A 57671-nucleotide genomic window follows, 5' to 3' on the forward strand; every position below is an offset into this window, starting at 1 on the left:
TGCAGTAGAACTTAAAGAGAAGTGCGCATCAACGCAACTTCTGTTCCTGCATACCCCGACTGTGTCATCAACAACTGTCAGCCCTAATTCCATCGTTTCATCCGACATCTTAATAGTTGAAATCCTGCGAATGGTTGAGCATTCGTGGGAGAAACCCTTAAATACGAGGGACGGTTGTTAGAGGGCTTATAGGGGCATGTTTCAGTCGGATATGTTTCTGCGGGCTCCAATAACACCTATAGCCACCGTTAGCGTTTAAATTAAACGGATTTTGCAGCAATAGCCGCTGTGGCAACCGATACAATACGCCCCCGTCTCGAGAAGTTAGGATTCAGTGATGTGGATCGCTTCTGCATCACTGTTTTTATTCGTTATAGACAGTTATAGACAGTTGATGTTACTTGTCTGCTTATGCGACAGTTACGCAATTAGCAGATGAACAAAAAAAAGCTGGCAGCCTTGTTCTTACTAGGCTAACCAGCTTCTTTTCGTATTAAGGCAGTACAATCGTAATAAGTTCCTCTAAATCGTCAATGACCGCATTGGCATGCTCAACTGATTCATACGGAGCGGACCTTTTCCAAACGGCTCTCATGCCAACCTCGCGGCTTGCACGAATGTCGTTGTCGGGATGATCCCCTACGAATAATGCATCCTCAGCAGTGACGCCAAGCTTCGTTAATGCTCGATGGAAAATTGCAGGGTCGGGCTTGCGCAGTCCCTCCCACTCGGATATCAACACTTCATCAAACAAATGCTCGATGTTAAGCGCCTTGAAATTATCGTATTGAAACTGCCCAAAGCCGTTAGATATAAGCGCTATCTTGATGTCATGCTCCTTCAGCTTCGCGAGCATGCTCTGCAGATTCGCAAAGCCGATGCAATGCTGTTGGAAGCTGCTCACATAATCGTGCAAGCAGTCTGCCCAATCGACATCTGCAATCTCAAACTCCTCAATCAGCTGCTGATACACTTTGTCCTTCCACACATAACCGTGATTATCCAGCTCGATAAACCGCTGTACGAACTGTTCTTTCTCCACCGCTTGAAAAGCAGGCATTCGATCGTATTGATCGTTCACGAATGCAAGCAGCGAAGAGTCCCGATCAAGCAATGTACCGTCTAGATCAAAGAGGACCGCTTTGATAGTCAATTGGAATCATCCCTTTTCTACTAGACTAGAAGGTATGCAAGTATGTCTCGTTGGTCAAAGGTGTAGCAATGCATTCCTACTATTCCTCATTCTCCGGCACTCCGGCTTCCGCATCCCCCTCCGAGCTCTCTTCCTCTCTAAGCGCCTGCAAGATCTGTGTCGCAAGCTTCTCGCCAATGGAGAGAGGCTTGAAGTCCTCGATGGACGCCTCACGGATTTTCTTGAGCGAGCCAAAATGCTTGAGCAGCGCTTTACGGCGCTTCTCTCCGATACCTGGGATGGAGTCGAGACGCGAGGCGACCATCGACTTGCCGCGCTGTTCGCGGTGGAACGTAATGGCGAAGCGGTGCACCTCATCCTGGATGCGTTGCAGCAGGTAAAACTCTTGGCTGTCGCGCGGCAGTGGTACGATCTCAGGCGGGTCGCCGGTCATGAGCTGGGCGGTCCGGTGCTTCGCATCTTTAACGAGGCCGCACACTGGAATGGACAATCCAAGCTCGTTCTCCAATACGTCGAGCGCTACGGCGATTTGGCCTCTGCCGCCATCGACAACGATTAGATCAGGACGTTGAAGATCTTCCTTAAGCACCCGCTCGTAACGACGGCGGATTACTTCGCGCATCGTCTCGTAGTCGTCCGCGCCGACGACGGTACGCACTTTATATTTGCGGTACTCTTTCCGATCCGGCTTGCCGTCCGTGAAGACGACCATAGCCGATACCGGGTTCGTACCTTGAATGTTCGAGTTATCGAACGCCTCAATGCGGTGTACCGATTCGAGTCCGAGCCAGCCGGCAAGCGATTCGGTCGCCTTCACGCTGCGCTCCTCATCCCGTTCGATCAGCTTGAACTTCTCGTCCAGCGACACCTTCGCATTGTTGCAGGCCATTCGTACGACATCCCGCTTCTTCCCGCGCTGCGGCACGAATACCTTCACGTTCAGCCACTTCTGCAGCGACTCACGGATATCGTTCGCTCGTGAGCCAGCAGGCGCTTGGTCCTCGCCTTCTTCTGCGTCAACAACAGCATCAGAAGTTTCCACGACCTCTGCTTGTGCAGCTGTTTCTTCACTAACAACCTGTGTCACTTCTGATTCAGAAGCATCCGAAGTTTCCTTCGATGCTTCTTCCCCCTGCTCCTCTGGCGGGGACGGCAGCAGAATCTCACGCGGCAGCGCCGGATTCTCGCTATAATATTGCGCCACGAACGTGACGAAGTCGTCATACGCTTCACCGTAATACGGGAATGACGAGGAGCGGCGCTCCACCATTTTACCCGAACGCATGTACAGAATTTGCACACTCATCCAGCCCTTATCAACGGCGTAGCCGAATACGTCGCGGTCAACCGCATCCGCAAGCGTAATCTTCTGTTTCTCGACGATCGCGTCGATAGCCATAATCTGATCGCGATATTCCTTGGCACGTTCGAATTCGAGCGTCTCTGCGGCTGCTTCCATTTTGCGCTGAAGCTCCGCCTTCACTTCGTCCTGACCGCCATTAAGAAACTTCGTGATCGCCTGAATCATCCGATCGTACTCGCTTGTCTCCACCGGATATTCGCATGGCGCGATACATTGGCCAATGTGGTAATACAGACACACCTTGTCCGGCAACGTATTGCATTTGCGAAGCGGATAGAGGCGATCGAGCAGCTTCTTGGTCTGTTGAGCCGCAAAAGCGTTCGGATACGGGCCAAAATATTTGGCCTTGTCCTTCAGCACCCGACGCGTAACCTCCAGCTTCGGATGGCGCTCATTCGTTATTTTGATATAAGGAAATGTCTTGTCGTCCTTCAGTAATACGTTGTAACGCGGGTGATACTGCTTGATCAGATTGCACTCGAGAATGAGTGACTCCATGTTGCTGCCAACTACAATATATTCAAAATCGCGGATTTCGGAGACGAGTCGCTGCGTCTTGCCGTTATGCGAGCCGTTGAAATAGGAGCGAACCCGGTTCTTCAGCACCTTCGCCTTGCCGACGTAGATGATCGTCCCTTCGCCGTTCTTCATTAAATAACAGCCCGGCGCATCCGGCAGCAGCGCCAGCTTGCTCCGGATCAACTCCGCAGATGCGTCTCTGTCTCCTGTGTTTCCTCGCCGATCCATCGGTCTCCCTCCGAACGTAAGAACATGCATGAATTCAAGCGCAATGCGCCATCCTGTCTATTGTAGCATACGTTAGCCTACAGGTTTGTCTGGTTTTTGCTGTACGATCGTGTTCAAAAAGGATCAAAAGGGGAGTTTTTGGACGACCTCTTTACAATTGTTTACGTAGTTGGTTATACTACAACTATATATTTATGGTAACGTCGAGGGGGATTTGAAAGCGATGAACAACACGCAATATGCAGTGGAAGATCCACGCGCACACGTGAACCAAGAGCCGCGCGATGACCTGAAAGACGTCGTATTTGGCTTCGGCGGTATGCTTGCATTCATGACCATCGTCTTCTTCGGAATGGTCATTATCAAGTTCGTTCAATCCTAATGACTCATGCGAAGGCTCCGATCGGCTAATGCCGGTACGGAGCCTTTTTCATTTCTTTATCGCATATACGCCAATTGCCTCATACGAGGGCTTCGCCCGCGTATTACTCTTATATAGCGTAATTGCACCTGCTTCCCAGTTCCACTCGGCGCTGGACACGTTTTCTCCCACCCGCAGTGCCGCCTGTTCAAAAGGCAATGCCCCAGCATAGTTGCGCGCGAGCGTCAGATGCGGCTTATAAGGCCGCTGCTCCGGCTCAAAACCTAGAGGTTTCATCGCTTCCACCACTTTACGCTGCAAACGTTCGAGCTGCCTCATATCCGTCTCAATGCCCGCCCACAGCACTGACGGACGTTCCCGTCGTCCGAATACACCTAAGCCGCTGATACCGACCTTAAGCTCTGACGACCAACCGCTAGGCGTCGAGAAGTCCTGCAGCGCAGCATCGATGCCCGCTATCCGATCCTTCGGCACATCGCCGAGAAACTGCAGCGTCACATGCAAATCCATCGGATGCACCCACCGTTTGAACGGCAGCGCATCACGAATCAGATTCATCTGTACACTGAAAGCCTGCTTTAACGACTCCGGCAGCGCCAGTGCGATAAACAATCGCTCCTGCTGCACGTCTTCGCTAACCGAATCCTTTTCCATCGATTCTCCACCTCCGAACTTGTACCTTCCCCCTTATTGTACCCGATTCGAAAGCGAAGCTGACAAATAAGGCCACCCCTCCCATCAGCATAAGCTGGATGGGAGGAATGACCCTTACAGGAAGCCTATTAGCTACCGAATAATTGACTCGAACCTTAACCGTTCGCAACCTTGCTGCTGCGCGAAGCCGATTTGAGCGATTGAGCAGTCTTTTTCTCCTGCGCGGAATCCGAGTTCACTGCTGCAGGCGCCACACCTGCGGAAGGGTCGAACCGTTTGCGTTCCGTCCGATCGATCTGAACGATACGCCCATCATGAACCGTAATGAGTACGGAACCGTATTCCATTCCTTTTAATTGATCCGAGATGCGCTCCTGCCACCAATCATTCAGTTCGACTTGCTTTGCCATTTCGATCCCCTCCACTCAATTAATTTCTTAGCTACCAATGTGATAAGCGCCAGCATCACAAGCAAGGATGCGACAGCAAACGAAGCAGAAAACTGATATTCGTTATATAGGATTTCAATGTGCAGCGGCAGCGTGTTCGTCTCGCCGCGAATGTGGCCGGAGATGACCGACACCGCACCGAACTCCCCCATCGCCCTCGCGTTGCACAAAATAATACCGTACAGCAATCCCCACTTGATGTTCGGCAGCGTCACATGCCAGAACAGCTTGAAGCCCTTAGCACCCAGGCTGACAGCTGCTTCTTCCTCTTGAACCCCTTGGGCGTCCATTAGCGGAATGAGCTCGCGTGCCACGAATGGGAAGGTGACGAACACCGTTGCCAGAATGATGCCTGGCAGTGCGAATACAATTTGAATGCCATGATCATCGAGCCAGGGACCAAGAAACCCTTGCGCCCCGAATAAGAGTACATAGATAAGTCCCGAAATAACCGGCGATACGGCAAAAGGCAAATCAATCAGCGTGATCAGGAAGTTACGACCACGGAACTTAAACTTCGTAATGAGCCAGGCGGCCATAATGCCGAATACCGTATTCAGCGGAATCGCGATTAGCGATACGATGAGCGTCAGCTTGAGTGCCGACTTCGCATCCGAATCGGTCAGCGCTGCGACATAAACATCCCACCCTTTCTTCAGCCCCTCATAGAACACGGTGACGAGCGGCAATACGACCATCAGTGTGAGAAATAAGAGCGCAACGCCAATCAACACGAACCGAACAAAACCAGATTCATTAATATGCTTCGGTCTAACCGATGCTTCTTCCGATAAATGTGCCGTAACCGCTCCAGCCATCTACAATTCCTCCCCTTCGTTATGAATTATGCTGATGTCGTCCGCTTACTTATTCTGGACTGCAGGACGTTAATGATCAGCAGCGCAATGAAGGAGAAGACGAGCATGACGAGGGCAATCGCTGTCGCACCTGCGTAATCGAACTGCTCCAGCTTCGTCATAATGAGCAATGGCGTTATCTCGGTCCGTAATGGCATATTGCCGGAGATGAACACAACCGAGCCATACTCACCGATACCACGCGCAAATGCGAGTGCAAAGCCCGTCAACAGAGCTGGCGTAATCTCAGGTAAAATAATTCGGCTGAATGTCCGCCACCGATGGGCACCTAACATAACGGCCGCTTCCTCCGTGTCCTTCTCAAGATCCTGCAAGATCGGCTGTACGGTCCTTACGACGAATGGAAGACCGATGAAGACGAGTGCGATCGTAATCCCGAGCGGTGTGAACGCCACCTTAATGCCTAGCGGCTCCAGCTTCGAGCCAATGAGGCCATTCTGAGCATAAATCGTCGTCAGTGCGATACCCGCAACCGCTGTTGGCAGTGCAAAAGGCAGATCAACGAGGCTGTCGACGATGGATTTGCCTGGAAACTTATAACGTACGAGCACCCAAGCGATCAGCAATCCGAACACGGCGTTAATGCCAGCTGCAGACAGCGCGGTAAGAAAGCTGATCTTATAAGCAGCAATTACACGCGTATTCCAAATCGTATGCCAGAAGTCCGACCATCCCATCCCGGCGGTCTTGATGAACACGCCGGAGAGTGGGATGAGAACGATGACGCTCAAGTAGAAGATCGTATAGCCGAGCGAGAGATTGAATCCTGGAAGAACCCGGCGGATAGCGGAACCTTTCATGTGAAGTCAGCTCCTTGCGAAATCTGTAAGATCAATATCATTGCTTATTTGCCTGGAACGTAGATTTTATCGAAAATACCGCCGTCAGCGAAATGCTTCTTCTGAGCTTCTTGCCAACCGCCGAAATCATTGTCGATCGTCAGCAGTTCAAGCGATTTGAATTGATCCTTGAACTCATCCGCTACCGATTGCAGACGTGGACGGTAGTAGTTCTGAGCTGCGATGCGTTGGCCTTCTTCCGAATACAAGTATTTCAGATAAGCTTCGGATACTTCACGTGTACCGCGATCGTCAGCCACTTTATCTACAACTGCAACTGGCGGTTCAGCCAGGATGCTGAGCGATGGGTAGACGATTTCGAATTTGTCTGGTCCGAGCTCATTGATGGACAGGAATGCTTCGTTCTCCCAAGCAAGCAGCACGTCGCCAATTCCGCGCTCTACGAACGTCGTCGTGGAGCCGCGTGCGCCGGAGTCGAGTACCGGTACATTTTTGTACAGCTTCTGTACGAACTCTTGCGCCTTCGTCTCGTCGTTGTTGTTATGTTTCAGCGCATACCCCCAAGCTGCGAGATAGTTCCAACGTGCACCGCCGGATGTCTTCGGATTCGGTGTAATGACTTCGATGTCGTCCTTCACCAGATCGTCCCAGTCTTTGATGCCCTTCGGGTTGCCCTTACGAACGAGGAAGACGATCGTCGACGTGTACGGCGAGCTGTTGCTTTCGAACTTGCTCTGCCAGCCTTGGTTGATCAGGCCCTTCTCTTGAATTGCGTCGATATCATAGCCAAGTGCAAGTGTTACAACGTCCGCTTTCAAACCGTCGATTACTGCCAAGCTTTGTTTGCCGGAGCCGCCATGCGACTGTTTGATCGTTACCTCTTGACCTGTTTCTTCCTTCCAGTGAGCAGCGAAAGCTTTGTTATATGCTTCATACAATTCGCGGGTTGGATCATAAGATACGTTCAGAAGCTCAACCGGCTTAAGCGGCTCTTTCTTCTCCGTATCGGTTGTCGTTTGCTCCGTTGTCGTTCCTGTTCCTGTGGATGCTGCTTTATCGCCGCTTGCTTTGTCCTCTTTATCTTTCGAACCGCAAGCTGTCAGCACCAGAGATACTGCGAGAATAATCGAGAACCATTTCAAAGTAGACCGTTTTGCCATAGACCATACACCCCTTAAGATAATATCAATTAATCCCTACCTGTTTAGTTGGTTATGTTTGATGTACTGATTCTATCAGGCAACCGTTGCCAGTGTCAACGACTAATTTCAATAAATCTGATAAGGATTATAAGATTTGATTATTGGGGCTTATTTTGGGTATGCAAAAAGCAGATCTCCGTTGGCCTCTTTCAGCCATGGAAACCTGCTTTTTCCGTAATCTTATAGAATGAGATGGGCAGCTTTAGCGCGCTCCCATCGGCTTGGCCGCCTTCGGCGACACGACGCTGACGTAATCAATCGCGGCATTCGTTTGCCCCCGCGCAGGCTTTGGCGTCGTATAAGCGAACTTCAACTGATACGATCCCTTTTTGTACACGAGAATCGTCTTCTTGCCAGACTTACGCATCGAGAAGGGCTTGCCGAGCGTTGATCGAACCTCTGTTGATGTGATTTTGACGCCATCCTTGATCGGATCCAATGCTGTCTCCGAAATCCGAATTTCCTTTAGCACATCCCCGCGGCCAACAGCGAATGCAATCGTCCCTTTCATCATACCCGGCATGTACTCCTGAAAGCCGTTTACCTTACGGTTAGGCTCGCCCCATGCCTTATGCACTTCGGTAATAAGGGTTTTGCCTACGACAAAATTGTCCGCATTCACCATCTGCCCATTGTTGGCCAGCTCATTAATTCGTTCGATGAACTGATGATGAATTTGTTTATCTGTTGGTTCACTCGTCTGGTAGCTGCGGCTTCGGCTAACCGTGTTCGTCGGTGGCGTCGAGGAATACGAATGCAATCTGATCTTATGCACGGTATTGTCTTTCGCATGTACCGTAATTGGATTGGGCCCTTTGATTGCTTGTGATTTCGAGTGATTCTGTGGTTCGTTCGGCTGTACATTGCTTCCGCATGCGGATAACATGATGACGACTGACGCAGCTGCGACAGCCTTCACTAAGGTATGCTTGCCTGGCCGTTGTGCCTGCACTAGATTAGCCCCTTCCGAATCATATAGGTAACCAAGCTTAGTATGAGCATAAATACGGGTTCCTCCTCGTATAGACGAATGCCGTTTGCTGCCAGCCTGCAGGCACACAAAAAACCGGATGAGTAATCCTCATCCGGCTGTATTTGACTTCTATTAGCGCTTCCGCTTGTTCGTTCCCGTCACTCGAATAACATCCACATAGGAGCGTATCCGCTCCATAAGCCGCTCGCCCTTATGACGATCATCGCCTTCCTTGCTCGTAAAGCTGAAGTGCTGCTCAAGCGCTTCGATATCAAGGTTCGACGTGTAGAACGTAGGCTTCCGCTGCATCCGATAGTTCAGAATGCCGCCCATCACATGGTCACGCACCCAAGGACTTAAGTTCTCCGCCCCTATATCGTCAAAAATAAGCAGGTCGGTCTCCTTCATCATATCGACCGTTTCCTTCAGCTTACCAGGCTCGTGCATCATCGCCTTCAGGTCTTCCACGAAATCCGGCATGTAGACAATCACGCCGGAATAGCCCGCCTTCGCAAGCTCATGCAGCATGTAGCACATGAGGAACGTCTTGCCCGTGCCGAAATGGCCTTCCAAATACAAACCAGACGGCTGCAAGCCTTGCTCCTTCGTCCGATCGATATATTCGAGCAGTTGTCCAACGGCTTCCATGCGGCCTAGATCGTTCGTAATAATTTCTTCCGCTGAATAGCCGTTGCGAAGTGCCGTCTCATCGATGTAGAAGCTGCGGACCCGGCTCCGAATTTGTTCCTCATTCTGACGGGCAATGAACTTTTTACAGGATACCTTGCGATCGTACAGACGCACTTCTCCGTTCACATTCTCACAGGACAGCATCGTATAATGGCCCTCGAAATCGTTCGGGCATAGATCAAGACCTGGACACCGCTCGCAATTGCGGTATTCCTTCACATACTGATAGAACCGATTCAAATTGAGACGGATTGTATTGTTATCCAGCTCTGGGTACTTCGCGCGAAACCGCTCTACGAGCGGGTCCGCAAGCAGCCCGTCCATCAATTCAGCGGAACGCCTAAGAGCTTCGCTGCCCATTGGCGTCCGTTTCAGCAATTCGCCAAGCGATTCCATGCTGGTTCATCCTTTCCGTCCTCGTCCATGTTCTTATTTCTTACCATCCAGCTTACGCGCTAACCGCCGCAGCTCTTCCAGCTTCTCAGCCGACGGTGCAGCGTTCTGCTCTTGAGCCTGTACAATCGGTATCGCCGGCTTCCGTGCCGCGCCAGCCCCGGCTCGGCCTCTTCCGCGTCCTTGAGCTCCTCCTGAGCGCGAAGGCGCTGCAGCGCCAGCCTGCTGCTGGCGTGCCCGATCCGTTTCCATCTGCTGCTGTTCACGCACATAACCGACTGCCTTCTCGAACGTATCGATTCCCTTCAGCAGCATGTTAGAGGCAACTGCTTCAATAAACGTCTTCGTTACGCGCTGCGAATCGTTTGCGCCAATAACATAATGAATGAGTACGTTAATGACAGATGGAGGAAGCTTGTAATTCAAGTCGATCCGCTCGAAGGTCCGGTCGATCCATTCCGGCACAGCACCTGGGAAATATCGCTGAAGGAACCGTGTATGCGGCTCATTGCGCATGAGCATGTTGTACTGCGCAACGTCACAGCGGCCTTCCAACTGCTTCGGAACCGGCATAAACAGCTCCTCCGGTACGCCATATTCATCTTCCTCATCCTGCTCGTCGTTATCCTCCGCAGCAGCCATCATGTTCGTTCTAGCCGTTATGCGCTGGCGGTCTGCTTCGCGCTTCTTATCCTGACGATACATTTGGTTCGCACGAAGCTGAAGCTCGTCCACCAGCAGATCGCCTTGCGGCGTGAATACGCCGTCTTCATCAAGCAATCGGCAAATGTCGGCCGCGCCGATATTGTACTTGTATGCGACGTAATTAAGCTGCGCCATGGCATCGTCGTCACCGCGCAGACGCTCGACATACTTGCGGTTGACCGCTCCGCGCGGGAAACGCATGAGCAGCTCCCCAACGGTAAGGCCTGCCGTCTCTGACGGCGGCGGCTTCGGTACCGAAGGCTGCCGGGACGGCGCCACTTCACTAAGCGCCTGCTCCAGCTCGTCATCGACCTTCGACGTATTCAGACGAAACAGCTCGTAGAATGGCACCGAAATATTTTCTTTATTCCAACGCGCTTCTGCCAGCTCGTCCGGCTCCTTCGAATTGAATGATTCACGCAGCGCGATAACCGCATACTTCCCGATCTGATCCCGCAGCAGCAGCGACAGATGCTGATTGCGGAAAAACTCTTCCGGTGACAGCGGCGCTGTAAGCTCATATTCGTATACATAATCATCATTGTCCGGCACTGCAAGCCGTGACGTTTGCAGAAGACCTACCGCTTCAAGCCGAGACGTATCGTTTAGCAGCCTTTTCCGTCCGTTCTCATTCATCTGCAGCCCAAGCGCCAGAAACAGCATCCGATGCGGCTCAACCGTGGAATAGCCTGTCCGTCCTTCCATGACGCTGTGGTACAGCAGCTGGTACAGTCCGATCGCTGAAGCGCCTATCATCGGCTGATAAATAAGAGAAAGCATCCGCGTGTCCAGCGGGCTTAGCGAAAAACCTCGAAACGTGTAGTATCGGTGGTGTTCCGTAAACTGCATCAAATGACCGATGCGCATTGTATCCACCCCATCCGTTCTATGTTTCCTCTCATTCTATCACAAATGATGTGCCGCTTGGCATACGTCGAATAATGAAAAAACCTCCATCGAGGTCTGTCGAAGATGCGCGACCTGCTATGAAAGAAAATTCCCCCGATGCACACATCAGGGGAATCGATAAACTTTTTCGCACACTAGAACATTTTGTAACCGCCGCGGCGGAGCGCTTGAATCGTCCAGCCACTGACGTAAGCACCAACAAGTGCCGTAATAGCCGGCAGCACATCTACGAATGTGAAGGATGTAAAGTTTTCGCTAAACGAAATGCTCTTATCCCATGTTCCCCAGATCATAAGCGGCAGCAGCACAATAATGAACAAATAAATAGGGAACCAGGTCGTCTTCATAAGCATATTCAGAATGAACCCGATGCCGAACATCATAATAAAGAACAGCACCATTGCCACGATCAATTGAACCATATGCCGTTAACCCCTTTACTCTACGTGAACGGACGTACGCATCCGTATTCTAGTATATGTATATCGATTTTATTCTAATGAAAGCGTGTGCTGAAGTCAATTTGCTATGATCAAATGTCACAAGTCCGCCATTTGCCGTATGGATGCCCATTACGCTACAATGAAAACAATTGAAAAAAATAGGCAGCCACGGAGGTATTGAAAATGAGTGAAGCAGCACAAACGTTAGAGGGCTGGTACGCCCTGCATGATTTCCGTTCGATCGACTGGCAGGCTTGGAAGGCAGCAAGCGCAGCTGAGCGCGCAGCTGCATCGGACGAGCTCCAATCGTTCCTCTCCGCATGGGAGCAAACAGGCGAGCAGAAGCAAGGCAGCACAGCGGTATACACGATCGTCGGCCAGAAGGCTGATTTCGTTATTTTCCACCTGCGCGAGACGCTCGAAGAGCTCAATGAACTCGAAACAGCGTTCAACAAATCGGCCTTTGCCGCTTTCACGAAACCAACGTACTCCTACGTCAGCATCGTTGAACTCAGTAACTACATGGGTCAACCCGGCGTAGATCCACTGCAAATCCCAGAGGTCGTTGCTCGCTTGAAGCCGGCACTTCCAAAGGCGAAGCATATTTGCTTCTACCCCATGAACAAACGTCGCGAAGGCGGCGACAACTGGTACATGCTGAGCATGGATGACCGCAAAACAATGATGCGCAGCCACGGCATGATCGGCCGTCAGTACGCTGGCAAAGTAAAGCAGATCATTACCGGCTCCGTCGGCTTCGACAACTGGGAATGGGGCGTTACGCTGTTCGCGGACGATGCGCTGCAATTCAAAAAGCTCGTATACGAAATGCGTTTCGATGAAGTAAGCGCACGATTTGGCGAGTTCGGCGACTTCTATGTCGGCAACCTGATGGATGCGGAGACGCTGACTAAGCTGCTGGCTATCTAAAATAGTAAAGAGGACGAGGGCATAGCGCCTACGTCCTCTTCTTTTGTTATGGCCGCACCCCTACGCTGCTATGCTTTGAACTTCGCTATCATATCGGTCATTTGGTTCGCCATGCCGGAGAGGGACTCCGATGAGGCGAAGATTTGACGCATCGATGCGGACTGTTCCTCGGCCGAAGCCGTAACGCGTGCGAACTGCTGCGATGCCAATTGAATACTGCTCGCCAGCTCCGTGCTGGCAGCATTGGCCTCCTTCGAGCCCTCAGCCATACGTGCAGCCACATCCGACAGCTCGTCCATCTGCGCCGACACTTTGCCAATGTCTTCTGTAATGGAGGCGAAAGCGAGCTCTGCGCGTCGTGCGATAATAAGTCCCTGCTCCGCTTCTTGGTTGCCACTCGTTACGGATTGAACAATTCGCTCAATCCGGCTAAGCATGTCCGTGATCAGTTCTGCAACGACGCGGGCAGATTCCTCCGACTGCGCAGCAAGCTTCCTCACCTGCTCGGCAACAACTGCGAAGCCGCGACCTTCCTCGCCTGCTCTAGCCGCTTCAATTGCGGCATTGAGCGACAGCAGGTTCGTCTGGGAAGCAATCGCGCCAATCATCTCCATAACGGATCGAATTTGGTCCGAATGCTCCGATAAATTCTCAACATCCTCTTTCATCTGCGCCGTATTCCGGTGGATCGATTCCATCTGAGCTAATGCCTGTTGAACCGATTGCCCGCCCGCAGCCGCCTCTGCCGCTGTATCATGAGAAGCTGCCGCAACAACATTCGCAGCACTCGCAATACGCTGCACGGAATAATCGGTCTCGATAATGGCGGACATGACGTCCTCGGAGCGGTTGGTCTGTTTAACGCTCTCTACCTCGGTCACACGAATCAAGTCCGCGATCTGATCGGCATTATATTGCGTATGCTCGGCGCTTGCCGTCAATTCTTGTGATGCGGAGTGCAGTTGAACCGCATTATCATTCAAGCGGCTTATCATGACCCGCAGATCATCGACCATCGATTGGAATGCACCTGCCAGCCTACCTGTCTCATCCTTGCCTCGTGCCGTTACACGTACAGTCAGATCCCCCTGTTGGACACGCGCCATCTCCTGTGTCAGACGCTTCAATGGACTGACAAGTCGCTTAGCGAATAACAGCGTAATAACAAGCGAAATAACTAGAACGGCCAGCCCTATGATTAACGCCGTTGTACGGTTCCGCTGCATGAGTGCGTACACATCCGTCGCGTCGAAATCTGCTCCGACTACGCCAATCATTGCGCCTGCTCCGTTGAGAATTGGAATGTAGGCGGTGACGGTTGCTCCGTATTCTTCATCATTCGTCAGCTCGCCAACCATCGGCTTCTTCTCATCAAATGTTCGAACAAGACCAGGGAACTGCTCCTCTTCCACCTCGCCAAGCGCAGATACATCCTCTGTCTGTTCAAGCGGAGCGCCATCTACCATGTAATAGTATTCGGCCTGTCCATTCTGTACGGTTCTGCCCATCGTATAGAGATACTTCAACCCATACGCCTGTTTCATCTCATCGAGTTTCACGCGAAGCTCTGCATAATAACCATCGGTGCTGCTCTCGGGCGTCAACGCTCCATACTGCTCCGTATCAATGATGGAGGCTGCATGCTCGGCAATGGTCTGCGCCTGCGTTCCAAGCGAATGCACGACAAGCCGCTGCGCGTCATTCACGATGGTGAAGCCGAGCACGGCGGCGGAAATCGTAATAATGATGGAAAATACAAGCACGATGCGAGTCTGTAAGCTGTTCATCCATGAAACCCCTTCCAAGATGCGCACAAAAAAAGCGCTCGCCTACAACATAACAAAGTCATGCTGTAAGCGAGCGCTCTTGATGTATCGTCACTAGTTGTGATTGATTAGTCGTCGTCTTCGTTATCGAGTTCCGCTAGTTCCGCTGCCAGCTGTTGGCGACGTTTCTCTTCCAAGTACTCTGCCGTAGCCCGATCACGCTCACGGCCTTTATCCTTCAACCGTTCGATGGCAGGCATAATGAGCAGGTCGACTTCTTTCTGGACATGGTAGGCCAGATCGTAGCGATCTTGGGATTCAAGAAAGGAACCAACTTCCATAAGCGAATTATATCGATCAAGCTCGTCTCTTGTCAACAAACCACGAACTTGCACGCTGCAATGGCGCATTATAGGAATTTTCCTTTGCGGAACACAAGTGGCAGACCACCGATAATGAATAGGTAGCGGATGTCGATCAGCTTTTTCAGCCAAGCAGCGACACGGCCTTTATACTTCTTGCCGAATGCGATGCCGACAGCCTCCCCCTTGCCGAGCGACGCAACCGTGCCTTTGTTGCTGAATACGAAATTTTTCAGCGGCTGGTTACGGATCGATGCGACCAGGTTGTGCGCACATACAACGCCCTGCTGCATAGCGATCTGTGCCGTTGGCGGATATGGACGCCCTTCCGGATTAAACATAAGCGAGTTGTCGCCCACGACGTATACATGGTCGCTGCCCGGAACGCGTAGTTGGTCATCCACCTTCACGCGGCCGCGCATCGTCTCGAAGCCTGCTTCCTCGATCAAGCGGTTACCGCGAACACCGCCGGACCAGATAACGGTCTGCGAACGGATCTCTTCCTGCGGATCTTCGCCCTTCTGTACAACGACGCCGTCTTGGGAGCACGATTTGATCGCCGTGCCGATTTTGAACGTAACACCTTTCTTCGTCAGCACGTTCATCGCATACTCAACAAGCTCGGGATCAAAGCCAGGAAGCGCGGATGGGCCGGCTTCAACGTTATAAATCTTCACCAGATTCGGATCTACGTCGAACTCCTTGCACAGTTCTGGGATACGGTCTGCGAGTTCTCCGACAAACTCGATGCCCGTGAAGCCTGCGCCGCCGATAACGAACGTCAGGTAGTCCGTGCGATGCGGTTCACGCTTGAAGCGCGCGAATTGATATTCAATATGCTCGCGGATAAGGCGAACCGAGTTAATGCTGCGAATGTTCATGGCATGCTCAAGCAGACCTGGAATGCCGAACGTTTCCGGCTCGCCGCCAAGGCCAATAACAAGATAGTCATACGACAGCGTACCGTCTTCGAGGATGACTTTCTTATCCTGTGGACGAATTTGAACAACCGTCGATTTGACGAAATCAATTTTAAACTCATCGATCAGCTTCGAAATGCTGACGCGGGCATTCTCGGGATTGTCCGTGCCTGCAGCTGGCATATGAAGATGAGTCGTTATATAGTGATAATCGTGTTTATTCACGAGCGTAACGTCTGCTTCATTATAATTAAGCTGCTTTTGCAGACGAAGTGCCGTCAGTACGCCACCATAGCCGGCGCCTAAAATGACGATTTTCGGAATATTGCTCATGATTTGAATCCCATCCTATCCGTTGTTTATATGTGTATCTATATAGGTGATCGATAACATTATTCTATGTGAAAAATTACACAAGGCTAAAATTAAAATAATAAGTATGTCTCTTCTTTTCTAAAAAAGTTGTCCGTTGCAGTGTCGACAGAGCATGTCGAACGTAATATCCATGAAAAATGATACATAGTTTTCATGAAAAGTTCAATGGTTAAATATACGAAAATGTTCGTCAGAAGTTCCAATCGGTTGCTTCCTGACACTGCTTTGAAGAGCTATAATGAAAGCATACGTCCGGTCAGAAAGAGACCTTCTATTTTCCTTGACAGGACTGCTGACTGCCCTTACTTAAGCGTATGCTTAAGTAGCGTCTTTTGCCTATGCTGATCTGAATGAATCTGTTTGCTTTGCAATGCGCATTCACAATTCAGGAGGTGCAACATGTCCAATATACCCCAGCAACCACTCGATGAATCCGTTACCGATATTATCGTGATCGGAGGAGGCCCTACAGGGATGTTTGCCGCATTCTACTGCGGGATGCGTCAAGCCTCTGTCAAGATTATTGAAAGTATGCCCCAACTTGGCGGCCAGCTCGCAGCCCTTTATCCGGAGAAATACATTTATGATGTAGCTGGATTTCCGAAGGTCACTGCCGGGGAGCTTGTCCATCAGCTGCAAGAGCAGATGAAGCTGTTCGACTCCGAGGTATGTCTGGAGGAGAAAGTAACGCAGGTCATCAAACGCGATGAGCGGTTATTCGAGGTTCAGACCGATAAGTCCGTCTACTTCGCTAAATCTGTCATCATTACCGCTGGTGTTGGTGCATTCGAGCCAAGAAGACTTGAGCTGCCGGAAGCTGCACGATACGAGAAAAGGAACTTGCACTACTTTGTAAGTGATCTGCAGAAGTTCGCGGGGCAAAACGTCGTCATTAGCGGCGGAGGAGATTCCGCTGTTGACTGGGCACTTATGCTGGAGCCGATTGCTGCAAGCGTTACGCTTGTCCATCGGCGCGATAAATTCCGGGCGCATGAGCATAGTGTAGACAATTTATATAAATCAAGTGTCCGGCTGGCCACCTCTAATGAAATCGTTGAGCTGCACGGCGCTGACGCTATCGAGCAGGTGACGCTGGAGCATGTGAAAACGAAGGAGCGGCAGGAGCTAAGCGTAGACGCTGTTATCGTTAATTTCGGCTTTATCTCTTCTCTTGGTCCAATTGCCGAATGGGGAATCCATATCGACGGCGGTTCAATCGTCGTCGACTCCAGAATGGAAACGAGCATACCGGGTATATTCGCAGCTGGCGACATTGCAACTTACCCTGGCAAACTAAAGCTGATTGCCGTCGGGTTCGGCGAGGCTCCAACTGCGGTGAACAACGCCAAAGTTTATATTGATCCGAACGCGAAGCTGTCGCCCGGCCATAGCAGCAATATGAAGCTATAAGCACTCCTTTATCGATGCTAAAGCCATAATGGAAATCTAATCATCCGAAAGAAAATAGGGTATCCTACCTTGGAAATGATTCATCGACACCGAGGAGGGATACCCATATGTTATTGTGCGCGGTTTGCAATGGCATCCGAATGCTTGATCTCGTCTGCCCCGCGTGCTCTTATGCTGCAGAAGACTACGGCAGGGCTAGTGACTGGAACGGACCATACGCGCCTTATGAACCCATTGAATTCGAGGATATGTTCGCAGCTACTCAACTAGAGGACGTACCTGTATGCCGTCATTCAGCTTATTGCTCGCATTGCTCCCACACGTTCGTTGTTGAGGTCGTGATGGAGTGAGCCCATTTCGCGATGAAGCTTTCGTTCTGGCCGCTCTACGCTCCTAAACGGTAGCTGTCTGGGTTGATCCCTCTGCGTTGTATCTCACTTAGGAGCAATCGAATAAATTCCGTTTCGAGATGTAATTGTACCGCCATATAATAAGAGTCAACCAGCAGGTCATCAGACAGCAGCTCCATGTCCCACACTCCTTTCCACTTGTTTCCGTTTTTCCTAACTCATCTTAGCATGGGCCTAAAAACGGAACAAGCGTTCCGAATATCCACAATATCGTGTGGACAGCGTGTGTACAAGATGTGGGAAAACAGCAAATTACAAGCAGGAGCTAAGGCTAATATGTGGATACTCTTATTCACAGCCTTGGGATAGCGATTTCGCATAAAAAACTTTAATCAGCACTAAGTGGAATAATTAACATTTTGTATCATATACTATGTGGTTATGCTCCACGATGAAGAAGGAATTCCCCGAAACCCTCCTTCTTTTATTGCGGTCTCGTGTTCACTTCGAAGATCCAGATCTTACCGTTCTTATCGATGCCGTAGTCGAAGCCAAGCTGGCCGATGCCTGGGAACTTCGTTTCAAGCACTCGTGTTGCCGTAACCGTAAGCGTGCGCATTTCTTGCTTCTTACTGGCGACCATGCCTGACGACAACGAACGGCTAATTCCCTGCGCTGCTGTCATCATCGTGCCGCCCCGGCACAAATTCGTGACGAACAGCCCTGGCTTCGCAAGACGTCCAACCATGGAACGATATACCCATCCCGTTTCCGTCTTAACATATTTGACCCGGTAGTCGATTGGACGCCCTCCGATTGTCGCAAGGCGAATGCCTTTCTGGATCAAATAAGAACGTTTCTTCTTTACTCTATTCAGTGCAGCATACAGCCCATCGAACGAGGAAGCATAGCCTTTCTTTGAATAGTACGTATATGCGTAACCGTTTCCTTCCTTCTGCACCTTGATGACACCGTGGCCACCCGCTCCGCAAACCGGTTTGATAACGACCATTTCATGCTCGCTAAGCATCGATTTCAAATGATTAGCTGAATAAATCCGTGTTGGCGGAACATGCGCTGCCAGAAGGGTGTTGCTGAGAAGTGCAGCTGTTTTGACCCATTTGCTAGCCAGCTGTCTGCTATGCGACTCTACCATGGCAATCTTCTCCCTCTCCCAATCGTTATACACTAGCATATGCCTCGGAGATAGAAGTCTCTTGGATGAATGACGCTTGAGAAGAGCCTGTTTTACTAGTTGATAGAGCAGGACACTAGAAGGGCATCATTTGTATGGGGTACAAAATAAAACGGCAAGCCCTAAGGCTTGCCGGTTCTATCATTTGGGTTCTATTATAGGCCGAATTGCCCAGAGAACGTCCGCTCCATCTCCAACTGCTTATCCTGAAGCGCTTCGGTCGGCTGCCGATTCGTACGTTCGAACTCCGCGAGCCTCGCTGCGCTCGTATTCCCTTCGGCCAGCGCTTCGCGTAATACGTTCGCAAGCGTATCGGCATCGTTCAGCGCGCAGTTGAGTCCGAACGCTCCCGTTGGGCTCATCGTATGTGCTGCATCGCCCATGATGACGAATCCATCCCGAACCCAACTGTCTGCTCGGCTGCTGTGCACCTTGAGCAGAACAAAGTCGCTCCATGATTGCAGATTTGCCCGCGCAGTCTTCTCTAAGTCTGGGTAAGCCTCCGCTAACTTGTCGACTAGATCATCGATTGGCTTTTTCTTCAGCTCGGCATACAAGCCTTCCGGTATGCTCCAGCCGATCTGAATATAGCCGCCTTGCTGTGTGAATAAAGCTAGCTGCGCATCGTGTGCCAGCGTCATTCGAATGATTGGCTCCCAGCCTTCCGGCGAAGGAATGCGTGCCCACAGCAGGTCATACCCATGACTAAGCACATCGGTCGGGATACCGGCAAGCTTACGAACGGTTGAATACCGTCCGTCTGCACCTACTGTGACACGGCTGCGAACGGCAATCGTCTCACTGCCATGTCGTCCGCTGACGCCTACGACTTTGCCTTCCTCGTCCTTCAGCAGCTGCGTGACCGTTACGCCTGTGAGCAGCTTCGCGTTCGGATTCGCTTCCAGCCGATCGAACAGCACCTGGAGCAAATGCTTCTGCGGCGTATGAATGCCGACATGGACATGGCCTTCACCGGGCTGTACCGTGCGAATTAACTCGCCATTCTCCATATACTCAATGCGCTGTAGAAGCAGCATGCCTAGACGCCTCACTTCATCAAGCACATGATGCTTATTCAGTATCCGCTCGCCATCTTCATTCACAAGCTCGCCCCGAAACTCTTTGAACACGCTGGCATGCCGCTCGAGTACGACGACCGATAGGCCTGCCTCCGCCAATAGAACGGCAAGCAATGCGCCGCCAGGCCCTGCACCAACGATACATACATCTGACTGTAGATCCATGATTCATCGCCACCTGTTTCTCATCATGTCCATCGTCCGTCACTACCATGCGGCAGGTCGATGCGCCACTTTACCTAACCCTTAACTACACCAGCGCGACTTCTGGCACCTTCACGGCAGGGGAATCCACTGCACGATTATCGAAGAAAGCTGCAAGCTCGCGATATCGCTTCGACAGCGTCGTTGGCGAAACACCGTATTTGGTTGCAAGCCCCTTCTGTGTATTCGACAATCCATGAGCTTCGCTCATCAAATATTCGATCGCTGCGCAATAAACCTCTGGCTTCGCATAAGCAGGTGCCGTCTCATCAGCGTAGCAGTGCCATACCCAGATCGCACGGATGATAATCGACGGCTCTGTGCCGTGCATCCGCTCTACAAGCATTTCTGCAAGCTGCTGATCTTCCGTACGCTTCCATGAAAGCTCATGGATCCACTTAAGCATGCCTTCTGCTGTAACAGGTGCATTCTGGCTTGCTGCATCTGCGGATGCCGCTGTCCCTTCCACCGTCTGCCGTCCTTGTTGTTGAACCTTCTCTAAACAGCAGCGCTTATACTTAAGTCCACTGCCACATGGACAACTTTCATTGCGTCCAATCTTGTTATTACCTTGTTTCAATTCCAATCAACTCCTAGCTTCTTTCCTTACAAACGTCTATTATAACGCAAAACGGGCTAGGATGCTCCCTTCAATTCGCCAAACTCCCTCAGATTGCTATTTCATGGCAATAATCGGATCAAATGAAGGTGGTGATTGGAGGCTATCGTGCTTCATGGTTTTATTGATTTGACCATGTATAAATAACGTCTCCACCGTCCATAATACTTAATGACGGTGCGAATGAGAGGTGTGGCTCCATTGGACCCGATAATGGTACAAGGACTGCAGGAGACATTTAGTTGATCACGAAGCCTAGGAAGCGAGGGGTTGTGTCGCAGAGTATCTCTGATTCACGCACGCTTTCACAAGCGTTACCCGAGTAACAACGCGAAGTGTTGATGAGAATGAACTCAATTTCTAACCACCGTCAGAGAGGCCCGCGAGGGCCTCTTTTTTCATCCGGTATGATACTAATTTACGAAGTCACAACAATATATTAGCGATTAGCACAATTTTGTTCCGCAATGTTAAGAAATGATGAATAGATCAACCGCCAGCTGACCATAATACTAAACGACGGTGCGAATGAGAGGTGTGGCTCCATTGGACCCAATAATGGTACAAGGACTGCAGGAGGAAATTCGATAACCACGAAGCTAAGGAAGCGAGGGGTTGTGCTGCAGAGTATTCTCTGAATCACACACGCTAATAGCGTTACCCGAGTAACAACGCGAAGTGTTAAAAGGAATGACTCAATTCAAACCACCGTCAGAAGGAAGCCTGTAACAGGGCTTCCTTTTAACGTTGTCGGCAAACAAAAAGCCGCAGTAGCGCGACCCTTTGTCATGGCTATTGTATGAAAATGAAAATTCAGCTCGTACCGGCCGATGCAGAGCCATTAAATACGGCAGGTCCATTCAATGTGACTCCCGTATCTGTATCCGAACTAATAAACAGGCTGTAACGGATTTGTCCCACTTCTACGACATTTGCTGGCGGGAAATCTCCTGCCACAACGCTAATTGGCGGAGTGTCAAACGAGCCCCCTCCAAGAAAGAGCGTATCCGTATAAATAACCGTCCCCGTACCTGCTGTGCCCGTTCCATTACGTTCGATTGTCAGTGTAATGTTGGCCGTCTGTTCAACCCCTAATGCAACGCCAGCTATTCCTGTTAACGCAACACGCACAAGATCAGCATTGCCCGCAGGAGCCGCCGCCAACGTCTGCAGCCCAATGTCTCCAATGAATAGCGGTGTCGTCGTAATCGGCTCTGCCCCAGCGCTGTTATTGCGATGCACGGACAGACGCTCGTCCAGAAACTGTATAGCCATGCTTACCCCTCCCTTGCTCCTAAACTAATCTATTATATGTAGCGACTAATAGAGTTGAACTGGGCAAAGGTATACGATAATAGACTTGCAGCGTTACTTTGTGCTGTCCGATGCCTGAGATGGCTTCTGACCTGGCGGTTGTCCGCCTCCAAAACCTCCACTACTCAGCTCGATACTGCTCGCCTGCTGTGTGCCGTCTGTTAATTGAATTCTTAGTATGTCTCCTTCTTTCAAATCGGTTAGCTTAATGGTTTGTTCTGTGCGCTCATTATTATCGAAGCTTATCTCGATCAGCTTCGTTGAACTTGTCACTTCAATAACCATCGTCTCCTCCGTAAACATGTCGGAAGGTTGTGATGCATCGCCTGACTCTCCTTCACTTGGAGCTTGTCCGCTTGGCTTGCCTTGCGACATTGATGATTTATAAATCGTTATTTTGCTGCCGCTGATGCTCTTGATCTTGCCCATTGTCGATGTATGATTCGAACTATCGGCTGGTGCAGCTGATTTCGCAGCTGTTGAACTGGATGTCGCCTTCGTACTTGTTCCTGCTGCGCTTTGCGCTGCTGTTGTGCTCTTAGTGCTTCCAGAAGTGTCTGAGCTGCTTGATCCTTTCGTCTTACTGGTGCTGCCGCTGGTAGTCGATCCAGATGCAGATTGGGTTGATGCGGCAGTCTTCTTCTCTTCTTTCGCTGCCGTTGTCGACGAGCTTGAAGCGGCTGGCTTCTGTTCAGTTGATGGCGTCTGTTCATTAGCGTTGGAAGCATTGTCCGACTGATCGGACGATGCTGCTTCTTCCTCGCCAGCTGCTGTTACTTGATCTGCATTATCTTCTATGTATGCTGAACCTTCTAGCGTATTGGACTCGGTATCAAGCTCCGTTTCTGTTGCAGTACTAGCAGCAATCGGATCTGTCAAATCACTCGCCGAGCCTGACAAAGCTTTCGATTCCGACTGGCAGCCTACCAGCAGTGACATCATAACAACTGCACTCAGCAGCGTTACGCTCATTTTGTTCCTCATGACTTCCCTCCCAATATTTTCTTCCGAAGGAAATGTATCATGGGACCATGAATTGGAATTGAAAAGAAGCTGAATGTTGTCTGAAATATGGAAAGACAAAAAAACTCCTGCGCATCGTGTACGAATACGTACTCGAATGCACAGAAGTTTTGATTAACTTACGCTTGGAATTCGTGTTTACAAAATCTTAGCAAGGATCCGCCGCAGGGTTGCCTGCTTCCTTCGCCGTACGGAAGCTCGAACCGCATCCGCATGTTGCCGATGCATTCGGATTGAAGATGGTGAAGCCGCCGCTCATGCCTTCTTCCTTCCAGTCGATCTCCAAGCCGTTCAAATATTTGATGCTGTTATTGTCCACGACAACTTTCAAACCTTTTGCGTCCAGCTCTTGGTCGTCTTCGTGGCGCTCATCGTCAAAGCCCATGCCGTAGGAGAAGCCGCTGCAGCCGCCTTCCTTCACGCCAACGCGCAGGAAGAGATTTGGCGTTTCCTCCGCTTCGAGCATTTCTTTTATTTTATCGATAGCCGCATCGGATACATTAATCACGGCAATCCCTCCTCGAGATTAGAATCATTATTACGGTTTTGCCTTTAGTATACTCCGTTTGCCCCATGTGCTCAAGGGGACGATTATCCCGCTTCGGACACGCTATTGCACCACATTGCTCTTCTCTTTCGAACTACTAATCCAACATTTCCTCATGACACATTCATGTCACCTTGCTGACTTTTCTTGTTGCCGCTCTTCTTCTTGAGGTTTATAATGAGTACAGTTATTTTCAAGGGAATAGCAAGTTCCTTTTTTCACAAACTTAACCACTTAGCCGTCGCTGACCAAGTCAGGGACTACAAAATTACAGCAATGAAAGCGAGGGAAAACGTATGAACGTCATTTTACCGACTGACCAATCACGCATGCAAGAAATTGCGGACAAAGTACGTAATGGTGAACGTCTTTCGCTTGAGGACGGCGTCTTTTTGTACCAATCGGACGACCTGCTGACCATCGGCCAGCTTGCGAATGAAGTGAATTTGCGCAAGAACGGCCGCAAGGTTTATTTTATCGAAAATCTAAGTCTCTACTTCACGAACGTCTGCGAAGCGCACTGCGCATTCTGCAACTTCCGTAAGGATGAAGGCCAAGAGGGCGCTTATACGCTGTCCGGCGAGCAAATGATCGAGTACGTCGACCAGCACTACCATCCAGGCGTGCGCGAGTTCCATATTGTAGGCGGACATAATCCACATGTTCCGTTCCAATATTATGTAGATTCGCTCAAGGCGCTGAAAGATCGTTATCCAGACGTTACGTTGAAAGCATACACGGCTGCAGAAATCGACTTCTTCTCCCGTATTAGCGGTCTGTCGTATACGGAAGTCCTGCAAGAGCTTATGAAAGTCGGTCTCGCTTCCCTCACGGGTGGCGGCGCAGAAATTTTGTCCGATCAGTATCGGAAGAAAATGAAAGTAACGAAAGCGGATGTGAGCCAGTATCTGCAAGTGCACCGTGCGGCGCATAACCTTGGCCTGAAGACGCACACGACGATGTTGTACGGCTCGGTCGAAAGCAAAGAAGACCGTATCCGTCACATGATGCAGATTCGTGAGCTGCAAGATGAAACGAATGGCTTCCTCGTATTCATCCCGCTGTCGATGCAGCCAATTAGTCCAAAAGCAAGCATCAAGCGCCGCAACTCGGCGTTCGAGGACTTGAAGACGATCGCGATCAGCCGTCTCATGCTGGATAACTTCCAGCATATCAAAGCGTATTTCATTAACATCGGTCTGCAGCTGACGCAAGTTGCGCTGACGATGGGTGCCAATGACGTACACGGTACGATGGTCAAAGAACGGATCAGTCACGCGGCTGGCGCATTGACGCCGGAAGGTATTACGCGCGACGAGCTCATCTGGCTCGTTAAAGGCGCAGGACGTGTCGCAATTGAACGCGACACGCTGTACAACGAAATTAAAGTATACGAATAGTATAAACACTTAAGCTGGAATTCATGGTGGCCTGCCCAGCAGGACACACTATAGCTACAAATCGGGACATGGAATGGGTGCTAAACAATGAAACGAGTCATTATTTTAGGCGGCGGCTACGGCGGTCAGGCAGTAGCCAATGAATTAATCGAACGAGGCATTCCAAGCGACACGATCGTTACGCTTATCGATCGCATGCCGTTTCAAGGCCTTAAGACGGAATACTACGCGCTAGCAGCAGGTACGGTCAGCGATCACCAGCTGCGGGTTGCTTTTCCAAGCGATCCGAAATTACTGCTGATGTACGGCGAAGTGCTGAACGTCGATATGGAACGGCAGGTTGTTATAATGGAGGGCCAGAACGAGCTGGAATATGACAGTCTTGTTATTGCGCTCGGATGTACGGATAAATTTCACGGCATAACGGGCGCTGAAGAATACGCATGCACGATTCAAACCTTCAGCGCTGCTCGCAATACGTACCAGCAGTTGAATGACTTGAAGGCATACGGACAAGTGTCAATCGTCGGCGGTGGATTAAGCGGCGTTGAGGTTGCAGCTGAGCTGCGCGAGAGCCGGCCGGATTTGAACATTCGCATTATCGACCGCGGACCAAGCGTAATGTCAGCGTTCCCTGACAAGCTGCAAAATTATGTTGCAGACTGGTTCCGTGAACATAACGTCGAAATGATGGGTCACGTTGCGCTTAGCCAGATCGAACCTGGCATCCTGCACGACAGCCACTCCGATAAGCCGATTTACACCGATGTTACGGTTTGGACGGCGGGCATTCAGCCCGTTGATCTGGTGCAACGAATGGATCTGCCGAAGGATCATTCCGGCCGTCTCGTTATTAACGAGTACCACCAGCTGCCAGCCTATACGAATGTGTATATCGTCGGCGACTGCGCCTCGCTTCCTTTCGCACCGAGCGGTCAAGCGGCAGGCGCACAAGGCAAGCAGGTCGCTGAAGTGATTCATGCAGCCTGGAACGGACATACACCTAAGCTTGGCAAAATCAAGCTGAAAGGGACGCTTGGCTCCCTTGGCAAGAAGGCCGGATTCGGCCTGATGGGCAAAACTGCACTTATGGGACGCGTTCCGCGTCTGTTGAAAACAGGTGTCCTTTGGAAATCGAAGCATCATATCGGGTAATCAACCCAACCCAAATCTTCAGGAGCTCTACCCACCTAAATCCTCCCTGCTAGGGAGGACCCCATGGGACTCCCGTCCCCTGGACCCCGGAAGGGGGGGTGGTGGCGAGACAGAGGCGCGGATCAAATACTACGTGTTAGGAGCCGTGTACCCCTTTGGGGTACAACTCTCGTTCGAGCTTACTAGTAAAAACGCCTGTGGCGGGAGCATGGATGCTCGCCTGCCACAGGCGTTTTTTACATGTCGTCGAGCAGTTTATCCAGCGCGGCTTGGTGGGCGCGCTGTTGTTCTGTACTCTTTACGATCTCATCATATAGCTTATCGGCTGTTTCGGCCGCTACTATCTCGCCGTCGACCAAGGCGAACGGGAACAGATAACATTCCCCGCAGTTGCCTAGACAGCCGTATTCGATGACTTCATAGTCAGGATCCTGCTCCAGCCGCTGCATGATGCGATCGGTGCCATGATGCATGTTGCTGGCGCAGAACTCAACGATCGGTTTCAGCATAGTTTTTACCTCCGTACTGCGCATGTATAAGAAACTATAATTTCACGAATGCTAATCAACGGTGCGGATGAATCCGCGCGATCAATCGACTCCATTCCGCCTCGAATCCATTTTCATTTCAATCGCTTTGTACTATAATAGGGGAGAAAGGAGTTGATTGCAATGAGCGAAACTAACCAATCGACGCAGTACGACGAGGTATTGGACGTACTGGATAAACTGCGTCCCTTCTTGCAGCGCGACGGCGGCGACGTTGAGCTGGTAGACGTTGAGGACGGCATTGTAAAGCTTCGTCTGGTAGGCGCTTGCGGCAGCTGCCCAAGCTCGACCATCACGCTGAAAGCCGGTATCGAACGCGCACTGCTTGAAGAAGTTGAAGGTATCGAAGAGGTTGTACAAGTATTCTAATCAGCCTTTTCAACGAGCCTGATACGATGCAAAGAGTCTTGCCCACAGACATTCGTCCGCTGCGGCAAGACTCTTTTTTTGTTCTTCCTCATCGTGCCCGCTTCCGACACTTTTATTCGAGTTCACCTCATACAACGGCGGTCTAACGGTCATTCCAATGACGGTAACAATATTGATAGGACAAAATAAGGGATTCGATTACAAGCTCGAGACCAAGACGCATATCTGCCGTCTGTGTCTCAATATTCTCCAGCACTGGCTCTTCCCCATGCCGCTGGAGACTTTGCTGCAGATCGTCCTGAAGCTCAGAATTCATTAAATGAATCTCTACATTCCGTCTGCGGCGGAGCCGGTTCATCGGGGTCTTATACCGCTCCTTCAGCTCATCGAGCACTTGTCCAAGTGCAGGATGCTTCCGATTGAGCCGCATATTGCGCAGCACTGTGAAGTATGAGAAATGCGGCTTCATCCGCTCCGTCTCCAGCTCCAGCACATCGTTCAGCAGCGTCCCCAGCTTATCAAGCAAGGAGAACATGCGAATAAAACCGTTTTTGTCAAAATACACATAGCGATGGTAGTCCAGCTGTTCCTCTGGCGACATCTGTCCGACTGCAGCACTCGTGATGCGGGCAGCAAACCGATCCGCTGCATAACAGCTCTGCTCCATCTCGTCGAGCGAACCGATAAGCCCTCGCGTCCATATATCATATTTGCGCAGCTTGCCTTCAGACGGTGTACCTACCTGAATCTGTCCATTCATCAATCGGGAGAAATTCCACATCTCATGAATTGCAGCAGCCAACCTGCCTTCCGGCACTAACGGCGGCTCTCCGAACATCGTACGCAGCATCGGCATAGCTCCTTCAACTATAATCAAGTTGCGACAACGCCGCCGTCACATGATGTGTCGGCGGCGTTTGTTGTTCGCTCGTGAGAATCGAGTTGTTATCTTCTACTGTCTCGATGCATTCGGCTTCGAATGAGCATATCGAGCATGATCGTAAACAACCCTGAAATAATTAAGTTATGGACCAAGCTTGTAAATACAAACATATTCTCGTTTGTCAGCTCATGTGTCAGCCATGCGCCGCTGAAGATCTGAGCGATAACGAGCACAAGAGACCATGCACTCGTCGCACGAAGCAGTTCTCCCCTCGCCCCACTGCGGCGTACTGCAATGAATACATACAGCAGCACGCAGAACAGAATAATCGCCGCGATACGATGCAGGAACACAGGCAGCGTTGCACCTTCCAGCTTAGGGACGAACTCGCCGTTGCACAATGGCCATCCGACACATCCACCCGACGATTCCGTATGGCGAATGTAAGCACCTAAGTAAACGACACAATAGCTGTAAATGACCGTAAACAGCATGATTCCATAATATTTGCGAGGTACTGCAGACCCCCAGCTGCTGGTTCTCCCCGTTCGTCTGTAACGGCTTATCCAAATAACAAGCAGCATGGTTGATGCGAATGCGAGCAGCGAGATGCCGAAGTGAATGGCCATCACCGCATCCGATTGCGGCCACAGGACAGCAGCTGCGCCCATTAAGGCTTGCACAATCGTCAACGCCAACGCGCCGCTAGCATACAACACAGCTTCACCATACTGTCTGTAGCTCTTCATCGTCATTATAAATGTTAATAAAGTTAATATACCTGCTAAGCCGCTAATGGCACGATGTGAATATTCAATCAAAGATTCCAGCGTATAAGCCGGTACGAATTTACCGTTGCATAACGGCCAGTCATCACCACAGCCTCTGCCAGAATCGGTGTTCGTTACAAGCGCGCCCGCGAGCAGAACAAGAAGCATAACGATACAGGAAGCGGTAGCAACCACACGATAACGCCCCGTAATCACGACTATCACCCAATTTCTAATAATTGTGAGCTCCATAACATGTCAACATTATGTTCATTATAGCCTTATGAATTATTGAATGCTATGTCGAAAATGGGACACTTCGTGGGGGCCCGCCAATTTCCTTCCTCAGGAGGTGGTAAGGGGCGTTGCCCCTTGAACCCGGTATTTTACATTTATTAACTAACTAAAACCAATATTTCTACCCACCTAAATCCTCCCTGCTAGGGAGGACCCCATGGGACTCCCGTCCCCTGGACCCCGGAAGGGGTTGGTGGCAGAACAGAGGCGTGAGCCAGATGCTCCGTGCTGGGAATCGCGTGCCCTCTGGGGCAAGCTTACTTTGGTTGTATAAAACACCGCTGAGGCGCAAATAAGCAGCTACGTGCTGGGAGTCGCGTGCCCCCTTGGGGCAAGCTTACTTTGGGTGCGTAATAATACAACCCCGCCAAGGCGATGCGTGCTGGAAGTCGCCTACCCCTTTGGGGTGAGCTTACTTATTGTGCGTTTAACTGGGCTAAAATATAAAAAAAGTCCGTACCTTGAAGAGTTGAGCTCTTCAAGGTACGGACTTTAGTGTGTATGAAACGTTGTTAAGCTTGTGGCAATGCTGTGGCAACGGCTACTGCGCGGTCTAGGAACTGCTCGATCTCGTCGCGTGTTTTGCGAAGCTTGCTGACGAAACGAACAAGCTCTTGGCCGTTCTTGAAGGCGATAAAGCTTGGGATGCCAAGAATGTTCAGCTCGCTGCACAGGTCAGGGAGATCGTCACGGTCGATTTGCACGAACTTGAGACGATCGGCATAGGCCTGCTCAACCTCTGGCATGAATGGATCGATAAAGTGGCAGTCACCGCACCACGTTGTCTTGAACACAGCAATGGTCAATTCGCCAGCAACCGCTTCGCGGAATGCTTCATCTGTCGTAATGATTTGCATGGCGTTGTCCTCCTACAAACATAATCCAATTGCAATCCTTAGTCTATCCGACTTCACGTTCCATTGTAAATCTATATTTGATATCGTCATACGATAACCATGATACCGTCGCGCCTAATGCTTTAGCAAAGTCACGAGCAGGTACATAAGCAACGTTATCGACTACCGTAACCGGATAAGACCAAGTCACCTTCGAGCCATTCACGAGCGCTTGCTTGCTTCCCTTGTTCACGACAATGGTTGTGCCTGTAGCAGGGTCACTCAGATGAATGCCATCACGCTCTACTGTCAAATTCAGTCCGAGCTTATTAGCCGCGTCTCGCAGTGGGACAATCGTAACACCGGATGCCGTTACAATAACCGGCGTATCTTCTGACCACACCGACCAGCTAGCCGTTTGCTTGCCGATATGGAATTGGTTGCGGAGCAGCCAATAAGCATCGGATGACGGATCGAACAAGCGAAGCGTCTCGTAGCCTTGTTTGCTTTCCAGCGATTCCAGCGAAATTGCGGACAGCCGCTGTTTCTTCGTAAGCTTCTCCGTTACAACATCGCCATTGACGTTCCAGCGTTCCTGATCCATGCGAAGCACGAAGCCTTCGAACGGCATTTCTTCTTCATCTTCAATTGTACTAAAGTCCGGCTTGTACTGTGCTTCAAGCGACAGCTTGCGAATATCAAGCGTCGCGTCGACATATACGTCTGCCTTAACCGAGCTATTCTTGTTGATGACTTCGCTGAAGTCATCTTCTTTCTCCATCTCGATCATCGATTCATTCAAAGACGTCAACTCATCGATAATCTCATCGACAGCTGTGTCGATATCTTCTTCAGTCGGTTCGTATACTTCCCCGTTCTCATCCACCGCGATTGCATCCCGCAGCACTGGATCAGCCAATACGAGGTCAACGAAGCCTTTCATCATCGTACGCATACCGTCACGATCACTCGTCAGCACCGTCAAATACGACTTCACCCATGTCCATGCTTGTGCAGCATCCAGCTTCACATTCACATGCGCGAGCGACAGCGTTTCGCCGTTTACGGTCTCCTGCACGATCGGATCAACGGACAGATCCGTTGGATTCGGCATTTTATCAATCAAATAGCCGCCTACATGATCCATCAGCTTGTAACCGATCTCCGTCAGCGATGTACTGTCTGTCTGAGCAGAACCGTCATCCTCCAAGTCCAGACCATAATTGTACATATCCAGTGCAGTGCGTCCCGTCATGTCGATCCAGAATGGACGTTTCGCTCCTTCTATTGTCATCAGCGCGGTCTGTCCATCTACAATAAGGGAATACCCAATCGAACGTTCGCCGAGCTTCAGCGCGCCTTTCATCGACATGTGTGTGCTATCCTGCTGCTTCGCTTCATCAACCTGCAGCGTTATATTCGAGAAGAGCGACATCAGTTCAGCTGATTCATCGGACAACTCCTCGTTAGTATCCGCTGCCTCATTGCGAAGCAATTGGAACGAGAATGATCCTTTGCTTTCCAATGTTTGTACCTTCAGGCTATTGAGCAGTACGCGATTGAGATCAACTCCCGCTACCGCTTGACAGCCAGCAATGATGATGACTACCGCCACCAGCATCAGCAGCGATAAGCGTTTCATAGAAAATTTCCCTTTAAGCACGAATATGCCCCTTCCAAATGATAGGAATGAACTGCTCTATCATTCTATCACAGGAAGGAAGCATATGGTAGAAATTATGACTCCGTACCGCTAGTTTGGCGATCTCCGCCGCGGCCTCTGCCGCCTCCGCCACCACCGAAGCCGCCGCCAAATCCGCTGCTTGCTTCGGTTACGCCGGACTCATTGACCCATGTTACGGTCGAGGAAGCTGTGAACGACACGACTTTCGTTCCACCGCTGTAATCTCCGCCATCATAGAGGCCGCCCTTCTCTGTGCCATTTGACGTACCGCCCGAGTAGAGGGTATAAGCCGTGTCCTTCTTCATATCCGGTGAGCTGATGTAGACCGCTTGATAGTTTTTCGAAGGGGCGAACGTGATGATCGTATTGCCTGCGTCATCTTCGAGATGAACAAGTGTTCCAGCCAGCTGCGTCTCTGGATACGTCATCAGAATGCCCGCCTGCGTCGAGCTGTCGGAAGCTGCTTGAACCATTCCGGAGCTGCCTGCTGCAATGAGTACGCCGCCTGTCATATCGAACGTACCATCGTAATCGAGTGAGCCATTACCATTCATTGTTGGACCATTAACGATAACGGTGCCGCCGGACATCGTAATGCTGCCATTCGCATCAAGGCCATCGCCCTGCGCGTCTACGCTCAGATAGCCGCCGGTAATCGTCAGCATATTGTTCGAAGAGGAGCCTTCCCCGCCTGGCATGCCGCCGCCTTTAGGACCGCCGCCTTGTGTCATATCTGCTGGGGCAGTTCCATCCTGAGGCATATCTGCCGGAGCCGTGCCATCTTGCGGTACATCTGTTGGTACCGTTCCATCCGTTGGCATCTCTCCTTGTGGTGCGCCACCTTGCGCTTCACCCTCTGTGCCTTCGGTATCGCTGCTTCCGCTCGCCGCATTCACGCCGTCATCGCTTGCGACAACATGCGTTTCCCCGCCGGCAATCGTAATCGAGCTTGCCTCAAGACCTTCGTTGCTCTGCGTAATGTCGATCGTCCCATCAGCGATCAGAAGTGCAATATCGGAATGAATGCCGTCATCGCCGGCCGCAATGTGGAAATCACCACCGTTAATCGCGATGCCGCCGCTGCTGTGCAGCCCATCCTTCCCGGATTCAATGCTGAACGTGCCGCCCTCCACGGCGATAATACCTTCATCGCCCTCATTATCATTCGTTGTCTTAATACCGTGGCCTTGCGCATCGATTACGAATTCGCCGTCCTTCACAGCAACCAGATCGCGTCCCATTATCGCATCATCGGCTGCTGTAATATTGAATGTGCCGCCCGTAATTTTCAGCTTATCTTTACTTGTAATCCCGTTATTGTAGTTCGCTTCTACCGTCAGCTTGCCAGTGCCATTAATCGTCATGTCATCTTTGCTGAAAATCGTGGCGTTCGGCTCATCGGTCGAATCGTCTGCGAACTCATACGACGTTCCATCCGACACCACGTTGTCCGTGCCTTCTGGCAGGGACAGAATAAGCTTGCCTGCCTCCTCTACATAGATCGGAGAGCTCTTGCTGTAATGGATTTCCGCTCCATTTAGAATCAGGCGGACAACGCCTTTATCGGCTACGTTCACGATGATTTGCCCATCATCCAGCTTGCCGCTCACAACATACGTACCAGCTGCCGTAATCGATATGGAGCCATCCTTCACTTCTGCACCTGTACCTTCTACGGATGCTGTTGTCCCATTCAACTTAATCGTCGTAACCTCGGATGCATCCCAATCGGTATACCTATCATCTGCGTCGTATTCAATCGTCTCATTACTGAGATCCAAGCTTGCCGTCTGAACCGATGCACTGGTCGTTGTTGCTGTCACATTGCTTGTGCTTACGGTACTGCTCGTAGTCGTAGATGCCGTCGAATTGCTGCCGCAAGCAGCAAGCATTGCCGTACACATTGCGATAATCGCCAGCTTCGATAATCTTTTTTTATTCTTGTTATACATAGAATCAATTCCCTTCCAGTTTGGTCGGTTGCTGCAAGTTCATAAATTCAATTCAAGTTAACCCTCAACGACAGTTGGTGCCATCGTCAGCGAAATATCAAGGTTGCCATTTCGGACGCGGATCGCATCGAGCAGTTCCTTCTGATCGATGTTATCATCGAATGTGACGGCATAAACCAGCTCGTACAAGCTGCCCAGCTCGGTCGTTCTTACTTTCTTCAGTTCATATTTCACGTTGAAAATGTTAAAAATCTCATCAAACGTACGTTCATAGTTCAGGTTTTCAGGAATCGTAACTTTCAACAGTTTATGCGTGGACGTTTTCGCCCCGAATTTGATTGCTTTCAGCAGGAACATCAGCAAGCAGAGTACAATCGTGAACAATACAGCATAGCCATAAGCGCCGACGCCGCACGCGAGACCGGCCGCCATCGTGAACAGGACGAACGAGATGTCTTTCGAGTCACCGGGAGCACTTCGGAACCGGATAATCGAGAAGGCGCCTGCTAAACTGAACGCTCGTGCGATATTGCTGCCGATTAGCAGAATAATAATGGCTACGATCGTAGGCAATACGATCATCGTAAGTGCAAAGCTTTGCGTATAGGTTGCTTGTGTTTTCATATAGGTGAGGCTGATAATTGCGCCTAGCGCGAAGGATAGGAACAAAGTAATGAGTGCATCGCTAAGCGATAATTCGGTCACGGACGCTGTAGTCGAGAATAGGGAATCTAACATAATTGGAGTCGCTCCTTTATTTGTTGTTCATTGCGAATATTCATGCGGTATTCGTTACCGTATTTGGAGAAGCCCGTTCGGAACATTTGCAGCTCGGACAACAGATGCGCGAGCCATACGGGAACGGTTTTCTCGGCTTTCACTTCCATCAGCCATAAGCCTGGCGCCATGAGCGCTTCGCCGTGATCGCCATCCTCCAGCCTGATATCTTCTCGACGTGAGCGGATATTCGTATCGAAGGTGATGCGCAGATCCCTGTTGCCTCTGCAGAACATCGCGATCCGGTCATAAGCCAGATACACAGCCGGCTGCAGCTCATAGCGCTGAAGGAAATATTGAATTTCTTGAATAACCTGCTTATTCATATAAGGCTTGAATTCCGGTACTTTACCCGTCCGAACGAACTCATAAGCCTCATCGAGCTTCATCGCCGTTCTTCTTTTGTTAACGAGACCAAATACCTTCTTCTTCAGCTCCACGTATACCTTGGCATCCGGCTTCGGTACACCATACGCCCGAATTCTCAGCTTCTCACGATATTTCGGCTTCGAGAGACTGTTGCGGATAATCGAGTGCTGCTCGGTATCGTAATAAATGTTGCTGATCGAGTAAAATTGATTGTTCTGGTTGTATTCATCCAAGTCCATATATTGAAGCAATCGGTTATAAATGTCTTGAAAAGACTGGCTGTCCATCAGATACTTATTCTCGTATCGATTAAATACTTCAATGGCCATCTTTCGTTCCCCCTGTCCTAAGTGCGTCTTGCATCGCCTGTTCATGACTGTATATTAGGACGGTAACCTTTAACGAATCTTAAATGTTTGTAAAGGTTTTTCGTAAGATTTTCTTCTAATCACGGAGTACCATAAGAAGCCTATTCGGCATCGAATCATGCTTGCAGCAGAGACTTTAAGCTTGATTAAAGGTTCGCTTCCTATAATAGGCTCACCAAGACAACACCAAGAAAAGAGGAATTCCGACATGCGAATCTTAATTGTTGAAGACGAGGTTAACCTCGCTGAAGCTTTATCTCAAATATTGAAGAAACATAATTATTCCGTCGATGTCGTCCATGACGGCCAAGCGGGTCTCGATAACGCCCTAGCCGGCATCTATGATCTGCTGCTGCTCGACATCATGCTTCCGAAGATGGATGGCATTACTGTATTGAAAGAACTAAGGAACGAAGGCGTTGCTACACCCGTCATTTTGCTAACCGCCAAAGGCGAAGAGCACGACAAAATCACCGGGCTCGATTACGGCGCAGATGATTATGTGGCCAAGCCTTTCTCAACAGGCGAACTGCTGGCCCGCATTCGGGCGGCATTAAGAAGAAGAGGCGAGGTCGTGCCTGACGACAGCTTGAAGTTCGGCGACCTTGAACTGAATACAGCGAATCTGAAGCTTACATGCAGCGGAAAGGAAATGAAGCTCATTCTGAAGGAATGTGAGCTGATGGAGCTGCTCATTATGAGGAAGACAGCGATCACGTCCAAGGAGCTCATTATCGAGAAGCTGTGGGGATTCGATTCGGATGTGGAGCATAACAACGTCGAGGTTTACATTTCATTCCTGCGCAAAAAATTGACGTTCCTGCAATCTTCGGTCCGGATTTCGACGATCCGAGGCGTTGGCTACGTACTGGAGGAGACTTCCTAATGTTCAATCAGCTGCGCAATCGGCTGCTCATCGTGAACATGGTCATCATCAGCCTAATCATGATTGTAGCCTTCTCATCGATCTATACGATCACCTATCAGTACAACCATAAGACAATGAATAATGATTTCATTCAAGTGTCTGATTTTTATCGAAAATCTGGCGGGATGAATGGCGGCGGCAAATTCGGCGATAATCACGGACCGAAGGATCAAGACAGTGAACTGAAGACGCCTAGCGGCGACATAGGCATTGTTGGCAATGTTGGCGGCGGCGGCGGCAAATTAGGCCCTCAACCTGAACGTTCGGTATCATTCGCCATTAATACAGACGCCGATTGGAACATTACGAAGACGGATTCCCGCTTCGATATGGATGATGATTTCTACAAGCTTGCCGTTGAGCATGCTTCCTCCAGTGACGCCACTCGAGGCAACTTCACGCTGGATGGCAACCGGTGGGAATATAATGTGGAGAATACGGTCGAGGGGTACTCCATCGTGTTTATGGATGTAACGAACCAATACCAATTCCTTCGTAACCTGTTATACACATTCCTGGCCGTTGGTCTTATCATGCTTGTCGTCATTTACTTCACCAGCCGATATTTCGCGAATCGCTCCATTGCACCCGTTAAAGAAGCGTTCGACAAGCAGCAGCGGTTTATCGCTGATGCGTCACATGAGCTGCGGACACCACTCGCCGTCATCAATACGAATGCAGACGTGTTATTGGCGAACAGCGATGATATTATTCGGACCCAAATGAAATGGCTGAACCATATCAAGTCAGAGACGGAACGAATGCGGACGCTGACAAGTGATTTGCTTTATTTGACCCAGATGGAGGATGCCCGCGAGGGTGTAATCATGACCTCATTCAATCTAAGCGAAGCGGTTGAAAACATCATTCTAACGCTCGAAGCCGTTATTTTCGAGAAAAATATGGTGCTGGACTACGACATCTCGCCGGACCTGTACACGAAGGGCAATAGTGAGCAGATGAAGCAGGTCATTCTCATTCTGCTCGACAATGCCATTAAGTACACGAACGCTGGCGGCTCCATTAAGCTCACGCTGAAGAAGCACGGTCATGATCAGCAGCTAACCGTCACCAATACGGGAGAAGGCATCCCACAGGAGCATCTGGCACGTATCTTCGACCGCTTCTACCGCGTCGATGCTTCCCGTTCTCGCCAAAATGGCGGCTACGGACTTGGCCTTGCCATTGCGAAGACGATCGTCGAACAGTCGAAGGGCCGCATCTCTGCGAAGAGCGTGTTGAATGAAACGACGTCGTTCACTGTACAGCTCCCGGCAGACACGCAATCGCGTAAGGCTTAAGAGCATACTCTACAAAACAAATGCCGCAGGCTTACGCCTGCGGCATTTTATTTTACACCTTCAAATCCTCCATCCGCTTCTTGCCCCAATCGTACATCATGAGCACGATCGGAAGCAGCGTTTCGCCAAGCGGTGTAAGCGAATATTCAACTTGTATCGGTACAACCTCATGGTACACCTGCCGATTGACGATGCCATCCTCCTCCAGCTCCCGCAGCTGATTCGAGAGCACTTTGTGCGATATTCTGGGGAACAGTCTTTGAATCGCATTGAACCGAAGAGGACCATCGATGCCGAGTTGATAAATAATGACGATCTTCCACTTCCCACTAATGATAGACAACGTCAGCTCTTTCTCGCAGTTAAACTGCTTGTTCTCGATTTTCTCCCGAATCTCTTCCCTTAGATCTCCCATCCTCATTATCCTTTCTATTATCGTAAGGTTACCGCCAGATAACCACATAACGAAGAAGTTAGCCCTTATATAAAAGGTCCATCTGTTATAGAATAAACGAATCCGGCACAAATGAAAAAACGGATTTAGGATAGGAGAGAAAAAAATGCAATTAAATAACCAAACAGCGATTATTACTGGAGCTGGCAAAGGCATTGGCAAAGCGATCGCAGAGGTGCTTGCGAAGGAAGGCGTACATGTTGGACTTATCGCCCGCAGCAGCGCAGATCTTGAGGCGCTTCAAGCTTCGCTGACAAGTACATATGGCATTCGTGCTTACGTCGCTTCCGCCGATGTATCGAACGCTTCGGAGGTTGAAGCAGCTGTTGCTTCGCTGAAGGAGCAGCTGGGATCGATCGATATTCTGATCAACAACGCGGGAATCGCGCAGTTCGGTACGCTCGTCGATATGGACCCAGCGCAATGGGAACGAATTATTCAAGTGAACCTGATGGGCACTTATCATGTATCCCGTGCCGTTCTGCCAACGATGATTGCACAAAATAGCGGCAGCATTATCAACGTTGCATCTACGGCAGGCGAGCGCGGCTTCGCGACTGGCTCCGCTTACTGTGCATCGAAGTTCGCTGTTCTCGGCCTGACGGAATCGCTGCTGCAGGAGGTTCGCAAATTCAACATTCGCGTAACTGCGCTCACGCCAAGCACGGTCAACACGGAGCTCGCCGTCAACGCCGGCCTTAAGATCGGTGACGAAGACCGCATGATGCAGGCAGAGGACGTTGCCGAGCTTGCGCTCGCAACCTTGAAGCTCCCATCGCGCGTGTTCGTGAAAGCCGCAGGCATTTGGACGACGAATCCACAATAATGCGCATTGCAATAGAGCCGTTCCTTCAGTCGCATGACTGGTTGGGACGGCTCTTCATAGTTACAGCAAACATACCCTTGTACAGATTAGTTAGTTGCCTCTCTTAATTGCTGTATCATGCGCCTGTGAGAACTTCTCCGGCGTCGTCGCCTTGCCGAACAACGCTTGAATTTGGTTAAGATGCGTCTCCGCCGCGTTCGCTTTCATCTGAACGTCTGCGAACAATGTGATGCTGCTCGCCTGATTCGTTTCATTAAAGAGATCGATATACAGCTGCGGCAGTTGCAGCTTCGATGTATCCACCTTCGTCGCTGGGATGACGCCTGCACCCGTCACCGACTGCTCGCCCCATTTGTCAACGAAGTACTCAACGAATTTCTTCGCTTCTGCCTTCACGCTGGAATTCTCTGCAACGAACAGGCCTACGCCCGGGCCGCCAACCCAGCTGTTCTCGTTGCCCTTACCGCCAGCGACCGTAGGGAATTTGAAAAATCCAACGCTGTCGCGAAACTGCTGCGGAACATCCTCGTTCGTCGTAAAGTTCGGCAGCTCCCATGTCCCTGTCAGGAACATCGCTGCTTTGCCCTGCAGAAATACCGACTTCGCTTCCTCATTCGATAAGCCGTTGAAGCCTTTCACGAATGCATTGCTATCGACAAGCGACTGCACCTCACCTGCCGCTTTCACGAGACCTTGTTCCATGAAAGAGCCTGTACCGTTAATTGCATTAGCCAATGCTTCTTGGCCTGCATAGCGGTCCGCCAGGTACATATACCAGAGCGAACCCATCCAACGGTCCTTATTGCCGAGCGCTATTGGCGCAACATGGTTATCCACGAGTGTCTTGACCACCTGCTTGAACTCGTCGTAGGTCTGAGGCTCCTTCAAATTGTATTTGTCGAAGATAGATTTGTTGTAATAGACAGGTGCAATGTTGAACTCCAGTGGAAGCGCATAGGTCTTGTCATCGATCGAATAAGCTTCCGTCGTGCCCGCTACGAACTTATCCTTCAATTCGCCACTGAGCAGGTCGTCTAATGGCGTGAACAAGCCGCCTGCCACATAGGGCTGTAGAAACCCTGCCGCCCAAGTGACGCCAACGTCAGCCAGCTTGTTGGAAGCCGACAGCACCTTCAGCTTGTTCTTATACTGCTCGTTATCGAGCACGTCCTGCTTGATGATGACGTTCGGATGTTCATGCTCGTAATCATTAATGATCTGATTGACGATTTTGTTCTGACCTGCTGCAATGCCTTCGGGCCACAGATGCATGAACGTGATCGTAATCTTGGTACCGCTTTCAGATATATTATTAGCAGCAGCACCATCTTTATTGCTGCTGCAGCTTGCTACCACCAATACGAGGCATAGGGTCAACAATAATGCCGTCCAATTTTTGAACACGGTTACACCTCCTTCTCCGCTGTAGATCTTTTATTGGATCGTTTCCTCGCGATGAACGACGCTCTTCCGGTATTGTCCAGGGCTCATATCTTCCATCGTACGAAACACTTTTACAAAATATTTCGCCGTCTGGTACCCAACGCGCTCAGCAATCTCCGTGATCGTCAGCTCAGTATTCGTCAGCATTTCCTTCGCCCGCTGTACCCTTCGGCGCGTCAAATATTCGCTGAATGTCAGCCCCGTCTGCTCCTTGAACAACACGCTGAAATAGCTTGCGTTCAGATGCAGATGATCGGCAATGTCACGCATCGTGATCGGATCATGCAAATGCGCATCGAGATAATGGATCGCTTCCTGCACCTGTGAGTTATACCGTTTCTCCTGACCGACCGTCTCGAGCAGCTTTTCATCGACGAGCCGCTCCATCCGTTCAATTCGGTGGAGCTCCTCTTCCCGCTTAAAAGCCGCCTCCACCGCTGCGACCAGCTTAGCTTTATCCAATGGTTTGAGCAAATATTCCACGACGCCGAATTGCAGCGCCCGCTGCGCATAGGTGAAATCGGGATGACCCGAAATGATGATGACGACCGGCGGATGGTCCATCTCCTTCAGCTTCTCGACCAGCTCCAGCCCGCCAAGCTCCGGCATCCGGATATCTGTAATGAGTACGTTCGCTTCGTTGTCCTCCAGCCATGCCAGCGCTTCGACGCCGCTAGTTGCGACGACAATCCGATGACGTCCTGCTGACCATGCCTCCAGCACTTTGCGGACGCCTTCTCTTGTTCTCGGCTCGTCATCTGCGATCAATATCGTTTTCATGTCGCTCCACTCCGTTCATCCCAATCATTTTAAAGCCCATATATCATCTGGTATCTCAAAGGCCATCGTCGTCCCTTGTCCGACCTCGCTTCGGATTTCCAAGCCTTCCGTCGCCGACTCATAGTTGAGCCGCAGCCGCTGCTGCACGTTTGCGATTCCCACGCCGCTTCCCTTGGTCGACGTTTGGTTTCTCCCCTGCTCCATTGCCGCATACAACGAATGAATTTTATCGACATCCATGCCAGGACCGTTATCGATAACTTCAACTCGGGTAAAGCCCTCACGGGTTGACGCACCTACTCGCAGCGTAACTTCACCTGGTCCTAGACGCTGTTCGACACCGTGCAAAATCGCGTTCTCTACCAATGGCTGAATAAGCAGCTTCGGAATCGGCACCCGTCGGTACGACTCGTCCACCTCAATCGACCAAGACAGCCGATCCATCATCCGCATGACCATCAGCTTGAGGTAACGTTCCGCATGGTCCAATTCATCCCCCAGTGTCACCCACTCATCTTCATCCGGGCGTGAGATCACGTATCGGAATAGGCCAGACATCGCAACGACCAGCTGCGCCAGCTCTTCTTCGTCCTTGTCTTCCAGCGCCCAATAGAATGCTTCCAGCGTATTAAACAGAAAATGCGGATTAATCTGCGCCTGCAACGCCTTCAGCTCAGCCTTGCTCTGAATGATTTCTTTCTGGTAGACGACCTCGATCATCTCGTTCAGCGAGACGACCATCTGGTTGTAGGTATTGTTCAACTCGTTGATCTCCATCGTCGACGACGTGACCGGAATCGGCTTGAGTGTTCCGAATCTAGCCCCCCTCATCGCGCGGATGAGCCGGAGAATCGGACGAGTGATCATGATCGACAAAATAAAGGTGAGAACGAGGAACAGCAAGCCTCCCACTGCGCCTGACACTATAACAGCCGTTCGCAAGACCGAGATGCCTTCCGTCGCATACTCCGTCGGCGTCAAAATCAGAATGCGCCAGCCGGTCAGTTCAGACCGCTTCTGCACGGCAATGTATGAGTTTCCCTTCATCTCGACGGAGGATTGATTCTGCAGCAAAATCGATTCAACATCGACATCTGAGGTGAAGTCAGACGTAATGACCTGCCCTTTATCATCAATAAGTCCCATTGCTTCACGCATGTCATCGGTTCCGCTGAACTCTGCGTCCGTATCCGTCAGCTCGAAATATTTTCTGTCAACCTGCACCATTAAATACCCCGAAGCTGTGAACGATTGGTCAATGAGTCGAACCTGCCGCATCGCAACGAGGACGTTAGGATAACTCGGATCAATGCCGTACCAGACAAGCTGACCCTTGGCGCGATTCGCCCGGCCGATCCAATCCGGCGATACACGGTCAAGCAGCCCCACATCCGTTAGCGGGAACAACATCCGATAATCATTCGTGTACAGCTCGATCGAACGTATCCCCGTCGAATACGCCTCTTGTTTGCGTACCTCCTGCTGCATCAACTGCCGCTCCTCGAAGCTGATCCGTTTCCCCGACAGCTCCTTCGTCATCAGCCGTTGGATCGTCGCATTCGTCGCGACCTGCGCGGTGAATGTCTCAATCTGACGCAGCAGCTCGTCCAGCTTGCCGGATGCCTGCACCGCTGTTTGTTGAATGTGCTTCTCCGCATTGTTGCGCAGCAGCACGGATACTTGATCATAGGTAAATAATCCGGCTGACGCCAGCACAATAACCATAACGAGCATGAACCCAATAAAAATTTGATTGCGGAGCGTGTTCAACCTTCCTAGCCAGTTCCTCACAGCTGTATCCTCCCAATCATAGCAATAAGCATAAAGCATCAAATGTACAACAGGAATACTATACACAATAAATACAAAAAGCCCAATCATTCTAACCGAGTAAATACGATTTTTTTCTCAACAACATAACAACAACATAAAGAAAACCCCGTTTTCCTGAATGAAAACGAGGTCGTTTCATTAAATCTTCTAAATGGATAAATAAATAAGATCTCGTCTAAAGCGTATACGTGAACGCAAAGGGTTGACGTTTGTTCTGCAAAAATACTTTATAAATTTCCGGCAGCCGATTCGTGTTGACTGCACCATCATCATAACCTCCTATATATAAGCCCATATTGGGAACTAATTCCTTAGACCTACGCACAATTCGATGTTTTTCAACATTTTTCCTGCATATTTCCTATGTTTCTTTAAATTTTTATACATTCAACCTTTGTTAAGGATTAAATCCGCATAAAAAAATGGAGGCCCAATGGGACCTCCACCTTTCTATGAATCTATAGCCCTGCCCTGATTAACCCCGCTGAGCCGAAGGGGCCAGCCGCATGAGCGGACCGAACAGCTTGCGCAGCGGTCCTGGGAACGAGCGCACATCCGCTGGCGTTACGACGCGCAGCAGCACGAGCAGCACGACATACAGAACGCCTGCAGCTGCGCCGGCAGCGCAGCAGCCGAGGAAGTAGACGATTTTGTCCGGCATGGCATCGAGCAGCAGTGCTCGTACGCCGTATTCAACACCGTATCCAGCAGCAGCTGTTACGATTACGGTAATCAAATAACCAATCCAACGTCCGCCAAGCGTCTGAAGCGGTACGATCTGACGAATCGAACGAAGATTGAGCAGCGTCACAATCACGAAGCACAACGTCGACGCAACGATAAAGCCGTACAAGCCCATGAATGGAGCAAGCGCAATGCTGCCAACCAGCTTAACAGCAAGACCGATAAGCGTGTTATACATGGGCGTTCTAGCCTTACCGAAGCCGTATAGAATCGAGTTGCTCGTCATCATTGAAATCTGGAATATCGTTCCGGCTGTCAATGCCGCGACGATTCCGCTGCCTTCTGCCGTTTTAAATATGAGTCCTGTTACCGAATATGCGGCAACCGACAAGATTAGTGCGGCAGGCACGCCAGTGAAGACGACGATTCGCATAACGAGCGAAGACTGACGCTGCACCTCGTTCATGTCCCGTTTCGCGAAGGCCGTTGAAATAATCGGAATAATGGATGAGCTAAGTGCAATGGCTAGAATCGGCGGAATGCCAGCAATGGAAGTTGCTTTCAGACCGAACGCATCCAGTGCACGTTGTGCCGCTTCCTCTGTTAAATAGAAGCTTCCGCTCAAGCGGATTAGGAACGTGTTGTCGAACATATAGACCAAGTTAACCGTCATTGCCGTCACGACAATCGGCAGCGACATCATGAAGATTTCTTTGTAAATCGATTTGAACGGCAGGTTCGAGCGTTCAAATCGCAGACGTCCTGCACGAACTTCCTCTGCATCCTGTCTGCCAAGCTTACGGCCATACCAGATCATCACGCACAAAGCGCCGATGCCGCCAACGAAGCTGCCGAAAGATGCAGCCGCCGCGATCCAACGGTCTCCCCAGCCTGCTGACACAACAGCAATCGCGAGACCTACGCCAACCAGTACGCGCAGAATTTGTTCAATGATTTGCGAAATGCCGCCCGCCGACATGAGCTGCCGGCCTTGGAAATAACCACGCATCATGGCAATCGTCGGGAACAGCAGCAGTGCAGGCGCAATCGCCTGAATCGATGCATCTGCCAGTGGAAGCTTGGCCACATGCTCCGTGTACCATGGCGCAATGACGTACAACAAAAGCGCCATTGCAGCACCGGTGATGACGCCGAACAGAAGCGCCGCTTTATAGATCCGCTGCGCTTCACCTGCTTTGCCGAGTGCATGCCGCTCGGACACCATCTTGCTGATTGCACTCGGGATACCGCCCGTTGCGATAACGAGCAGCCACATGTACATCGTGTTAGCAAGACCAAGTGCTGCGCCGCCGCCTGTCCCCATCATGTAATCGAGCGGGACCCGTTGGAAGATGCCGAGCACACGTGCGACCAACGCGGCCGCAGCTAGAATGATCGTCCCTTTAATTAATGATTCCTTCTTAAGCATAACGTCAGCTTTCTTCCTCTCCCTCATTGCATAAACATGCGTAAACGCAGCAACGGCACTGCCGTCCCAAAGCCCCGGCATTGAACGCCGGAAGCTCAAGAACGAACAGTGCCGTCTGCTTCTGCATGTAAATAACCGTTATTTTATTTTACGCCTTGCCGCCGATCGGTTCAAGCGGTTGATGGTTGCCGCGTACCGGCGCCGCAGCACGCGAAGGCGCTGCCCACTGTACCGCGTTGCGAATGACTTGCAGCACTTCTGGGTTGTAATACGTCGGATACGTCTCGTGACCTGGACGGAAGTAGAAGATTTTGCCCTGACCGCGATAGAACGTGCAGCCGCTCCGGAATACTTCGCCGCCCTCGAACCAGCTGACGAACACGAGCTCGTCTGGCGCTGGAATATCGAAGTGCTCGCCGTACATTTCCTCATGCTCCAACGTAATGTACTCTGGCAAGCCTGCTGCGATTGGATGCGCCGGATTGACGACCCAGATGCGTTCCTTCTCGCCCGCTTCGCGCCATTTCAGGTCGCAGCCCGTGCCCATCAGCTTCTTGAAGATCTTCGAGAAGTGACCGGAGTGCAGGACGATCAGTCCCATGCCTTCCATAACACGCTGGTGCACACGTTCAACGATGTAGTCCTCTACGCGATCATGTCCCATGTGGCCCCACCAGATTAATACGTCCGTGTTCGCAAGCACTTCTTGCGTCAGACCATGCTCGGGCTGTTCCAATGTAGCTGTCTGAACCTCGATCGATTCATTCTGAATGCCCTTAGCAAGTGCTTGGTGAATGCCTTCCGGATAAACATTACGTACTTCCTCGTGAATATGCTCATGCAAATATTCATTCCATACCGTTACTTTGACCATTATGTCAACACTCCTCTTCGTTATCGGTTAAATGAGCCAAATGAAGAACAGGACGATCATGATCAGCTGAAGGATAAACTTAACGACGGTGCTGGTGAACAATCCGACGACGGAGCCGTAACCAACCTTAAGCGACTTATTCATATCGGACCCCGCATACAGCTCACCGAGCAATGCGCCAAGGAATGGACCGAGAATAAGACCGAATGCCGGGATGACGAATGGGCCAATAATGACGCCAATCGTACCGCCGACGACGGATGCTCGTGAACCGCCGAATTTCTTGATCCCCCATGCATTGACCGCATAATCGGCTACAAACAACACGACGAGGATAATCGTCTGGATGGTCCAGAACCAGAAGCCAAACGGCGAGAAGCTCATGCACAGTCCATATACGAAGAAGGCAACATAGATCGCAACAACGCCCGGCAAAATAGGAAAAACCGCACCCGCCATACCCACCAGGAACAGCGCAATGACAATAATCCAGCCGATTGTCTCTAGGACCATAGCGGCACCTCAGCCTTCAGAACATATTTGCGCAGCACCTCGGCGACGCCATGCTCGTTATTCGAGAACGTGACGACATCCGCCGCCCGCTTCACTTCATCCTGCGCATTGTCCATTGCGACACCAAGGCCCGCTTCGCGAATGGCGGCAATATCATTGAGGCTGTCTCCAACCGCAACAGTCTGCGACATCTCGATGCCAAGCATGCTGCACAGCTCTCGCAGTGCTGACGCCTTCGATACGCCAAATGGATTCATCTCCAGATTCCACGGGGATGAGTTCGTAATTTCGAGGTTCCCCCAGCTGCTTGCCTCCTGAAGAATCGCCTCGCGCACCGCGTCGTCTTCTGTATTACAGCCGAACTTGAGCCAGTGATGTGCCGCATAGGCATCTGCAGGTACAAGCCATTTCTCCTTGTTAAAGACCTCGCCATTGGTTGTATACGCCCAGAACCATACATCATACTTCTGCGCCAGCTTATGCAGGTTGCGAATGGTGCCCGGATCAAGCAGTTCACGCTTGTGCAGCACATGCGGCCGACTCCAAATTTCTCCGCCATTGACCGTCACCATTGGCACATGCATCATGCCTAGCTGCTCCGTATAAGAAAGCACCTCGCGGTATCCTCTGCCCGTCGAGAAGCAGACCGTAACGCCCGCTTCCATTGCCCTCTTGATCCAATAGGCCGTCGGTTCGCTAACCTCATGCCTATCGTTCAACGTTGTGCCGTCCATGTCCAGTGCTACCAGCTTGTATGTACTCATATGATTATGCCTCCTATCGGGTCACATCGGCATACGTATGCGCTGCTTGGGTATACGTTTTGCTGCCGATTTCTCTGTCTGTTTTCCGATATTGTAGCACATTTCACCTTGAGTACCCACCAACTTAAGGATAAGGAAGCAGCTCGACTAAAGTCGGTGATGATGGCGAGGATGGCCTCCTTGGCGTGACTGAACACCGTCTCATCGAAGCTTGGTCATTTGCGCAAACGTTTGCATTCCAGGAGAAAAAAAAACAATTTAAATCAATAAAACAAGTCCATGCCCTTCAGCTTACGACACCCTGTTCAATTTGGTGTACTGGTTTCTATTATATCTGCCGAGGAGCCGCTTGGCGCCCATCCTTATTGGCCCGTTTGTATTGCATTTTGGTATACTGGATAAAAAAGAACGATACCGTCTATCAAACGTGTAATCTTCATAGGAGGATTTTTGTCAAAATGAACAACCGTCAACGTCCCGCGAAGCGTCCATTCGCTGCATCTCCGGGGGGGCCCAATCGCCGCAGCGACAGCCGCGGTGGAAGCGCGAAGCCGCCGCAGGGCGGGAAGAAAACACAAGGTAAACCAACCACTGGAGCCCCCGCTGCTTCTGGTGCACAGGCAGCGAAGCCAGTATCTCGTGCCTACGAGGTGAAAGAAGCGACGACGCTGCTTCCTTTCCTTCTTGAGGCTGTAGCTGGCAGCGGACGCAACGCGATCAAGTCCATGCTCGCACGCGGCCAAATCTCAGTAAACGGAAAGTCTGTGACCGTCTACAATCATGAGCTCAAAGCCGGCGATAAAGTTGAGGTCAGCAAAGAGCGGATCGTGGAGCGTCCACCGCTCGCAGGACTTACGATCGTCCATGAGGATGATGATCTTATCATCGTCGTGAAGGATGCAGGACTGCTGTCAATCTCAGCGGACAAAGACAACGAGAATGAGGTTACTGCTTATCGCCAACTAATGGCGCATGTCCGCAGCCAAGATCCGAAGGGACGTATCTTCATCGTGCATCGACTTGATCGCGATACGTCCGGCATTATGATGTTCGCGAAGAACGAGGCTGCACAGCAAACGCTGCAGAACGAATGGCAGGAGCGGGTCAAAGAACGGGCCTATATCGCGCTTGTCGATGGTCTAGTTCGGAAGCCGAGCGGCACGATCACATCTTGGCTGAAGGAGAGCAGCACGTTGAAGATGTACTCGAGCCATCGTCAGGGCGATGGCCTGCATGCCGTCACTCACTATAAGACGCTGCAGACAAGCCGCGCCTTCTCCCTGCTTGAGGTGCAGCTGGAAACCGGCCGTAAAAATCAGATCCGCGTTCACATGCAGGATATTGGTCATCCGATTGCCGGCGACAAAAAATACGGCTCTCGCTCCCGCGCCATCGGCCGGCTCGGCCTGCACGCCAAGTCGATTGAGTTTCTACACCCAGCTACGGACAAGCTGATGCGATTCGAATCGAATATTCCGAAGTCGTTCCTGCGCGTGTTTAATAGCGAAAATTCGCGGTAGTAATACGGCGATTGCGTGGCGATGGTTGGATAGAAAGAAATTCCGGACGGTAGTAGTGAGTAAGTGCGGCTGAACCACTCTTAGTGTGTTTCGAGCGGCTAGTTCGGCGGTTTAAGTGTGGCTCCTCTACACTTAAACTGCTGCTAGCCGCTTATTGGCTTGCTGCGCGCCGCAGTAAGCGTGCTTTTACTACTCTTATCCGAGCGTTTCCTGCTGCACGTTCCAGCAAGTGTGGTTCAGCCACACTTACTGAATCTTCGAAGCCGATTAAATGAAATAAGCGCGGCTGAGTCATGCTCGGCAGCTCTTATTCGCGTTTCTATTCATTTATGTCCCCGAGCTTCGGTGGGAACCGATATTTCGTCGCCTGCTCGAAGCTGTAGGCGAGCCCGATGAGCAGCGGCTCACTGAACGCTGTACCTGCGAACGTGATACCGTATGGGCCATCCGTTATGTAGCCGGCTTTGGACATGCGTCCATCATTCGCATAGCCGCCAGGCACCGTGATGAGCGGATAGCCTGCGCGCGCCGCAATTTCCGAGCCGTTATGTCCAAGGAACAGCAGTGCGTCTACTTTGTACTCTTGCAGCGCGTAATCGATACCCTGTTCGCGCGACATTCGCCGATTAAACTGAAGACCGTTTACGTATACTTCATCCGTTAGCACGCCGGTTGTATCCTCAGAGCGGGTCAATCCGCGCTGGCCATATTTCAAGGCGCGTTCAGCATTGTCCTCATTGAAAGCAATGAGCTCGGCCAGCGAATGTACCGGTACATTCGGATTAAGCTTCGCCAAGTAATCGTCCAATCCGCGTTTGAACTCGTAACGTACGACATTTCTATCCCACTCGATGCCTGCGCAAGGTACGGAGACGTTGTCGACAATCGTCCCGCCAAGCGATTGAATGGTCTGAATAGCTGCCTCCAATATATCCTGCGGAGCATCGTCCAATCCTTCGCAGTAGTACCGAGGCACACCAATTCGCACACCTTGCATCGCATCCTTGTTCAGGAACACCGTGTAGTCGGGATGAAGATGTCCTTCACTTCGCAGCGTCGCTGCATCCTGCTCATCCTGCCCGGCCAGCACGCTAAGCACAATTGCCGCATCCTTCACCGTGCGCGCGATTGGTCCTGCTGTATCCTGCGTCAGCGACAGCGGAATAAGACCGGTTCGACTCACAAGTCCGACGGTTGGCTTAATGCCAACGACGGAATTATACCCCGACGGATTGACGATGGAACCTGACGTTTCTGTGCCTAATGCTGCAGCCGCGAAATTGGCCGCTACCGCAGCTGCCGAGCCGGAGCTTGATCCGCCGACGAAGACATTGCCTGGCCCATACGGATTCAGCACCAGCCCGCCTCGCGAACTGTAGCCAGCCCACATAGGCTCGGCCATCCCGTTCGCCCACTCCGTCATGTTCGTTTTGCCAAGCAGGATCGCCCCTGCTTCCCGCAACCGAGCAGCAACGTATGCATCAGCCGGTGCAATAGATTGCGCTAATGCAATCGAGCCTGCACTCGTGTGCATCTTGTCGTGCGTATCGATGTTGTCCTTCAACACAATTGGAATACCGTGAAGCCTTCCCCTACTGCCTGTGCGCTGCCTTTCCTCATCCAGTTGTTGTGCGATCTCAATCGCATCGGGATTCAGCTCCAGCATCGAATTGATCGGCCCGTCATAGTTGCGAATCCGTTCCAAATAAAGCAGAACAAGCTGCACGGACGTAATATCCCCGCGCTCTAACGCTTCCTGTAAACATTCGATTTCTGCTTCAACAATCCACTGCTGAGGTGCCTCAATCATGCCGGGATCTCCCTATCATTAGGATGGTAGCAAGCGCATTCACCACATGCTGTTCATATATTCCGCATCCGACAGGGGACTTCCTTTTTTTCCAATGTCAAACAAAATATTTTATTATAACAGGCTCCGATCTACCGTTCCAAACGTGAATCGCATGCCTGGTGCGTGTGTGACGAAGCTGTTGGAATCGATCGCTTGCGAGAGCCTAAGCTCATACTCGTACTGCCGATTTGCTTCTTCTATTGTACAACCGCGGCTGATCAGTCCTTGAATGAACGGCTCCCGCTCTCCCGGTGAAACAGCGAATCCATATGTCCGCTCCGTGGCAAGCAGCTGCGCATGCTCATTCGTATCGCCATTCGGATTCAGGAACCACACTTTATCGCTTACGCGACTCCCGATGTGGCTTAACCCGAGCTTGCTCATATAGAAAGGGAGCTTCGCGCCGATATTGCCATCCTTCCCGGCTATCATCGTATCTCGTTCAAATAGCCGCTGCAGCAGTCCTACATCTACGATTTCCGATTGATTCACACCGTCTAATTGATAGCCCGCCATGCACGCCACCCAATTTGATTCGATGCAAATAACCTTGCCGCCGTCTACGACGCTGTCGATCATGCGCTGCAGCGCGGCTTGCGGGTCTTGCATATGCATAAGGAACGCGTGACTGATCGCAATATCATATTGCGGCTCGAACGATAGCGTGGTCAGATCACCAGCGATAAAATTCGTTTCGTACGGCAGCCCGCGGAAAATCATTCTCGCATGATCGAGCAGCTTCTCCCCCGCATCGATGCCCGTATAAGTCGACCCTTCGGGAAGCAGCGGCAGCAGCTTCAGCCCAAGATAACCGTAACCGCAGCCGAAATCGATAAGCCGGACAGGCTTCGTAATCCGCCATACCGACTTCACAAGAAACTCCATATAATCATCATTATGATTCAATGCGCGCGTTCGACTTAAATAGTCGATTTTATCGTCCCATTCGTAATTACTCATTGCGCGGACACGCTCCTCCGTAGTCTTATCCCCGGCCGGGGTAAGCATTAGCATATTGGAATTTGCTAGAAAGAGATAGACTTACCACATAAGAATTTTTTAGTTTCTGAGTCTAAAAGAAAAATAAATTCTTAATGGCGATAAAACTTACCTCAAAACGCGGTCGTTCATCCTCGAATTACTTCGATAAAGGTTTTCTCATATTGTCACGTCACTTATACTAATATTATAAGGTGCTGAAACGGCACCCTAGCTTTAAATATGTCATTTTCCCTTAATTGCACAGTGAATGTGCTTTTTTTGTGCTTATATTTGTTGATTATGGGGATTTATCACACTTATGATCACCGCGAGCATCTTCCTTATCTTGACAATTATTCACACCTCGACGTATAGTGAAATCACATATGCAAATTCGTGAGTTCATCGCAGGGAAGCACCCTTCGAGCCTGGCCATTGGCCGGGTTGGAAGGGTGCTTTTTTGCGTTGGATGCCGAATTGACGCTATGAATCTATTGTTTAGGAGGATGTCTATACATCATGCTAGCATCAAACCGTACAGCCGGTAGACGACTGACAGCTCCAGTGATACTGCTCCTTGCCATGTTGTGCTCGCTGCTGCCTGCACCATCAGCACATGCTGCGGCACAAACGTTGTCTGCTACTGCTCAAAAGCAATTCGACAAAATGAAGGCGGCTGCTACCGCCGCAGACAGCGCTAAACTCCAGTCGCTCTACAACACCTACGTACAAGTGCAGGCTCAGAACAATGCACGCGATACGAAGTTGAAGGCAACGAGCAAACAGAACGATACCGATGAAACCGCACTGCGCAGCCGGATCAAAGCCATTGATCAGGCAAAGATCGAACAGCTGGAGCGCAAGCTCAAGCAGACGAAAGAAGGTTATCAGCCACTGTTCGACAAGTACGCAGCCACTGCCGCATCCTTGAAGGCAGCCAAGCAGCTCGGCAGCAAAACACTCATTGCAGCAATGCAGCTGCAGGTCGATCTGCTTGAAATCTCGGTCAAAGCAGCGAAGGCGGATATTAAAAACGTGGACGCTGCATGGAAACAGGCCAAAGCAGATGCAACTGCTACAATTAAGCGGCTGCGTGACCAGCTCGCAGCTATCGATAAGGAAGAGAAGCTAATCACGCCGCAGAAGTCAGCGATTACGCAGCTCAACAAACAGAAGTCTTCCGAATGGAGCGACTTCCTCTATGCGCTTCGGACCGGCGATAGCAAAAATGCGATTCGCTCGCTCACCTCGCTGGGCAGCGTATTGAACGAAACGGCGCAGCGGCTCGCAACGATAGAAGCATGTGAGGCGCGCATCGCAGCAATCATCAAGAGCGTGTCGAGCCAGGTGCGCTAAAATAGGCATATGATGAGCCACCCTGAGCCGCCCTGGGTATTGACTTTGCCCGGGGCTTCGTTTATATTTCGCCTTAACGAGTATCTAATTAGATTGTTGTTAAATTGTAAAGGAGTGTGAATGGAGATGCAGCTAGACAAAATCGTCAGCTATCATAAGGCGCTTGCGGATCCGAATCGGCTTCGGATGCTTGTTCTGCTCGCAGACGGCGAACGGAACGGACTGGAGCTTGCGGAGAAGCTGGGCGTCACGCCCGCAACCGTCACTCATCACGCAGCGAAGCTGCGAGAAGCAAGTCTGATTAATGAGCGCAGGGAGAAGAATACGATCTACTTCTCGCTTAATGATTATTTTCTGAAAAATAGCGCAACTGCCGCTTCTGAGTTTATTTATCGCGGGGCGAGTGCAAGAGGCGAAACGAACCCAATGGATGCGGAGCTAACGAGGCTGAAGGAATCCGTTATTCGCAATTTTTCCGATAAGGAAGGCAAGCTGAAGCAGATTCCGTCTCAGTTGAAGAAGAAGCTGATCGTGCTGGAGCATATCGTGTCCGGACTGGAGAAATCGCGTACGTATACGGAGAAGGAAATCAACGAATTCATCAAGCAGTATAATGACGACTTTGCGACGATCCGGCGGGAATTCATTATGCATCAATTCATGTTTCGGGACAAAGAAACGTATGAGCTTAATCCGCCGGAGCTGTGGGCGCGGTGGGAATCGCTCTCTTAGAGGAGGAGCTTTATGCGGACGTTCTACTTGGTTCGTCATGCGTTAAAGGAGAAGGATGTCGGCGATGTGGCTATAACCGCTGAAGGGCGGCTGCAGGCCGAGGCGACGGGACGATTTTTCAAAGGGAAAACGATTGATGCCATTGTTGCCAGTCCACTGCTGAGAACCAAACAAACAGCCGCGTATATGGCGCTATCGCTGGGGCTGGAGGCTGCTGTCGTGGTGGAAGATAATCGTCTACGCGAGCGTGCGAACTGGGGCGATCTGCCGGGGCAAAGCTTCGATGCTTTCATTGCGATGTGGGAGCAGTGTACACGCGATCCCTCCTACATTCCGCCTGCTGGCGACTCGGCTAGGCAAGCTGGAGAACGATTCGCTGCTGCTCTGCTGGAAATTGGAGACGCCGCACCACATGGGAGCAGCGTTGTAATTGTGACGCATGGCGGCGTCTTGACCGACTTCCTTGTGCATTATTTTGATGAGATGGAACTGAATCGTTGGCATCCGGAATTCGTTGCGGTTCAAAGCACACTCGTACCAGAGTGTTCCATTACGCAAATTACATATGATGACGGACAGTTTCGGATAGAGCGCTTTGCATCGGTGGAGCATTTGAATGATTGTTAGCGGAAAGGAAGCCTTATGGTGCGCTTATGGCGCTTAGTTCATAGCCTTGGATCTCGTCTGCCAGTGCTCCCGATAAGGCGATCGTTTGAACGCGACTGCTCCGACTTGGTGCTGTGAAGGACAGCCGCGACAGATTGTATCTCGATCGAATAATGACACTTACAGAGTAGCTGCCGTCCTTCCATACTGCTGCTGTTCCAAGCTGCTTCTCCAACCATGCAAGGGTCACCGATTGCAGACCAGCCGTGCGAGGTAAATAGTAAATATGTTTGACCATGCCGATGGCATCGGTTTGAAGGGTAACGTCCAGATAGTACAGCATGTTGTTTCGTTTGCTGGTTGGCTCACCTAATTGAGTTGCCGCTGCAGTTTGTTCCCCTGGTCGTATTCCGATGGATGGGAATGTCCCCTCATCTACAATGCCGCTGACGAATGCCCTTAATTTGACCCGGTCCGTGCTCGACTTCACCTTGACGACATTGCGTAGATGAACTAATTTCGATCCAAAAGTAACGGTGCCTGCGTCCTCGTCAATTGCTTTTAACGCGGTTTGATTGGACTCCTCCTTTGTGCAATTTATTGCTGCCTCGCATAAGCCTAGAAACGCTCGTTGCTCATTATTCCACTGCTTCAGCAATGCCTCTGGCAGATCGCTCTTGTTGAAGAGCGTCGTATAGGGCTCGGCGCGTCCTCCATGACTCAAATTTCGCAGCGTGAGACTCCATCCACCACCTCGCCAGTTACCTAGTGCACTTAACATGATGATATCGCCAGACGTTGTGCGGAATAGTCCATACTGACTCAGCACATGCAGGAAAAAAGGTTCCACCTCTCCGCTATCGCCCGGCAGAGGAACGATGTGCGAGCGAATGATTGTTGTGGATCCGTCCGTGAATTTGAACATCATGATGGCGCTGATCGGCACACCTTGGCATCCCGCTTCGACGCACGGAATATCGCTCATGAACGTCCGAACATACTCCACACCTGTATTGGTCGGATGCAGCACCGTATTCGTCATATAGCCGCTCGTTGCGAATTTGGCGCCGTACTTCGGATCGGTTGCTCCCTTGGAGCGCAGTGCTTCGAGAAGCTTAGCCTCCCCTTTGGCCACGTTGACGTATGCGCCTTCTTGGTCACCTGCTAGGTTAAGCTTCTTTGCTTTGTCTATGTAAGCTTTTGTTGTGTTTAAGAGACTAATGATGGGATCGGAACTGGCTGCAGCTTCTACTACGGACTCGGCCGATTGCAGCGGTACGATGATGGTAATGAGCATGATGAGTGTGAGGAGGATTGCGATTCGTCTCGTGCGCAGGTTGCGTCTGGCTTTGGCGTTGGCTGGAATAGTTATCATGGGGGATCCCTCTCTACCGGGTAAATTGGATATATATAGAAACGAACAGGTCCAGTGAATAGTTGCAAGCAAAAAGCCAATTGTGATAGCTAGCGCTTCACAATTGGCTTGAGGGCGGTTGCGAGGATACGGCGCTCAGCGCTCCATATGGTGCAATTCTGCACCTCGTTGGCGAGGCTGCGGCGCTTGGCGCCTCATATGGTGCATTTCTGCACCTCGTTGGTGCGGCTGCGGCGATTGACGCTCCATATGGTGCATTTATGCACCTCGTTGGCGAGGCTGCGGCGCTCGGCGCTCCATATGGTGCAATTCTGCACCTCGTTGGCGAGGCTACCCCGGCTTGCACTTTTGCACCTACGCGGCCCGTTTGCTCCGGCTGGCCGTGCCGTTGGTGCACTTTTGCACCTACAATGCACGTTTGCTCCGGTTGGCCGAGCCGTAGGTGCAATTCTGCACCTACGCGGCCCGTTTGCTCCGGCTCGCCGCGCCGTTGGTGCACTTTTGCACCTACACTGCACGTTTGCTCCGGTTGGCCGCGCCGTAGGTGCACCTTTGCACCTACAAGGCCCGTTTGCTCCGGCTCGCCGCGCCGTAGGTGTAATTCTGCACCTACGCGGCCCGTTTGCTCCGGCTCGCCGCGCCGTTGGTGCACTTCGTTGGCGTGGCTGCGGCGCTCGGCGCCTCATATGGTGCATTTCTGCACTTCGTTGGCCAGTCTGCGGCGCTCGGCGCCTCATATGGTGCATTTCTGCACCTTGTTGACGTGGCTGCGGCGCTCGGCGCCTCATATGGTGCATTTCTGCACCTTGTTGGCGTGGCTACCCCGGCTTGCACTTTTGCACCTACACGGCCCGTTTGCACCGGCTGGCCGCTCCGTTGGTGCACTTTTGCACCTACAAGGCCCGTTTGCTCCGGCTCGCTGCGCTGTAGGTGCAATTCTGCACCTACGCGGCCCGTTTGCTCCGGCTCGCCGCGCCGTTGGTGCACTTTTGCACCTACACGGCCCGTTTGCTGCGGTTGGCCGCGCCGTAGGTGCACTTTTGCACCTACGCGGCCCGTTTGCGACGGCTGGCCGTGCCGTTGGTGCACTTTTGCACCTACGCAGCCCGCTTGCTCCGGCTCACCTCGCCGTTGGTGCACTTTTGCACCTACGCGACCCGTTTGCTCCGGTTGGCCGCGCCGTAGGTGCACTTTTGCACCTACGCGGCCCGAGTGCGACGCTCAGCGCCCCATGGGGTGCATTTCTGCACCATGTCCCTCTACATCCACAGCGCCAAACGCAAAAAAGAGGCGCAGCTCTGCACCTCTCTCACAGCTTTGCCCCACTCACCGCGCAGCCGGGCGCAACGTACCGTCGCCCTGCGGCTGCGGCTTGCGGTTCACGTGGCGGTGCGTGTAGAACAGCAGCAGCGCGATGAGTGCGCTGATCGTGCCAAGCAGGAACACGGCGTTAACGCCCCATAAGTCGAATGCGTGGCCGAACATAAGCGGCCCAAGCATCCGGCCGACGTTGCTCAAGCCGCCGTTCAAGCCCATGTAGAACGGCGCATTGGCACCTGTCCGCTCCGAGAGATAGGTTAGAATCGCGGGCAGCAGCAGCATTTCGCCGAATGTCGCGAGAATCATGCCGATCACCAGGTACACATAATGCGCATGGAATGCGAAAATGAACAAACACCCAAGCAGCGTGAACAGCGAGCTGACCAGCATTTGCTTGCTGATCGTATTCCCCAGCCTCCGCCGCTTCAACCAGCTTGTAATGGGCTGTCCAATTACAATGACTATGCCGTTTACCGTCCAGAGCAGGCTGTACAAATCCATGCCAAGCCCGTTCTCCTCCATGTACGGAGCGACGCCCGTCGACCACTGCTGGAACGTGATCCAGTAGAACATCGAGCCGAGCGAGAGATACAAGTACAGATTAACGTTCCGCAGCAGCGCTCTACGATTGTAAGTATGCTTGTCCGCTAAAGTCGCAGTGGAAGCAGCCGCTGTCGATTCATTTTCCGCAGAATCCGCACGACCCGCCCCACGAATGAACACGAATAGGAATATAGCAAACAGCAGCAGCGTCCCGCCGGTCAGCGCATACGTGAGCGAGAACGACACCGCTGCAACCAAACCGCCTACAGCTGCGCCGACCGATACGCCGAAGTTGTTGCACACGTACATGACGT

Annotated in this window: 57 protein-coding genes (1 of these 57 running past the window's edge); 14 read left to right on the forward strand and 43 right to left on the reverse strand. The window is 51.1% G+C overall.

Going from position 1 to position 57671, the window contains the following annotated elements; translation table 11 throughout:
* Positions 1–493 precede the first annotated feature (493 nt).
* Positions 494–1153: an HAD family hydrolase gene (locus tag DFQ01_RS26860; protein ID WP_110047027.1), complete on the reverse strand. Its 660-nt coding sequence runs from the start codon at positions 1151–1153 to the stop codon at positions 494–496.
* Positions 1154–1232: 79 nt separating this feature from the next.
* On the reverse strand, positions 1233–3263 hold the full coding sequence (gene uvrC, locus DFQ01_RS26865; RefSeq protein ID WP_110047028.1) for an excinuclease ABC subunit UvrC: 2031 nt from the start codon (positions 3261–3263) through the stop codon (positions 1233–1235).
* A gap of 223 nt (positions 3264–3486) precedes the next feature.
* Here uvrC and DFQ01_RS26870 point away from each other — a divergent pair, with 223 nt between their 5' ends.
* Positions 3487–3645 (forward strand): YqzM family protein, encoded by a 159-nt coding sequence (locus DFQ01_RS26870; RefSeq protein ID WP_110047029.1) that lies wholly within the window; start codon positions 3487–3489, stop codon positions 3643–3645.
* A gap of 48 nt (positions 3646–3693) precedes the next feature.
* Here the strand turns inward: DFQ01_RS26870 and thpR are convergent, their stop codons facing one another.
* From thpR to DFQ01_RS26915, 9 genes are all read right to left on the reverse strand, one after another.
* Entirely contained in the window at positions 3694–4299 is a 606-nt protein-coding gene (gene thpR, locus DFQ01_RS26875) for an RNA 2',3'-cyclic phosphodiesterase (protein ID WP_110047030.1), read from the reverse strand.
* A gap of 155 nt (positions 4300–4454) precedes the next feature.
* The gene (locus tag DFQ01_RS26880) at positions 4455–4709 is read right to left on the reverse strand and encodes a YezD family protein (RefSeq protein WP_110047031.1); all 255 of its coding nucleotides are present in this window, start codon (positions 4707–4709) and stop codon (positions 4455–4457) included.
* Positions 4688–5566 (reverse strand): sulfate ABC transporter permease subunit CysW, encoded by an 879-nt coding sequence (gene cysW, locus DFQ01_RS26885; RefSeq protein WP_110047032.1) that lies wholly within the window; start codon positions 5564–5566, stop codon positions 4688–4690. The genes DFQ01_RS26880 and cysW overlap by 22 nt, the downstream gene beginning before the upstream one ends.
* Before the next feature lie 26 nt (positions 5567–5592).
* Positions 5593–6426, reverse strand: coding sequence for a sulfate ABC transporter permease subunit CysT (gene cysT, locus DFQ01_RS26890; protein ID WP_110047033.1), 834 nt, complete (start codon positions 6424–6426; stop codon positions 5593–5595).
* 44 nt (positions 6427–6470) lie between these two features.
* Complete coding sequence (locus tag DFQ01_RS26895; protein ID WP_110047034.1) at positions 6471–7586, reverse strand: sulfate ABC transporter substrate-binding protein; 1116 nt, start codon at positions 7584–7586, stop codon at positions 6471–6473.
* Positions 7587–7830: 244 nt separating this feature from the next.
* Positions 7831–8580, reverse strand: a complete 750-nt coding sequence (locus DFQ01_RS26900) for a DUF4309 domain-containing protein (RefSeq protein WP_110047035.1) — start codon at positions 8578–8580, stop codon at positions 7831–7833.
* 153 nt (positions 8581–8733) lie between these two features.
* Positions 8734–9687 (reverse strand): primosomal protein DnaI, encoded by a 954-nt coding sequence (gene dnaI / locus DFQ01_RS26905; protein ID WP_110047036.1) that lies wholly within the window; start codon positions 9685–9687, stop codon positions 8734–8736.
* Between the two features lie 33 nt (positions 9688–9720).
* Positions 9721–11256, reverse strand: coding sequence for a DnaD domain protein (locus DFQ01_RS26910; protein ID WP_110047037.1), 1536 nt, complete (start codon positions 11254–11256; stop codon positions 9721–9723).
* 176 nt (positions 11257–11432) lie between these two features.
* A complete protein-coding gene (locus tag DFQ01_RS26915; protein ID WP_110047038.1) occupies positions 11433–11720 on the reverse strand; it encodes a YuiB family protein in 288 nt (95 codons plus the stop codon).
* A gap of 204 nt (positions 11721–11924) precedes the next feature.
* On the opposite strand from DFQ01_RS26915, the gene hemQ reads away from it, so the two are divergent.
* Positions 11925–12671: a hydrogen peroxide-dependent heme synthase gene (gene hemQ, locus DFQ01_RS26920; protein ID WP_110047039.1), complete on the forward strand. Its 747-nt coding sequence runs from the start codon at positions 11925–11927 to the stop codon at positions 12669–12671.
* A 68-nt stretch (positions 12672–12739) separates the two neighbouring features.
* Here the strand turns inward: hemQ and DFQ01_RS26925 are convergent, their stop codons facing one another.
* The 3 genes from DFQ01_RS26925 to DFQ01_RS26935 form a co-directional block, all read right to left on the reverse strand.
* The gene (locus DFQ01_RS26925; protein ID WP_110047040.1) at positions 12740–14458 is read right to left on the reverse strand and encodes a methyl-accepting chemotaxis protein; all 1719 of its coding nucleotides are present in this window, start codon (positions 14456–14458) and stop codon (positions 12740–12742) included.
* A 107-nt stretch (positions 14459–14565) separates the two neighbouring features.
* Positions 14566–14847 (reverse strand): hypothetical protein, encoded by a 282-nt coding sequence (locus tag DFQ01_RS26930; RefSeq protein ID WP_110047041.1) that lies wholly within the window; start codon positions 14845–14847, stop codon positions 14566–14568.
* Complete coding sequence (locus tag DFQ01_RS26935; protein ID WP_110047042.1) at positions 14847–16052, reverse strand: NAD(P)/FAD-dependent oxidoreductase; 1206 nt, start codon at positions 16050–16052, stop codon at positions 14847–14849. The genes DFQ01_RS26930 and DFQ01_RS26935 overlap by 1 nt, the downstream gene beginning before the upstream one ends.
* Before the next feature lie 441 nt (positions 16053–16493).
* Between DFQ01_RS26935 and DFQ01_RS26940 the strand changes: the two genes are divergently transcribed.
* Both DFQ01_RS26940 and DFQ01_RS26945 read left to right on the forward strand, forming a co-directional pair.
* The gene (locus tag DFQ01_RS26940) at positions 16494–17504 is read left to right on the forward strand and encodes an NAD(P)/FAD-dependent oxidoreductase (RefSeq protein WP_110047043.1); all 1011 of its coding nucleotides are present in this window, start codon (positions 16494–16496) and stop codon (positions 17502–17504) included.
* Between the two features lie 107 nt (positions 17505–17611).
* Complete coding sequence (locus tag DFQ01_RS26945; protein ID WP_110047044.1) at positions 17612–17854, forward strand: hypothetical protein; 243 nt, start codon at positions 17612–17614, stop codon at positions 17852–17854.
* A 35-nt stretch (positions 17855–17889) separates the two neighbouring features.
* Here DFQ01_RS26945 and sda read toward each other — a convergent pair whose 3' ends face one another.
* The 7 genes from sda to erpA all read right to left on the reverse strand — a co-directional run bounded on the left by sda (position 17890) and on the right by erpA (position 23796).
* Complete coding sequence (gene sda / locus DFQ01_RS26950) at positions 17890–18033, reverse strand: sporulation histidine kinase inhibitor Sda (protein ID WP_110047045.1); 144 nt, start codon at positions 18031–18033, stop codon at positions 17890–17892.
* A 305-nt stretch (positions 18034–18338) separates the two neighbouring features.
* Positions 18339–19010: a YheC/YheD family protein gene (locus DFQ01_RS26955; RefSeq protein WP_110047046.1), complete on the reverse strand. Its 672-nt coding sequence runs from the start codon at positions 19008–19010 to the stop codon at positions 18339–18341.
* Between the two features lie 194 nt (positions 19011–19204).
* Entirely contained in the window at positions 19205–20293 is a 1089-nt protein-coding gene (locus DFQ01_RS26960; protein WP_110047047.1) for an FAD-dependent monooxygenase, read from the reverse strand.
* A gap of 85 nt (positions 20294–20378) precedes the next feature.
* On the reverse strand, positions 20379–20912 hold the full coding sequence (locus DFQ01_RS26965; protein WP_174812798.1) for an SEC-C metal-binding domain-containing protein: 534 nt from the start codon (positions 20910–20912) through the stop codon (positions 20379–20381).
* An 852-nt stretch (positions 20913–21764) separates the two neighbouring features.
* On the reverse strand, positions 21765–22226 hold the full coding sequence (locus DFQ01_RS26970) for a hypothetical protein (RefSeq protein ID WP_110047049.1): 462 nt from the start codon (positions 22224–22226) through the stop codon (positions 21765–21767).
* A 93-nt stretch (positions 22227–22319) separates the two neighbouring features.
* Positions 22320–23249, reverse strand: coding sequence for a hypothetical protein (locus DFQ01_RS26975; RefSeq protein ID WP_110047050.1), 930 nt, complete (start codon positions 23247–23249; stop codon positions 22320–22322).
* Positions 23250–23436: 187 nt separating this feature from the next.
* Complete coding sequence (gene erpA, locus DFQ01_RS26980; RefSeq protein ID WP_110047051.1) at positions 23437–23796, reverse strand: iron-sulfur cluster insertion protein ErpA; 360 nt, start codon at positions 23794–23796, stop codon at positions 23437–23439.
* 335 nt (positions 23797–24131) lie between these two features.
* Here erpA and mqnE point away from each other — a divergent pair, with 335 nt between their 5' ends.
* On the forward strand, positions 24132–25235 hold the full coding sequence (gene mqnE / locus DFQ01_RS26985) for an aminofutalosine synthase MqnE (RefSeq protein ID WP_110047052.1): 1104 nt from the start codon (positions 24132–24134) through the stop codon (positions 25233–25235).
* A gap of 87 nt (positions 25236–25322) precedes the next feature.
* Positions 25323–26390 (forward strand): NAD(P)/FAD-dependent oxidoreductase, encoded by a 1068-nt coding sequence (locus tag DFQ01_RS26990; protein WP_110047053.1) that lies wholly within the window; start codon positions 25323–25325, stop codon positions 26388–26390.
* Positions 26391–26626: 236 nt separating this feature from the next.
* Here the strand turns inward: DFQ01_RS26990 and DFQ01_RS26995 are convergent, their stop codons facing one another.
* Positions 26627–26896, reverse strand: coding sequence for a YuzB family protein (locus tag DFQ01_RS26995; RefSeq protein WP_110047083.1), 270 nt, complete (start codon positions 26894–26896; stop codon positions 26627–26629).
* A gap of 165 nt (positions 26897–27061) precedes the next feature.
* Here DFQ01_RS26995 and DFQ01_RS27000 point away from each other — a divergent pair, with 165 nt between their 5' ends.
* Complete coding sequence (locus DFQ01_RS27000; protein ID WP_110047054.1) at positions 27062–27307, forward strand: NifU family protein; 246 nt, start codon at positions 27062–27064, stop codon at positions 27305–27307.
* A gap of 142 nt (positions 27308–27449) precedes the next feature.
* On the opposite strand, the gene DFQ01_RS27005 is transcribed toward DFQ01_RS27000, so the two are convergent.
* From DFQ01_RS27005 to DFQ01_RS27035, 7 genes are all read right to left on the reverse strand, one after another.
* Positions 27450–28157: a Cthe_2314 family HEPN domain-containing protein gene (locus tag DFQ01_RS27005; protein ID WP_110047055.1), complete on the reverse strand. Its 708-nt coding sequence runs from the start codon at positions 28155–28157 to the stop codon at positions 27450–27452.
* Between the two features lie 95 nt (positions 28158–28252).
* Positions 28253–29155 carry a COX15/CtaA family protein gene (locus DFQ01_RS27010; RefSeq protein WP_342770017.1) on the reverse strand — a complete coding sequence of 301 codons (903 nt, stop codon included), beginning with the start codon at positions 29153–29155 and terminating at the stop codon, positions 28253–28255.
* 614 nt (positions 29156–29769) lie between these two features.
* The gene (locus DFQ01_RS27015; RefSeq protein ID WP_110047057.1) at positions 29770–30114 is read right to left on the reverse strand and encodes a thioredoxin family protein; all 345 of its coding nucleotides are present in this window, start codon (positions 30112–30114) and stop codon (positions 29770–29772) included.
* 43 nt (positions 30115–30157) lie between these two features.
* On the reverse strand, positions 30158–31735 hold the full coding sequence (locus DFQ01_RS27020; protein WP_110047058.1) for a copper amine oxidase N-terminal domain-containing protein: 1578 nt from the start codon (positions 31733–31735) through the stop codon (positions 30158–30160).
* Between the two features lie 95 nt (positions 31736–31830).
* Complete coding sequence (locus DFQ01_RS27025; RefSeq protein ID WP_110047059.1) at positions 31831–33729, reverse strand: carbohydrate-binding domain-containing protein; 1899 nt, start codon at positions 33727–33729, stop codon at positions 31831–31833.
* A 57-nt stretch (positions 33730–33786) separates the two neighbouring features.
* Complete coding sequence (locus tag DFQ01_RS27030; RefSeq protein ID WP_110047060.1) at positions 33787–34467, reverse strand: DUF4956 domain-containing protein; 681 nt, start codon at positions 34465–34467, stop codon at positions 33787–33789.
* Positions 34461–35204: a polyphosphate polymerase domain-containing protein gene (locus tag DFQ01_RS27035; RefSeq protein ID WP_110047061.1), complete on the reverse strand. Its 744-nt coding sequence runs from the start codon at positions 35202–35204 to the stop codon at positions 34461–34463. The genes DFQ01_RS27030 and DFQ01_RS27035 overlap by 7 nt, the downstream gene beginning before the upstream one ends.
* A gap of 247 nt (positions 35205–35451) precedes the next feature.
* On the opposite strand from DFQ01_RS27035, the gene DFQ01_RS27040 reads away from it, so the two are divergent.
* Together DFQ01_RS27040 and DFQ01_RS27045 are read left to right on the forward strand one after the other, a co-directional pair.
* Positions 35452–36129, forward strand: coding sequence for a response regulator transcription factor (locus DFQ01_RS27040; RefSeq protein WP_110047062.1), 678 nt, complete (start codon positions 35452–35454; stop codon positions 36127–36129).
* The gene (locus DFQ01_RS27045) at positions 36129–37472 is read left to right on the forward strand and encodes a sensor histidine kinase (RefSeq protein ID WP_110047063.1); all 1344 of its coding nucleotides are present in this window, start codon (positions 36129–36131) and stop codon (positions 37470–37472) included. Before DFQ01_RS27040 ends, DFQ01_RS27045 begins: the two co-directional genes overlap by 1 nt.
* Before the next feature lie 52 nt (positions 37473–37524).
* Here DFQ01_RS27045 and DFQ01_RS27050 read toward each other — a convergent pair whose 3' ends face one another.
* Entirely contained in the window at positions 37525–37887 is a 363-nt protein-coding gene (locus DFQ01_RS27050; protein ID WP_110047064.1) for a winged helix-turn-helix transcriptional regulator, read from the reverse strand.
* 145 nt (positions 37888–38032) lie between these two features.
* Between DFQ01_RS27050 and DFQ01_RS27055 the strand changes: the two genes are divergently transcribed.
* On the forward strand, positions 38033–38752 hold the full coding sequence (locus DFQ01_RS27055) for a 3-ketoacyl-ACP reductase (protein ID WP_110047065.1): 720 nt from the start codon (positions 38033–38035) through the stop codon (positions 38750–38752).
* 90 nt (positions 38753–38842) lie between these two features.
* On the opposite strand, the gene DFQ01_RS27060 is transcribed toward DFQ01_RS27055, so the two are convergent.
* The 7 genes from DFQ01_RS27060 to DFQ01_RS27090 form a co-directional block, all read right to left on the reverse strand.
* Positions 38843–40156, reverse strand: a complete 1314-nt coding sequence (locus DFQ01_RS27060; protein ID WP_174812799.1) for an extracellular solute-binding protein — start codon at positions 40154–40156, stop codon at positions 38843–38845.
* 30 nt (positions 40157–40186) lie between these two features.
* Positions 40187–40975, reverse strand: coding sequence for a response regulator transcription factor (locus tag DFQ01_RS27065; protein ID WP_110047066.1), 789 nt, complete (start codon positions 40973–40975; stop codon positions 40187–40189).
* A 24-nt stretch (positions 40976–40999) separates the two neighbouring features.
* Positions 41000–42709 carry a cache domain-containing sensor histidine kinase gene (locus DFQ01_RS27070; protein ID WP_245946904.1) on the reverse strand — a complete coding sequence of 570 codons (1710 nt, stop codon included), beginning with the start codon at positions 42707–42709 and terminating at the stop codon, positions 41000–41002.
* Positions 42710–43283: 574 nt separating this feature from the next.
* Positions 43284–44921, reverse strand: a complete 1638-nt coding sequence (locus DFQ01_RS27075) for a putative polysaccharide biosynthesis protein (protein ID WP_110047086.1) — start codon at positions 44919–44921, stop codon at positions 43284–43286.
* Positions 44922–45069: 148 nt separating this feature from the next.
* Entirely contained in the window at positions 45070–45795 is a 726-nt protein-coding gene (locus DFQ01_RS27080; RefSeq protein WP_110047067.1) for a ThuA domain-containing protein, read from the reverse strand.
* A 27-nt stretch (positions 45796–45822) separates the two neighbouring features.
* Positions 45823–46308: a DUF456 domain-containing protein gene (locus DFQ01_RS27085; RefSeq protein WP_110047068.1), complete on the reverse strand. Its 486-nt coding sequence runs from the start codon at positions 46306–46308 to the stop codon at positions 45823–45825.
* Positions 46299–47072 (reverse strand): Cof-type HAD-IIB family hydrolase, encoded by a 774-nt coding sequence (locus tag DFQ01_RS27090; RefSeq protein ID WP_110047069.1) that lies wholly within the window; start codon positions 47070–47072, stop codon positions 46299–46301. The genes DFQ01_RS27085 and DFQ01_RS27090 overlap by 10 nt, the downstream gene beginning before the upstream one ends.
* A 458-nt stretch (positions 47073–47530) precedes the next feature.
* Here DFQ01_RS27090 and DFQ01_RS27095 point away from each other — a divergent pair, with 458 nt between their 5' ends.
* Complete coding sequence (locus tag DFQ01_RS27095) at positions 47531–48592, forward strand: RluA family pseudouridine synthase (protein ID WP_110047070.1); 1062 nt, start codon at positions 47531–47533, stop codon at positions 48590–48592.
* Between the two features lie 319 nt (positions 48593–48911).
* Here the strand turns inward: DFQ01_RS27095 and DFQ01_RS27100 are convergent, their stop codons facing one another.
* Positions 48912–50402: an amidase family protein gene (locus DFQ01_RS27100; protein ID WP_110047071.1), complete on the reverse strand. Its 1491-nt coding sequence runs from the start codon at positions 50400–50402 to the stop codon at positions 48912–48914.
* A gap of 114 nt (positions 50403–50516) precedes the next feature.
* Complete coding sequence (locus DFQ01_RS27105; protein ID WP_110047072.1) at positions 50517–51404, reverse strand: class I SAM-dependent methyltransferase; 888 nt, start codon at positions 51402–51404, stop codon at positions 50517–50519.
* Positions 51405–51944: 540 nt separating this feature from the next.
* Between DFQ01_RS27105 and DFQ01_RS27110 the strand changes: the two genes are divergently transcribed.
* From DFQ01_RS27110 to DFQ01_RS27120, 3 genes are all read left to right on the forward strand, one after another.
* Positions 51945–52781, forward strand: coding sequence for a hypothetical protein (locus DFQ01_RS27110; RefSeq protein ID WP_110047073.1), 837 nt, complete (start codon positions 51945–51947; stop codon positions 52779–52781).
* Positions 52782–52907: 126 nt separating this feature from the next.
* Positions 52908–53513: a DUF2087 domain-containing protein gene (locus DFQ01_RS27115; protein WP_110047074.1), complete on the forward strand. Its 606-nt coding sequence runs from the start codon at positions 52908–52910 to the stop codon at positions 53511–53513.
* 12 nt (positions 53514–53525) lie between these two features.
* Complete coding sequence (locus tag DFQ01_RS27120; RefSeq protein WP_110047075.1) at positions 53526–54140, forward strand: histidine phosphatase family protein; 615 nt, start codon at positions 53526–53528, stop codon at positions 54138–54140.
* A 13-nt stretch (positions 54141–54153) separates the two neighbouring features.
* Here the strand turns inward: DFQ01_RS27120 and DFQ01_RS27125 are convergent, their stop codons facing one another.
* The 4 genes from DFQ01_RS27125 to DFQ01_RS27135 all read right to left on the reverse strand — a co-directional run.
* Positions 54154–55494 (reverse strand): hypothetical protein, encoded by a 1341-nt coding sequence (locus DFQ01_RS27125; protein WP_110047076.1) that lies wholly within the window; start codon positions 55492–55494, stop codon positions 54154–54156.
* Between the two features lie 97 nt (positions 55495–55591).
* Positions 55592–56146 carry a hypothetical protein gene (locus DFQ01_RS30915; protein WP_146216931.1) on the reverse strand — a complete coding sequence of 185 codons (555 nt, stop codon included), beginning with the start codon at positions 56144–56146 and terminating at the stop codon, positions 55592–55594.
* The gene (locus DFQ01_RS27130) at positions 56104–56634 is read right to left on the reverse strand and encodes a hypothetical protein (protein ID WP_174812800.1); all 531 of its coding nucleotides are present in this window, start codon (positions 56632–56634) and stop codon (positions 56104–56106) included. The genes DFQ01_RS30915 and DFQ01_RS27130 overlap by 43 nt, the downstream gene beginning before the upstream one ends.
* A 186-nt stretch (positions 56635–56820) precedes the next feature.
* On the reverse strand, positions 56821–57671 hold the 3' portion of the coding sequence (locus tag DFQ01_RS27135) for an MFS transporter (protein ID WP_245946903.1). The gene runs 451 nt beyond the window's last position; 851 of the gene's 1302 nt are visible here — the last part of the coding sequence; its start codon lies beyond the right edge, outside the window; it ends in the stop codon at positions 56821–56823.

This window comes from Paenibacillus cellulosilyticus (assembly GCF_003182255.1).
GTDB lineage: Bacteria > Bacillota > Bacilli > Paenibacillales > Paenibacillaceae > Paenibacillus_T > Paenibacillus_T cellulosilyticus.

Coding starts and splice junctions, on each gene's coding strand:
- DFQ01_RS26925 (WP_110047040.1), bottom strand. CDS start 14,458: ATGAACAGCTTACAGACTCGCATCGTGCTTGTATTTTCCATCATTATT.
- DFQ01_RS26915 (WP_110047038.1), bottom strand. CDS start 11,720: ATGGTTCAATTGATCGTGGCAATGGTGCTGTTCTTTATTATGATGTTC.
- DFQ01_RS27030 (WP_110047060.1), bottom strand. CDS start 34,467: ATGTTAGATTCCCTATTCTCGACTACAGCGTCCGTGACCGAATTATCG.
- DFQ01_RS27100 (WP_110047071.1), bottom strand. CDS start 50,402: ATGATTGAGGCACCTCAGCAGTGGATTGTTGAAGCAGAAATCGAATGT.
- DFQ01_RS26895 (WP_110047034.1), bottom strand. CDS start 7,586: ATGGCAAAACGGTCTACTTTGAAATGGTTCTCGATTATTCTCGCAGTA.
- DFQ01_RS26880 (WP_110047031.1), bottom strand. CDS start 4,709: ATGGCAAAGCAAGTCGAACTGAATGATTGGTGGCAGGAGCGCATCTCG.
- DFQ01_RS27085 (WP_110047068.1), bottom strand. CDS start 46,308: ATGGTCCTAGAGACAATCGGCTGGATTATTGTCATTGCGCTGTTCCTG.
- DFQ01_RS27005 (WP_110047055.1), bottom strand. CDS start 28,157: ATGCTGCGTACGATGTTCGGAGAGCCGCCGTTAGTGCCGGAAGGCAGG.
- cysT (WP_110047033.1), bottom strand. CDS start 6,426: ATGAAAGGTTCCGCTATCCGCCGGGTTCTTCCAGGATTCAATCTCTCG.
- DFQ01_RS26955 (WP_110047046.1), bottom strand. CDS start 19,010: ATGGTAGAGTCGCATAGCAGACAGCTGGCTAGCAAATGGGTCAAAACA.
- DFQ01_RS27070 (WP_245946904.1), bottom strand. CDS start 42,709: ATGCTCGTTATGGTTATTGTGCTGGCGTCAGCCGGATTATTTACCTAT.
- DFQ01_RS27035 (WP_110047061.1), bottom strand. CDS start 35,204: ATGGCCATTGAAGTATTTAATCGATACGAGAATAAGTATCTGATGGAC.
- DFQ01_RS26960 (WP_110047047.1), bottom strand. CDS start 20,293: ATGGATCTACAGTCAGATGTATGTATCGTTGGTGCAGGGCCTGGCGGC.
- DFQ01_RS27015 (WP_110047057.1), bottom strand. CDS start 30,114: ATGCAAATCATTACGACAGATGAAGCATTCCGCGAAGCGGTTGCTGGC.
- DFQ01_RS27120 (WP_110047075.1), top strand. CDS start 53,526: ATGCGGACGTTCTACTTGGTTCGTCATGCGTTAAAGGAGAAGGATGTC.
- DFQ01_RS27090 (WP_110047069.1), bottom strand. CDS start 47,072: ATGAGTACATACAAGCTGGTAGCACTGGACATGGACGGCACAACGTTG.
- DFQ01_RS27055 (WP_110047065.1), top strand. CDS start 38,033: ATGCAATTAAATAACCAAACAGCGATTATTACTGGAGCTGGCAAAGGC.
- DFQ01_RS27110 (WP_110047073.1), top strand. CDS start 51,945: ATGCTAGCATCAAACCGTACAGCCGGTAGACGACTGACAGCTCCAGTG.
- DFQ01_RS27095 (WP_110047070.1), top strand. CDS start 47,531: ATGAACAACCGTCAACGTCCCGCGAAGCGTCCATTCGCTGCATCTCCG.
- uvrC (WP_110047028.1), bottom strand. CDS start 3,263: ATGGATCGGCGAGGAAACACAGGAGACAGAGACGCATCTGCGGAGTTG.
- thpR (WP_110047030.1), bottom strand. CDS start 4,299: ATGGAAAAGGATTCGGTTAGCGAAGACGTGCAGCAGGAGCGATTGTTT.
- DFQ01_RS27040 (WP_110047062.1), top strand. CDS start 35,452: ATGCGAATCTTAATTGTTGAAGACGAGGTTAACCTCGCTGAAGCTTTA.
- DFQ01_RS26870 (WP_110047029.1), top strand. CDS start 3,487: ATGAACAACACGCAATATGCAGTGGAAGATCCACGCGCACACGTGAAC.
- dnaI (WP_110047036.1), bottom strand. CDS start 9,687: ATGGAATCGCTTGGCGAATTGCTGAAACGGACGCCAATGGGCAGCGAA.
- DFQ01_RS26910 (WP_110047037.1), bottom strand. CDS start 11,256: ATGCGCATCGGTCATTTGATGCAGTTTACGGAACACCACCGATACTAC.
- DFQ01_RS26940 (WP_110047043.1), top strand. CDS start 16,494: ATGTCCAATATACCCCAGCAACCACTCGATGAATCCGTTACCGATATT.
- DFQ01_RS27065 (WP_110047066.1), bottom strand. CDS start 40,975: ATGAAAACGATATTGATCGCAGATGACGAGCCGAGAACAAGAGAAGGC.
- DFQ01_RS27080 (WP_110047067.1), bottom strand. CDS start 45,795: ATGGTCAAAGTAACGGTATGGAATGAATATTTGCATGAGCATATTCAC.
- DFQ01_RS27045 (WP_110047063.1), top strand. CDS start 36,129: ATGTTCAATCAGCTGCGCAATCGGCTGCTCATCGTGAACATGGTCATC.
- DFQ01_RS26935 (WP_110047042.1), bottom strand. CDS start 16,052: ATGAGCAATATTCCGAAAATCGTCATTTTAGGCGCCGGCTATGGTGGC.
- DFQ01_RS26970 (WP_110047049.1), bottom strand. CDS start 22,226: ATGGCTATACAGTTTCTGGACGAGCGTCTGTCCGTGCATCGCAATAAC.
- DFQ01_RS27025 (WP_110047059.1), bottom strand. CDS start 33,729: ATGTATAACAAGAATAAAAAAAGATTATCGAAGCTGGCGATTATCGCA.
- DFQ01_RS26990 (WP_110047053.1), top strand. CDS start 25,323: ATGAAACGAGTCATTATTTTAGGCGGCGGCTACGGCGGTCAGGCAGTA.
- DFQ01_RS27075 (WP_110047086.1), bottom strand. CDS start 44,921: ATGCTTAAGAAGGAATCATTAATTAAAGGGACGATCATTCTAGCTGCG.
- DFQ01_RS26945 (WP_110047044.1), top strand. CDS start 17,612: ATGTTATTGTGCGCGGTTTGCAATGGCATCCGAATGCTTGATCTCGTC.
- DFQ01_RS27115 (WP_110047074.1), top strand. CDS start 52,908: ATGCAGCTAGACAAAATCGTCAGCTATCATAAGGCGCTTGCGGATCCG.
- sda (WP_110047045.1), bottom strand. CDS start 18,033: ATGGAGCTGCTGTCTGATGACCTGCTGGTTGACTCTTATTATATGGCG.
- DFQ01_RS27125 (WP_110047076.1), bottom strand. CDS start 55,494: ATGATAACTATTCCAGCCAACGCCAAAGCCAGACGCAACCTGCGCACG.
- cysW (WP_110047032.1), bottom strand. CDS start 5,566: ATGGCTGGAGCGGTTACGGCACATTTATCGGAAGAAGCATCGGTTAGA.
- DFQ01_RS27105 (WP_110047072.1), bottom strand. CDS start 51,404: ATGAGTAATTACGAATGGGACGATAAAATCGACTATTTAAGTCGAACG.
- DFQ01_RS26975 (WP_110047050.1), bottom strand. CDS start 23,249: ATGAGGAACAAAATGAGCGTAACGCTGCTGAGTGCAGTTGTTATGATG.
- DFQ01_RS27050 (WP_110047064.1), bottom strand. CDS start 37,887: ATGGGAGATCTAAGGGAAGAGATTCGGGAGAAAATCGAGAACAAGCAG.
- DFQ01_RS27000 (WP_110047054.1), top strand. CDS start 27,062: ATGAGCGAAACTAACCAATCGACGCAGTACGACGAGGTATTGGACGTA.
- mqnE (WP_110047052.1), top strand. CDS start 24,132: ATGAACGTCATTTTACCGACTGACCAATCACGCATGCAAGAAATTGCG.
- hemQ (WP_110047039.1), top strand. CDS start 11,925: ATGAGTGAAGCAGCACAAACGTTAGAGGGCTGGTACGCCCTGCATGAT.
- DFQ01_RS26930 (WP_110047041.1), bottom strand. CDS start 14,847: ATGCGCCATTGCAGCGTGCAAGTTCGTGGTTTGTTGACAAGAGACGAG.
- DFQ01_RS27020 (WP_110047058.1), bottom strand. CDS start 31,735: ATGAAACGCTTATCGCTGCTGATGCTGGTGGCGGTAGTCATCATCATT.